At 71.0% G+C, this 41,998-nt stretch carries 37 protein-coding genes, 1 rRNA gene and 1 pseudogene; 25 read left to right on the top strand and 14 right to left on the bottom strand.

All coding sequences use genetic code 11. From position 1 onward, the window contains the following. The 10 genes from rrf to ACYVMZ_RS36425 form a co-directional block, all read left to right on the top strand. A 5S ribosomal RNA gene (gene rrf / locus ACYVMZ_RS36380) occupies positions 1 to 88 on the top strand; the annotation flags it as partial. Between the two features lie 173 nt (positions 89 to 261). Continuing rightward, complete coding sequence (locus ACYVMZ_RS36385) at positions 262 to 1,227, top strand: pectate lyase family protein (RefSeq protein WP_461087164.1); 966 nt, start codon at positions 262 to 264, stop codon at positions 1,225 to 1,227. A 91-nt stretch (positions 1,228 to 1,318) separates the two neighbouring features. Next, positions 1,319 to 1,966 (top strand): HAD family hydrolase, encoded by a 648-nt coding sequence (locus ACYVMZ_RS36390; protein WP_461087165.1) that lies wholly within the window; start codon positions 1,319 to 1,321, stop codon positions 1,964 to 1,966. A 55-nt stretch (positions 1,967 to 2,021) separates the two neighbouring features. Next, on the top strand, positions 2,022 to 3,272 hold the full coding sequence (locus ACYVMZ_RS36395; protein WP_461087166.1) for an MFS transporter: 1,251 nt from the start codon (positions 2,022 to 2,024) through the stop codon (positions 3,270 to 3,272). Continuing rightward, positions 3,223 to 4,395 carry an acetoin utilization protein AcuC gene (locus ACYVMZ_RS36400; protein ID WP_461087167.1) on the top strand — a complete coding sequence of 391 codons (1,173 nt, stop codon included), beginning with the start codon at positions 3,223 to 3,225 and terminating at the stop codon, positions 4,393 to 4,395. Before ACYVMZ_RS36395 ends, ACYVMZ_RS36400 begins: the two co-directional genes overlap by 50 nt. 480 nt (positions 4,396 to 4,875) lie before the next feature. Then, a complete protein-coding gene (locus ACYVMZ_RS36405; protein ID WP_461087168.1) occupies positions 4,876 to 5,691 on the top strand; it encodes a phosphatase in 816 nt (271 codons plus the stop codon). A gap of 129 nt (positions 5,692 to 5,820) precedes the next feature. Further along, complete coding sequence (locus ACYVMZ_RS36410) at positions 5,821 to 6,036, top strand: helix-turn-helix domain-containing protein (RefSeq protein ID WP_461087169.1); 216 nt, start codon at positions 5,821 to 5,823, stop codon at positions 6,034 to 6,036. Between the two features lie 167 nt (positions 6,037 to 6,203). Then, a complete protein-coding gene (locus ACYVMZ_RS36415; RefSeq protein ID WP_003948845.1) occupies positions 6,204 to 6,302 on the top strand; it encodes a 30S ribosomal protein bS22 in 99 nt (32 codons plus the stop codon). Positions 6,303 to 6,575: 273 nt separating this feature from the next. Next, complete coding sequence (locus tag ACYVMZ_RS36420; protein WP_461087170.1) at positions 6,576 to 7,637, top strand: NAD-dependent epimerase/dehydratase family protein; 1,062 nt, start codon at positions 6,576 to 6,578, stop codon at positions 7,635 to 7,637. Positions 7,638 to 7,651: 14 nt separating this feature from the next. After that, a complete protein-coding gene (locus ACYVMZ_RS36425) occupies positions 7,652 to 8,722 on the top strand; it encodes a lysophospholipid acyltransferase family protein (RefSeq protein WP_461087171.1) in 1,071 nt (356 codons plus the stop codon). 82 nt (positions 8,723 to 8,804) lie between these two features. Here the strand turns inward: ACYVMZ_RS36425 and ACYVMZ_RS36430 are convergent, their stop codons facing one another. The 3 genes from ACYVMZ_RS36430 to ACYVMZ_RS36440 form a co-directional block, all read right to left on the bottom strand. Further along, positions 8,805 to 10,052: a DUF5667 domain-containing protein gene (locus tag ACYVMZ_RS36430; RefSeq protein WP_461087172.1), complete on the bottom strand. Its 1,248-nt coding sequence runs from the start codon at positions 10,050 to 10,052 to the stop codon at positions 8,805 to 8,807. 235 nt (positions 10,053 to 10,287) lie between these two features. Then, positions 10,288 to 11,058, bottom strand: a complete 771-nt coding sequence (locus ACYVMZ_RS36435; RefSeq protein WP_461087173.1) for an ECF subfamily RNA polymerase sigma factor, BldN family — start codon at positions 11,056 to 11,058, stop codon at positions 10,288 to 10,290. 457 nt (positions 11,059 to 11,515) lie between these two features. After that, positions 11,516 to 12,433 (bottom strand): HAD family hydrolase, encoded by a 918-nt coding sequence (locus tag ACYVMZ_RS36440; protein WP_461087174.1) that lies wholly within the window; start codon positions 12,431 to 12,433, stop codon positions 11,516 to 11,518. Positions 12,434 to 12,607: 174 nt separating this feature from the next. Here ACYVMZ_RS36440 and ACYVMZ_RS36445 point away from each other — a divergent pair, with 174 nt between their 5' ends. The 5 genes from ACYVMZ_RS36445 to ACYVMZ_RS36465 all read left to right on the top strand — a co-directional run bounded on the left by ACYVMZ_RS36445 (position 12,608) and on the right by ACYVMZ_RS36465 (position 18,336). Further along, the gene (locus tag ACYVMZ_RS36445) at positions 12,608 to 12,886 is read left to right on the top strand and encodes a glutaredoxin family protein (RefSeq protein ID WP_461087175.1); all 279 of its coding nucleotides are present in this window, start codon (positions 12,608 to 12,610) and stop codon (positions 12,884 to 12,886) included. A gap of 287 nt (positions 12,887 to 13,173) precedes the next feature. Continuing rightward, positions 13,174 to 13,935 carry a redox-sensing transcriptional repressor Rex gene (locus ACYVMZ_RS36450; RefSeq protein ID WP_461087176.1) on the top strand — a complete coding sequence of 254 codons (762 nt, stop codon included), beginning with the start codon at positions 13,174 to 13,176 and terminating at the stop codon, positions 13,933 to 13,935. Further along, positions 13,932 to 15,623 carry a glutamyl-tRNA reductase gene (locus tag ACYVMZ_RS36455; RefSeq protein ID WP_461087177.1) on the top strand — a complete coding sequence of 564 codons (1,692 nt, stop codon included), beginning with the start codon at positions 13,932 to 13,934 and terminating at the stop codon, positions 15,621 to 15,623. Before ACYVMZ_RS36450 ends, ACYVMZ_RS36455 begins: the two co-directional genes overlap by 4 nt. Continuing rightward, complete coding sequence (gene hemC, locus ACYVMZ_RS36460; protein ID WP_461087178.1) at positions 15,620 to 16,615, top strand: hydroxymethylbilane synthase; 996 nt, start codon at positions 15,620 to 15,622, stop codon at positions 16,613 to 16,615. The genes ACYVMZ_RS36455 and hemC overlap by 4 nt, the downstream gene beginning before the upstream one ends. Beyond that, positions 16,612 to 18,336 (top strand): bifunctional uroporphyrinogen-III C-methyltransferase/uroporphyrinogen-III synthase, encoded by a 1,725-nt coding sequence (locus ACYVMZ_RS36465; protein ID WP_461087179.1) that lies wholly within the window; start codon positions 16,612 to 16,614, stop codon positions 18,334 to 18,336. The genes hemC and ACYVMZ_RS36465 overlap by 4 nt, the downstream gene beginning before the upstream one ends. 82 nt (positions 18,337 to 18,418) lie before the next feature. Here the strand turns inward: ACYVMZ_RS36465 and ACYVMZ_RS36470 are convergent, their stop codons facing one another. Further along, complete coding sequence (locus tag ACYVMZ_RS36470) at positions 18,419 to 19,804, bottom strand: FAD-binding oxidoreductase (protein ID WP_461087180.1); 1,386 nt, start codon at positions 19,802 to 19,804, stop codon at positions 18,419 to 18,421. A 179-nt stretch (positions 19,805 to 19,983) separates the two neighbouring features. On the opposite strand from ACYVMZ_RS36470, the gene hemB reads away from it, so the two are divergent. After that, the gene (gene hemB, locus ACYVMZ_RS36475; RefSeq protein WP_461087181.1) at positions 19,984 to 20,976 is read left to right on the top strand and encodes a porphobilinogen synthase; all 993 of its coding nucleotides are present in this window, start codon (positions 19,984 to 19,986) and stop codon (positions 20,974 to 20,976) included. Between the two features lie 16 nt (positions 20,977 to 20,992). Here the strand turns inward: hemB and ACYVMZ_RS36480 are convergent. Then, positions 20,993 to 21,455 (bottom strand): annotated as a pseudogene (locus ACYVMZ_RS36480) (DUF4232 domain-containing protein); the annotation flags it as partial. Between the two features lie 293 nt (positions 21,456 to 21,748). Here ACYVMZ_RS36480 and ACYVMZ_RS36485 point away from each other — a divergent pair. From ACYVMZ_RS36485 to ACYVMZ_RS36500, 4 genes are all read left to right on the top strand, one after another. Further along, complete coding sequence (locus ACYVMZ_RS36485) at positions 21,749 to 23,131, top strand: helix-turn-helix domain-containing protein (RefSeq protein ID WP_461087182.1); 1,383 nt, start codon at positions 21,749 to 21,751, stop codon at positions 23,129 to 23,131. A gap of 92 nt (positions 23,132 to 23,223) precedes the next feature. After that, positions 23,224 to 24,126, top strand: coding sequence for an SAM-dependent methyltransferase (locus tag ACYVMZ_RS36490; protein ID WP_461087183.1), 903 nt, complete (start codon positions 23,224 to 23,226; stop codon positions 24,124 to 24,126). A 116-nt stretch (positions 24,127 to 24,242) separates the two neighbouring features. Continuing rightward, on the top strand, positions 24,243 to 25,451 hold the full coding sequence (locus ACYVMZ_RS36495; RefSeq protein WP_461087184.1) for an aminotransferase-like domain-containing protein: 1,209 nt from the start codon (positions 24,243 to 24,245) through the stop codon (positions 25,449 to 25,451). 83 nt (positions 25,452 to 25,534) lie between these two features. After that, positions 25,535 to 26,383 (top strand): arylamine N-acetyltransferase family protein, encoded by an 849-nt coding sequence (locus ACYVMZ_RS36500; protein WP_461087185.1) that lies wholly within the window; start codon positions 25,535 to 25,537, stop codon positions 26,381 to 26,383. 46 nt (positions 26,384 to 26,429) lie between these two features. On the opposite strand, the gene ACYVMZ_RS36505 is transcribed toward ACYVMZ_RS36500, so the two are convergent. Then, positions 26,430 to 27,206: a DUF4253 domain-containing protein gene (locus ACYVMZ_RS36505; protein WP_461087186.1), complete on the bottom strand. Its 777-nt coding sequence runs from the start codon at positions 27,204 to 27,206 to the stop codon at positions 26,430 to 26,432. A gap of 178 nt (positions 27,207 to 27,384) precedes the next feature. On the opposite strand from ACYVMZ_RS36505, the gene ACYVMZ_RS36510 reads away from it, so the two are divergent. Together ACYVMZ_RS36510 and ACYVMZ_RS36515 are read left to right on the top strand one after the other, a co-directional pair. Next, positions 27,385 to 29,337, top strand: coding sequence for a YncE family protein (locus ACYVMZ_RS36510; protein WP_461087187.1), 1,953 nt, complete (start codon positions 27,385 to 27,387; stop codon positions 29,335 to 29,337). 70 nt (positions 29,338 to 29,407) lie between these two features. Next, positions 29,408 to 29,935, top strand: coding sequence for a DinB family protein (locus tag ACYVMZ_RS36515; protein WP_461087188.1), 528 nt, complete (start codon positions 29,408 to 29,410; stop codon positions 29,933 to 29,935). Positions 29,936 to 29,948: 13 nt separating this feature from the next. Here ACYVMZ_RS36515 and ACYVMZ_RS36520 read toward each other — a convergent pair whose 3' ends face one another. Both ACYVMZ_RS36520 and ACYVMZ_RS36525 read right to left on the bottom strand, forming a co-directional pair. Continuing rightward, positions 29,949 to 30,827 (bottom strand): helix-turn-helix domain-containing protein, encoded by an 879-nt coding sequence (locus ACYVMZ_RS36520; RefSeq protein WP_461087189.1) that lies wholly within the window; start codon positions 30,825 to 30,827, stop codon positions 29,949 to 29,951. Continuing rightward, positions 30,824 to 31,657, bottom strand: coding sequence for a peptidoglycan-binding protein (locus tag ACYVMZ_RS36525; protein ID WP_461087190.1), 834 nt, complete (start codon positions 31,655 to 31,657; stop codon positions 30,824 to 30,826). Before ACYVMZ_RS36525 ends, ACYVMZ_RS36520 begins: the two co-directional genes overlap by 4 nt. Positions 31,658 to 31,967: 310 nt before the next feature. Here ACYVMZ_RS36525 and ACYVMZ_RS36530 point away from each other — a divergent pair, with 310 nt between their 5' ends. After that, on the top strand, positions 31,968 to 32,435 hold the full coding sequence (locus ACYVMZ_RS36530; protein ID WP_461087191.1) for a peptidoglycan-binding domain-containing protein: 468 nt from the start codon (positions 31,968 to 31,970) through the stop codon (positions 32,433 to 32,435). Positions 32,436 to 32,556: 121 nt separating this feature from the next. On the opposite strand, the gene argS is transcribed toward ACYVMZ_RS36530, so the two are convergent. Then, entirely contained in the window at positions 32,557 to 34,320 is a 1,764-nt protein-coding gene (argS, locus tag ACYVMZ_RS36535) for an arginine--tRNA ligase (protein WP_461087192.1), read from the bottom strand. A 151-nt stretch (positions 34,321 to 34,471) separates the two neighbouring features. On the opposite strand from argS, the gene lysS reads away from it, so the two are divergent. After that, the gene (gene lysS, locus ACYVMZ_RS36540) at positions 34,472 to 36,220 is read left to right on the top strand and encodes a lysine--tRNA ligase (RefSeq protein ID WP_461087193.1); all 1,749 of its coding nucleotides are present in this window, start codon (positions 34,472 to 34,474) and stop codon (positions 36,218 to 36,220) included. Positions 36,221 to 36,273: 53 nt separating this feature from the next. Here the strand turns inward: lysS and ACYVMZ_RS36545 are convergent, their stop codons facing one another. The 3 genes from ACYVMZ_RS36545 to ACYVMZ_RS36555 all read right to left on the bottom strand — a co-directional run bounded on the left by ACYVMZ_RS36545 (position 36,274) and on the right by ACYVMZ_RS36555 (position 39,512). Then, positions 36,274 to 37,539 (bottom strand): DUF2637 domain-containing protein, encoded by a 1,266-nt coding sequence (locus ACYVMZ_RS36545; RefSeq protein ID WP_461087194.1) that lies wholly within the window; start codon positions 37,537 to 37,539, stop codon positions 36,274 to 36,276. A 118-nt stretch (positions 37,540 to 37,657) separates the two neighbouring features. Further along, entirely contained in the window at positions 37,658 to 38,536 is an 879-nt protein-coding gene (locus ACYVMZ_RS36550; RefSeq protein WP_461087195.1) for a DUF3558 family protein, read from the bottom strand. Positions 38,537 to 38,654: 118 nt separating this feature from the next. Then, complete coding sequence (locus ACYVMZ_RS36555; protein ID WP_461087196.1) at positions 38,655 to 39,512, bottom strand: DUF3558 domain-containing protein; 858 nt, start codon at positions 39,510 to 39,512, stop codon at positions 38,655 to 38,657. 204 nt (positions 39,513 to 39,716) lie between these two features. Between ACYVMZ_RS36555 and ACYVMZ_RS36560 the strand changes: the two genes are divergently transcribed. Next, complete coding sequence (locus tag ACYVMZ_RS36560) at positions 39,717 to 40,910, top strand: RtcB family protein (protein ID WP_461087197.1); 1,194 nt, start codon at positions 39,717 to 39,719, stop codon at positions 40,908 to 40,910. Positions 40,911 to 40,972: 62 nt separating this feature from the next. On the opposite strand, the gene ACYVMZ_RS36565 is transcribed toward ACYVMZ_RS36560, so the two are convergent. Both ACYVMZ_RS36565 and ACYVMZ_RS36570 read right to left on the bottom strand, forming a co-directional pair. After that, positions 40,973 to 41,122, bottom strand: a complete 150-nt coding sequence (locus ACYVMZ_RS36565) for a hypothetical protein (protein ID WP_461087198.1) — start codon at positions 41,120 to 41,122, stop codon at positions 40,973 to 40,975. Next, entirely contained in the window at positions 41,119 to 41,895 is a 777-nt protein-coding gene (locus ACYVMZ_RS36570) for an SDR family NAD(P)-dependent oxidoreductase (RefSeq protein WP_461087199.1), read from the bottom strand. The genes ACYVMZ_RS36565 and ACYVMZ_RS36570 overlap by 4 nt, the downstream gene beginning before the upstream one ends. Between the last annotated feature and the right edge of the window lie 103 nt (positions 41,896 to 41,998).

Genomic DNA, 41,998 nt, shown 5'->3' on the forward strand with positions numbered 1-41,998 from the left:
CGGTTACATTCCGAACCCGGAAGCTAAGCCTTACAGCGCCGATGGTACTGCAGGGGGGACCCTGTGGGAGAGTAGGACGCCGCCGAACAATTCTTGATGAAAGCCCCGTACCGGGTTCACTGGTGCGGGGCTTTCGGCATGACATCTGGCCGTAATTGAGCATTGACATGCTCGGGACACGCCCTTACCTTCTAGGTCGTTCGGTGCTCAGAAAGCGCTTTCTATCTGCGGAGGTACGCCATGAGATCGTCCTCGTTAACGATGGCGCTCGTCCTTCTGCTAGGCGTATTGGGGTTCGGGGGCCAGGCGGGTGCGGTCGGGTCGGCCGCGGTGCCGCTGGCCGAGACCGCTCCGACCGGGTTCGCCGCCGTCAACGCGCTCGGCCAGAACGGGACCACGGGCGGGGCCGGCGGTCCGACGGTCACCGCCACCACGTCCGAGCAGTTCCTGGAGTACATCGACACCGTCGGGCCGCTGGTCATCAGGGTGCAGGGCACCATCGACATCACCAGTAAGCAGGGTGTGCGGCCGAACAAGACCATCATCGGGGTCGGTACGTCGGGCGTCATCAATGGCGGCGGGCTCGACTTCTACCGCTCGTACAACGTCATCGTGCGCAACATCAAGTTCACCAACGCCGAGGACGACGCCGTCAACATCGGGCGGGAATCGCATCACATCTGGATCGACCACAACGAGTTCGTCGCTCCGGTCGACGGGGCCCTCGACATCAACCGGGCGGCCGAGTACGTCACCGTGTCCTGGAACTGGTTCAACAAGACCGACAAGAACATGCTGATCGGTCACTCGGACGGCAACGGCGGCCAGGACGCCGGGAAGCTGAAAGTGACCATCCATCACAACTACTTCGACGGGTCGCGGCAGCGGAATCCGCGGGTGCGGTTCGGTGAGCCGGTGCACGTGTACAACAACTACTACCGGAACAACGAGCTGTACGGGATCGCGTCGACGATGAACGCCGGCGTGCTGGTCGAGGCGAACTACTTCGAGAATGTGCCTCATCCCTGCTACTCGGCCAGCGGGTATGCCGACTCCGGTCCGGGGCGGCTGGTGCAGCGCGGCAACCAGTTCGTCGGGTCCGGGACCTGTGAGACCAACGGCAGCGTGACCGAGCCGCGGACCTTCTACTCGTACACGCTGGATCCGGTGGCCGACGTGCCCTCGCTGGTGCGGGCCGGGGCCGGTGTCGGGAAGATCGGCGCCTGAGAGTCGTAGAGCCGATTCGGTGTCCTGGCGCCGCGTACTGGTCCGCCGGGTGGCTGCCCGTCGGGCTGTGCGCGGCGTCTAGGGTCGGGGGATGCGCTATGACCTCGTCATCTTCGACAACGACGGGGTGCTCGTGGACAGCGAGCCCCTCGCCAATGCCGTACTGGCCGCGTATCTGAGCGAGTTGGGGTATCCCACGACGTACGAGGAATCCGTGCGCGACTACATGGGCGGGTCCGTTCAGCGGATCCTCGACACCGTCCGGGAGCGGTACGGCAGGGAGTTGCCCGGCGAGTTCGGGGAGGAGTTGCTGGCGCGGACTCTTGCCGCGTTCGAGCGGGAGCTGCGGCCCGTGGCCGGGGTCGATGAGGTGCTCGGTGGGCTGCGGGACGGGGGTGTGGCGTACTGTGTCGCCTCCTCCGCGCGGCATGCGCGGATCCGGTTCTCGCACCGGACCACCGGGCTGGACCGGTGGTTCTTGGAGGCGTGGGTCTTCAGTGCCGAGGACGTCGGGCGGGGGAAGCCTGCGCCCGATCTCTTCCTGCACGCTGCCGCGGCCATGGGGGTGGCGCCGAAGAGGTGTGTCGTCGTGGAGGACAGTCCTCTCGGGGTGCAGGCGGCGCTGGCGGCCGGCATGGACGTCTACGGGTATACGGCGATGACGCCCGCGGCGCGGCTCGCGGGGGCCACGCGGCTCTTCTCCGACATGGGGGAACTGGCCGCTCTGCTCAAAAGCTGAGCAGAATTCAACTTCCTCTACCCCGGAGTAGGCCGGGGCCCTACGCTGTGCCGCCATGACAGACGGGATGGCCGGCATACCGGCCGGGCTGCGGCGCGGTCGGGCGGCTCTGGCGTTCAGCTTCCTCGCACAGGGGGTCGCCTTCGCGCTGCTCGTGACGCGCATTCCGGCCATCCAGGACCGGTACGGCGTCTCCGACGCACAGCTGCCCGCCTTCCTGGCCGCCGTGCCGATCCTCGCCGGTGCCGGGAGTGTGCTGACGGGCCGGCTGGTGCGGCGGGTGCCGCCGAGCCGGGTGCTGCGGTGGTCCCAGCCCGTGGTGCTCCTGGCGCTGCTCGGGGTCGGCGCGGGGGAGCGGATGGTCGAGCTGGGGGTGGCGCTCGCCGCGTTCGGGCTCGCCGTCGGTGCGCTGGACGCGTCGATGAACATGCTCGGGGTGAGCCTGCAGCGGTCGTACGGGCGCAGCATCATGCTGGGTTTTCACGCGGTGTACAGCCTGGGCGGGATCGTCGGGGCCTCGCTGGCGTGGGTGGGGGCGCACTGGGATCTGGCGCTGTGGGTGTCGTATCTGCCGGTCGTGCTGGTGCTGCTGCCGGCTGTTCTGGTGGGGAGTCGGTGGTACGTCGACGCGGACGGCGTCGGGCCCGTGGCGGAGGCGGTGGGTGAGGGCGGGGGCGTCGGCTTCACGTGGCTGCTGCCGTTCTGCCTGGTGATGACGTTCGCGTACATCGGGGACTCGACGGTCTCCAACTGGAGCGCGAAGTATCTGCAGGACGTGCTGGGGAGTTCCGAGCAGCTGGCGACCGTGCCGTACAACGTGTACATGGTGACGACCCTGCTGGGGCGGGCCGTCGGGGACTTCGGGGTGCGGCGGTTCGGGGCCGTGGCGGTCGTGCGGGGCGGGGCGCTGGTGGCGGCCTGCGGGTTCGCCGTGGTGGCGGGGGCGCCCGGGGCGTGGGCCGGGATGCTCGGGTTCACGCTGCTGGGGCTGGGGTTGTGCGTGCTGGTGCCGCAGACGTTCGCGGCGGCCGGGCGGCATGCCGCTGAGAAGCACGGCCCGGGGGCTTCGGATGCGGCCGTCGCGCGGCTCAATGTCTTCAATTATGTGGGGTTTTTGGTCGGTTCGCCGTTGGTCGGGGCGCTCGGGGACGCGTGGAGCTACCGCGGGGCCATGCTCGTACCGATGGTGTTGGTGCTGGTGACGCTCGTGTACGCCCGGTCGTTCGCTGCTCAACCGGACCGATACGGTGGCGGGCATGAGCGGCCGCGCACAGCTGATGTGGGACGAGGCAGTAACGGGCTATGACTTCGGCCCGGGCCATCCGATGGACCCGGTCCGGCTCGCCCTGACCCGGAGGCTGATCGACGCCTTCGGGCTGGACCGTGAGGTGGAGGTGGTCGCGGCGAAGGCGGCCGGGGAGTCGACGCTGCGGCTCGTCCACCGGGAGGACTACATCGAGGCCGTGAAGGCGGCTTCTGCCGATCCGCGGGCGGCGGATCAGTCGTACGGGCTGGGGACCCTGGACGATCCGGCTTTCGCGGGGATGCATGAGGTGTCCTCGCTGATCGCCGGGCAGTCGGTGGGGGCGGCGGAGGCCGTGTGGCGCGGGGAGGTGCTGCACGCGGTGAACTTCGCGGGTGGGCTGCACCATGCGATGCCGGGGGCGGCGTCCGGCTTCTGCATCTACAACGACGCTTCCTTGGCCATCGCGCGGTTGTTGGAGCTGGGGGCCGAGCGGGTCGCGTACGTGGATGTGGACGTGCATCACGGGGACGGGGTGCAGGCGGCGTTCTGGGACGATCCGCGGGTGCTGACGATCTCGCTGCACGAGCATCCCCGGACGTTGTTCCCGCAGAGCGGGTGGCCGGAGGAGACGGGCGGCGAGGCCGCGGAGGGGTCGGCTGCGAACGTGGCGTTGCCGGCGGGGACCGGGGACGCGGGGTGGTTGCGGGCGTTCCATGCGGTGGTGCCGGAGCTGATCGCCGACTTCCGGCCGCAGGTGCTGGTGACGCAGCACGGGGCCGATACGCACTTCGAGGATCCGCTCGCGCATCTGGCGGTGTCGTTGGATGCGCAGCGGGCGGTGCAGGCCGCCTGTCATGACCTGGCGCACGAGTACGCCGAGGGGCGTTGGGTCGCGCTGGGTGGGGGTGGGTATGCCGTGGTGGATGTGGTGCCGCGGTCGTGGACGCACCTGGTGGGGATCGCGGCGGGGCGGGCTGTGGAGCCCGAGGCGATGATTCCCGAGGCATGGCGGCAGGAGGTGTTCGCTCGGACTCGGCAGTTGGCGCCGGTGCGGATGACTGATGGGCGGTGGCCGGTTTCCTGGGCCTCGTGGGAGGTGGGGTACGACCCTGCGGATCGGTTGGATCAGGCGGTGGTGGCGGCTCGGCGGGCGGTATTTCCGTTGCGGGGGTTGTTGGCGTAGTGGTTGGGCGGAGACCCGTCCGTTGGCCAGGTGCCCGGCGTTGGGGCCGGGGTGGGCTGCGCAACCCGGCGCTGCGGGGTGCCGCCGCGCCCACCCGTGCCGCCCCAGGCAGCACGACTGCCCGCGGGGAGCGGACTCGGCCGTGCGTTGTGAGTGGGTGCGGCGCCGGGCGGTTGGCGGGCCGGGCGATGTGTCCTTCGCAGGTCGGGCTGTGCGCGGGGAGTGGATTCGGCCGTGCGTTGTGAGGGGATGCGGCGCCGGGCGGCTGGCGGGTGCCGCCCCGCCCGCCGTGTCGGCCAGCGGCGCGCAGGCCCGCGGGGTACGGGCCGCTGCCTGCAGCGGCGTCGGTGCCGACTGTGCGCAAGTGCCCCGACCGTCCCCCTGTTGCATGCCCGACGCGCTCAGCCCCCCGTTACGCCAAGCGTGCCCAGTTTCCCCGTTCCCCGGGTATGGCCAATGCCCGTCCACCACCATCAATCCGTGCTGACCCCCCAGGCCCTCCGCGCGCACCTCGTTGCCGCTAGGCTCGCCGGGACCGTGGCGACGCTTCGGGAGGAGAGTCTCCGCCGGTATCGGTTGTTCGCTGCTCGGGATCCTCGTGTGCTGATCGGGATCGACCCTGAAGGGGTATGGGGGCAGCGGGAATTGATCGAGTTGATGGCGGATCGGTGTGGGTTTTCGGCCGATCCCTGGCGGATATCCGGCCATGATGTGATCGATCCGGGGCGGACCCTGGCCGCTCTGGATGCCTTCGCGGAGCGGCTCGCCCTGGCCGCCGAGTGCCGTGCGCGCGTGCTGTTCGGCACCGGGCACCCCCATCGGCTGCTGGGTTTCTACGCCGCCCTGGCAGACGCCCTGTCGGCGGCGGGATGTACTGTCCTCACCCCGGCGCAGGGTCGCTGTGTCGACATAACGACCCGGTTCGGTCTACGTACGTACAACCTCACCTACGTACGAGGAGTCGCGCTGCTGCGAGAGCCCGGCACGGAACGCCCCGGTTGTGAGCCCGGCGCACACACGCACTCTCCCCTCCCGGTTCGTCTCGCGCTGGCCGCGGCCGCCGAGGCCGGCGAACCGCTGCCCGAGCTGGTGATCGGAGACCACGGATGGGTCTGCGGAGCAGGTCAGCTGGGGTTCGAGGCCATCGGGCTCGCCGATACGGACGACCCCGCGCTGTTCGTCGGGGAGGCGGAGGGGGTCGTGTCCCTCGTCGTTCCACTTGATGACGGCGTGCGGTCTGATTACTACCGGCCGCTGACCCGCTACGTACTCAATCGAGCGTGTCTGTCACAGTAGGCCGCCGATGGGTGCACCTCTTCCCCACTCGCATCACCCGCCCCTAGTCTGGGGAGTGAGCACGCAGCGACGAAGAGTCACCGGAAGGGGAAGCCGGTGGCCGTCGAGTGCGGAAGGTTCAGGTGTGTCATGGCTGCAGCTGACGATCAGAGGCCTCTGAACGAGGTTCAGTTCCTTACCGTGGCGGAAGTCGCCTCGGTGATGCGAGTGTCGAAGATGACCGTGTACCGGCTGGTGCACAGCGGTCATCTGCCCGCGATCCGGGTGGGGCGGTCCTTCCGCGTCCCCGAGCAAGCGGTTCACGAGTACCTCCGCGAGAGCTACGTGGGGGTGGAAACAGCCTGACGAGGATCCGGGGAGATCCGTACAGGGCACTCAAGTGGATCTCCCCGGATCTCTCCGACCCCCTCGATTACGACCTCAGCGCGCGGGCGGGTAGGCTAGCCCCTCGTAGGTCGTGTGGGCCCATGGCGCCCAAACAACCGAGTGATGAGAAGTGAGCGAGGGTAGTCGTGGGCTCTGTTATCAAGAAGCGGCGCAAGCGGATGGCCAAGAAGAAGCACCGCAAGCTGCTCAAGCGCACGCGTGTGCAGCGTCGTAACAAGAAGTAAGGTCGCGCGACGCGACACCGCGAGAGCGTGCTGTGGCCCCCCACCCACCGGTGGGGGGCCACATGTGTGTCCGGCGGCTTCGTGCGGCGGGTCGAACCCTGTGCGTACGCCTGGACGGGCACCCTGGCTGGTCTGGTCGTACGTCTGGCTGTTCTCGTCACTTCGTGCATCGGGCGGTCATCACAGCGCAACGACAACCCGCTAAGTTGGCCCCACAGGGGAACGCAGCGGAATACGACGTTCTGGAAGCGTTCTGGAAGGAAGGCGCTGATCTTGGGCAAGGTCGTGCTCGTGACCGGAGTGGCCCGCCAGCTGGGGGGCCGGTTCGTACGACGGATCCAGCGTGACCCCGAGGTGGACCGGGTCGTGGCCGTGGACGCGGTGCCGCCCGAGCACCACCTGGGCGGCGCGGACTTCGTCCAGGCCGACATCCGGCAGCCGACCATCGCGCGCGTGCTCGCCGAGTCGGGTGCCGACACGGTCGTCCATCTGGACGTCACGGGCACGCCGCTGGGCAGCGGGAGCCGGGCCTCGCTGAAGGAGACCAACGTCATCGGCACCATGCAGCTGCTCGGTGCCTGCCAGAAGTCCCCTGCCGTCAAGCGGCTGGTCGTGAAGTCCAGTACGAACGTCTACGGGTCCGCGCCCCGCGACCCGGCCGTCTTCACCGAGACGACCCCGCCCAAGTCCCTGCCCAGCGGCGGCTTCGCCAAGGACACGGTGGAGGTGGAGGGGTATGTGCGCGGGTTCGCGCGGCGCCGGCCGGACGTCGCTGTGTGCGTGCTGCGGTTCGCGAACATCCTGGGACCGGCCGCGGACACCCCGCTCGCCTCGTACTTCTCGCTGCCCGTGCTGCCGACCGTGTTCGGTTACGACCCGCGGCTGCAGTTCGTGCACGAGGACGACGTGATCGAGGTGCTGCGGATCGCCTCGCACGAGCCGCGGCGGGGCACGCTCAACAGCGGCACCTTCAACATCGCCGGCGACGGTGTCCTGCTGCTCTCCCAGTGCTCCCGGCGCCTCGGCCGCCCCACCGTGCCCCTCCTGCTGCCCGCCGTCACGTGGGCGGGCTCGTTGGTGCGTACGCTGGGCATGACGGACTTTTCGCCGGAGCAGATCCGGCTGCTGACCCACGGTCGGGTGGTCGACACGACCCAGATGCGCGAGACGCTGGGATTCCAGCCGAAGTACACGACCGCGGAGACGTTCGCGGACTTCGCGCGCAGCCGCGGACCCGGACTGCTTCCGCCGGAGGCCCTTGCGGGGGCCGTCGACCGGATCGCCGCGCTGCCCGTCCCGGGCAGCGGCCACCCCCCGACGCAGAGCGCCAACTGAGGAGCGCATCAACGATGGCGGACGCCAAGGTCATTCCGTTCGACGACGACCGGAGCCGCGGGAGCGCCGTGACGCGCCCGGCGCGGCGCCGGAGTGCGGGGAGCCGGCGCCAGGGCGGGGAGCCCGCGCTGGTACGCGAGGTCGGTGAGGTCCGCGAGGTCCAGCCCCTGCCCGGCAGGGCGTCCTCGCAGGATGATGTAGCTGTGACCCGTGAGGAACAGCCGCCGCCCGAGCCGGGGGACGAGGGCGGCCTGGAGCGGCGCATCGCGGGCGGCCTGGCCTTCCTGCGCCGCCGCCTCACCGGGGACTACGAGGTCGACGACTTCGGCTACGACGAGGAGCTCACCGACCAGGTCCTGATGTCCCTGCTGCGCCCGGTGTACGAGAAGTACTTCCGGGTCGAGGTGAAGGGCATCGAGAACGTCCCGTCGGAGGGCGGCGCCCTGATCGTCGCCAACCACTCCGGGACGCTGCCGATGGACGGCCTGATGATGCAGGTCGCCGTCCACGACCACCACCCGGCCGGCCGCCACCTCCGACTCCTCGCCGCCGACCTGGTGTTCATGCTGCCGGTGGTCAACGAACTGGCCCGCAAGCTCGGCCACACCCTGGCGTGCTCGGAGGACGCGGCACGGCTGCTGGAGCAGGGCGAACTGGTCGGGGTGATGCCGGAGGGCTTCAAGGGCCTCGGCAAGCCCTTCGCGGACCGCTACAAGCTGCAGCGCTTCGGCCGCGGCGGCTTCGTCTCCACGGCCCTGCGCGCCGGGACGCCGATCATCCCCTGCTCGATCGTCGGGGCCGAGGAGATCTACCCGATGATCGGCAACGCCAAGACGGTCGCCCGGCTGCTGGGCTTCCCGTACTTCCCGATCACGCCGACGTTTCCCTGGCTCGGCCCGCTCGGCGCGATCCCGCTGCCGACCAAGTGGACCATCCAGTTCGGCGAGCCGATCCCGACGGACGGCTATCCGCCGGAGGCGGCCGAGGACCCGATGCTGATGTTCAACCTGACCGACCAGGTCCGGGAACAGATCCAGCACACGCTGTACAAGCTGCTGGTGCAGCGCCGCTCGGTCTTCTTCTGACTTCTTCTGGGCCACGTCTTCCGTGGGTACGACAACGGGGGCGCCCCTCGCTCGAAGGGCGCCCCCACTGTCGTACGGGTGGCTAGTTCGCGTCCTCGCCCTCGATGCCCAGGCCGGGGGGCAGCAGGCGGGGGAGGAGCGGCGGGAGCGTGACGTCCGGCTCGGTGGTCGGCGTGCTGCCGCCCGTGGACGGCGACGCGCTGGCGCCGCTGTCCTTCGGCGGGTCAAGCAGGCCGCCGGTGTTGCCGCCGAGCAGGCCGTCGCTGTCGCTTCCGGAGCCGGCCGACCGGCTGGGGCTGCCGCTGCTGGAGCTGCCCGCGTCGGTGTGCCCGCTGCCGGTGCTCGGGGTCTGGGGACGGTCGGAGCCGGACGAGTCGGTGGACGCCGGACCGGAGCTGCCCTGCCGCCCGCCCGCTCCGCCGCTGCCCTGGGCCGGGGGCTGGGGGAGCAGGGACTGCAGCGGGGCGACGTCTTCGTCTATGGCGTCGAACACCGACGACACCTGCTCGCTGACGTCCCCGAGCTGGACGGGCAGCCTGTCGCGCAGTGCGCCCCAGGCGTCGCGGTGCGAGCGGGAGAAGGCGTCGAGGGCCTGGATGGGGCTCAGGGAGTCCGGGTCGCGTTCGTACGCCTCGCGCAGCAGCCGGTGGCCCTCCGACGCGTCGTGCCGCATGCCGGACAGGGCGCGGCGGATCTCGCCGAGGGATTCGTGGTCCAGAGGGCCGCCGCGGTCGCGCTCCATCAGCCGGCGGGCCTCGCTCAGGCGGGTGGACGCCTGGTCGAGGTAGACCCGGCCCCGCTCGTCGGACCCGTCGGCCAGGCCGCGTTTCACGTCCTCGATGCTGCGCTTGAGGCCGTAGAGCGAGTCGCCGGGCAGGGCGTCGGAGCTGGCGGCGGCGACTCCGCCGAAGGCGCCCGCGGCCACACCGACGCTGAGCCCGCCCGCGGTCAGGCCCTTGGCCAGCCGCGAACGCGGTCGGAACCTCCCCACCGGGCTCGCCCGGTGAGCACCCCGCGCCCGCGTCCGCTGCCCGGGGACCGCGGGATCCGCCGCCTCGCCTGCCGCGGTGCCCTCCTGCAGCATGGCCTCGAAGGCGGCCACCAGCTGCGCCCGCTGGACGACCTTGACCTCCGGGTCCAGCTCCGGTTTGGGCAGCGCGTCGAGACCGGAGGCGAGCGCCAGCAGGCGCGCCTGCTCGGTCTGTTCCGCAGCGGCCGGGGCCGGTGCCGATCCTTCGGACTGCTCGGCCGCCGGGCCCCGATCGGACTGCTCCTCCAGGGCCTGGGCGAAGGCGTTCGCCCGCCGGTGCGCCGATACGTTCGCGATCACTGGCGGCACCTCCTCTCGTCATGACGGTCGACTCCCCAGGGGGTCCTGAGGGTTCCACGCCCTGACCGGATCCACTCGATCGAGTGATCGAAGTCGGCCAGAGAGTGACCACAGGGAGCCTGCATCCCGCACAACGAGTGGCGCGGCACTTGGGTTACGGACGACGGTTGAGCGGATCGGGAGGCCAACGGACTTTCGCGGAACGTGAGTTGACCGTTGCCGAGCGTGGCTCCGGTCAGCGCGCGTCTTCGGGAAGGAGCCGGGCGAGGGTGCGGACGGCCCGGTACTGGAGGGTCTTGATGGCGCCCTCGTTCTTGCCCATGACACGGGCGGTCTCGGCGACGGAGAGGCCCTGGAGGAAGCGGAGCGTCACGCACTCCTGCTGCTGGGGGTTGAGCCGCCGTACGGCGTCGAGCAGGGCGGCGTTGGAGAGGGACTCGAGGACGGAGTCCTCGGGGGAGCGCTCGACCTCGTTGGCGTCGAGCATCTCCCCGGTGGTGACCTCGAGGCGGAAGCGGCTGGATTTGAAGTGGTCGGCGACGAGGTTGCGGGCGATGGTGACGAGCCAGGCGCCGAAGTCGCGCCCCTGCCAGGTGAAGGTTCCGATCCTGCGCAGGGCGCGCAGGAAGGTCTCGCTCGTCAGGTCCTCGGCGGTCGCCTTGCCGCCCACCCGGTAGTAGATGTACCGGTACACGGTGTCGCTGTACTGGTCGTAGAGACGGCCGAAGGCGTCGGCTTCGCCGGCCTGGGCCCGCTCGACGAGGTCCATCATGCGGGCGCTGTCGCTGTCCGCGGCGGGGCGGCGTGCGGTGGCCGCTCCGGACGGGCGGCCGCGTCTGCCCACCGCGGCGCTGCCGTCGGCGAGCGCGTAGCACGGGCCGACGGGGGCGGCGGTGGTGAATGCGGGGACGGCGTACGCGGTGGGGACGAAGCCGCGCAACAGGTCGAGGACCGTTGCGCGCAGCGTAGCCAGGCCCGAGGCGTCAACCCCGACGTGTGGGTACACGGGACTCCCAGAGGCAGAGCTTCCATCACGTGCAGTGCGGGACCTTTCACCCGTCGTAGCGACGGAGGGGTACCGGTTTGCGTCTGAGGAGAATAACGCTTCGTGCAGGCGCTGCTACACCCAGTTGCTCAAATCATCGATTACGTCGCTTCTGTAACCGATTGGCGCTCGATCAGGTGCCGGGTGGTGACCGATTGTTGACCGGATGAGTTCGTATTGCGGGTGGGTACGGGGCGTGTTGTGGCCGTGTGCAGCCAAGAGGACTGGACAGGGGGTTGTGGGGGTACGCCAGTTGGATTGGCCGGGTTTGCGGTGGGCGTGGCGATGTTGGTCCGGGGTCATCAGGTTGACCGCCGGGTTGACCGGTGTGATGAGTTGCCGGGTGGGTGCGTGGGGGCCGGGGCGGGGCGGGTCGCGCAGCTCGGCGCGGCCCCGGCCCACAACGCACCCGTGGGCGCTACCGGCGGCGTCGGTGCAGTGCGATCGCCGCTGCCGTGCCGCCGGCCACCGCGCCCACGCCCGCTGCCGCGGGGATGCCGACCTTCGCTGCCTTGCGGCCCGTGCGGTAGTCGCGTAGGCGCCAGTCCATCTGGCGGGCGTGCTTGCGGAGTTTGGAGTCCGGGTTGATCGCGTACGGGTGGCCGACCAGCGACAGCATCGGGATGTCGTTGTGGGAGTCGCTGTACGCGGCGCAGCGGGAGAGGTCCAGGCCCTCCGCCGCGGCCAGTGCGCGGACCGCCTCGGCCTTCGCCGGGCCGTGCAGCGGTTCGCCGACCAGTTTGCCCGTGTAGACGCCGTCGACCGATTCGGCCACCGTGCCGAGCGCGCCCGTCAGGCCCAGGCGGCGGGCGATGACCTGGGCGATCTCGACGGGGGCGGCCGTCACCAGCCACACCTTCTGGCCGGCATCCAGGTGCGCCTGGGCCAGCGCCCGCGTCCCCGGCCAGATGCGCTCGGCCATGTACTCGTCGTAGATCTCCTCGCCGATCGACTTCAGCTCGGAGACCCGGTGGCCCTTGACGATCGACAGCGCCGAGTCGCGTGCCTCCTGCATGTGTTCGGGGTCCTCCACCCCGGCCAGCCGGAACCACGCCTGCTGCCAGGCGAACCTCGCGAGGTCGCGCGTCTCGAAGAACTTCCGTTTGTACAGGCCCCGCCCGAAGTGGAAGAGCGCGGCGCCCTGCATCACGGTGTTGTCCAGGTCGAAGAAGGCGGCGGCCTTGTCGTCGCCGTGCACCGGGAACTGGGGTTCCTCGGTCGTACCGGCGGTCTCCTGCGAGGACTTGCGGGCTGCCTCCGCCGAGGCCTCGCCTGCCAACACGCTCCGCGCCGTGGCGGAGCGCCTACGGGGAGTGAGCCATCCGAGAGCGGCCATGGCGTGAGCATAGCCAGTCTGTTCGGTGGTTCCGGAGTCGAGAGGTTTGGAGGGTGTGAACTCTCCACGACTGTGTCGTTAAAGGGCAGATCCCGGGCGGCGTGTTGCCTGGCGCGTCGCCTGGTGCGGCGCCGGGCGCTTCCGAGGGTTCCCCTGCCGTGCCGGCGCGCGAGAATGGCCGACATGAGTCCCCTCTTCCGTCGCAGGCCCCCTCAGGACCGGCTCGTCACCCTCATCCGCAAGCCCGGCTGCCACCTGTGCGACGACGCGCAGGTCGTGGTGGAGAAGGTGTGCGGTGATCTCGGCGTCCCCTGGGAGCAGAAGGACATCACCCAGGACCAGGAACTCCACGACCGGTACTGGGAGCAGATCCCCGTCGTCCTCGTCGACGGCAAGCAGCACACGTTCTGGCGCGTGAACGAGGAGCGCCTCCGCAGGGCCCTGACTGACTGAGCAGTCCAAAGTGGCCGGAACGTCGCTTAGGATCGACGGCGGCTTGGTCTCGGGGGCGGGATGCGTAAGGAGAGTGTGCGATTTTGCCCCCAGAAGCGAAGGAACGATGGTGCTCGTGCGCCGGTTCCCTGCGGCTGCGCCGGGGGCGCGTGACCCCGGTCACTTTGGCCGGGCAAAACGGACACCATCTTTGTGCACGCGTTCACAAAGACATAGCCTGCATTCGACGGGGCGGTCATGTAGGGACGTATGACCGCCTACAGCCCCGCTCTACCCGCAGGAGCACCGTGGCAACTGGCCGAACTCACCGACCGGCGACCCGTAGCCGAGGGATTCCCGAGGCCACCGTCGCCCGGCTTCCGCTGTACCTCCGAGCCCTCACCGCGCTCTCGGAGCGCTCGGTGCCCACGGTCTCCTCCGAGGAGCTCGCGGCGGCGGCGGGGGTCAACTCCGCGAAGCTGCGCAAGGACTTCTCGTACCTCGGCTCCTACGGGACCCGGGGGGTCGGCTACGACGTCGAGTACCTCGTCTACCAGATCTCCCGCGAGCTGGGGCTCACCCAGGACTGGCCGGTTGTGATCGTCGGTATCGGTAACCTCGGCGCCGCCCTCGCCAACTACGGCGGTTTCGCCTCCCGCGGTTTCCGGGTCGCCGCGCTCATCGACGCCGACCCCGCGCTCACCGGCAAGCCGGTCGCCGGGATCCCGGTGCAGCACACCGACGACCTGGAAAAGATCATCAAGGACAACGGGGTGTCCATCGGGGTCATCGCCACCCCCGCCGGTGCCGCCCAGCAGGTCTGCGACCGGCTCGTGGCCGCCGGGGTCACCTCCATCCTGAACTTCGCGCCGACCGTGCTGTCCGTCCCGGACGGCGTCGACGTACGCAAGGTCGACCTCTCCATCGAGCTGCAGATCCTCGCCTTCCACGAGCAGCGCAAGGCCGGCGAGGAGGCCGCGGCCCAGGCGGCCATACCGGCCGCCGCCCGCAAGGAGTCCGCCGCCGACCAGGGGCCCGACGGGGACGTACCCGCCGTGATGCCGGCATGAGTCTCCTCGTCGTCGGTCTGAGCCACCGCAGCGCCCCGGTCAGCGTGCTGGAGCGGGCGTCGCTGAGCGCGGACGCGCAGACCAAGCTCCTGCAGGACACGGTCGCCGCCGAACCGGCCGCCGAGGCCGCCGTGCTGGCCACCTGCAACCGCATCGAGCTGTACGCCGACGTGGACAAGTTCCACGCCGGTGTCGCCGAGCTGTCCACGCTGCTCGCCCAGCACAGCGGTGTCGGCCTGGAGGAGCTCACTCCTTATCTCTACGTGCACTACGAGGACCGGGCCGTCCACCACCTGTTCTCGGTGGCCTGCGGGCTGGACTCGATGGTCGTGGGCGAGGGGCAGATCCTCGGCCAGATCAAGGACTCGCTCGCCCGGGCGCAGGAGCTGCACACCGCCGGCCGGCTGCTGAACGACCTGTTCCAGCAGGCGCTCAGGGTCGGCAAGCGCGCCCACTCCGAGACCGGCATCGACCGGGCCGGGCAGTCCCTGGTCACCTTCGGCCTGGAGCAGCTGGCCGTCGGTACGGCGGTCGAGCAGTGGGCCTCGGGCAAGAAGGCGCTGGTCATCGGCGCCGGTTCGATGTCCTCGCTGGCCGCCGCGACGCTCGCGCGGTCCGGGGTCGCCGAGGTCGTGATCGCCAACCGTACGTACGACCGTGCCGAGCGCCTCGCGCAGATCCTGGGCGAGGGCGACGACACCGGCGTGCCGGCCCGCGCGGTACCGATGGAGTCGGTGCCGGTCGAGCTGACACGTGCCGATGTCGTGGTGTCCTGCACCGGGGCGACGGGGCTCGTGCTGTCGGCCGACGCGGTCGCGGCGGCGGTGCAGGGCCGTACGGGCGAGCCCGTCGCCTTCGAGGAGAGCGGGCGTACGCCCGAGCGGCAGCTGCCGCCGACCGCCGTCGGCAGCGACGAGGGCTGCCCGCTCGACCTGTCCGCCGTGCAGCCCGGCTTCTCCGTGATGGGGGAGGCGGCGGTCGCCGGCATGGACGCCGCGACGCTGGAGCAGCACGCCGCGTGGGTCTCGGGCGGTGCAGTGGAGCGCCGCGAGGGGGCCCGTCGTACGCCCGAGGCGGACGCGGAGCTGATCAGCGCGCTGGCCGCGACCGCCGCGACTGTGGGCCGGATACCCGAGCGGCGCCGGCCCGAGCCGGTCGCCGAGCCGCCGCGTCCGGTTCCCGTGCTGTTCCTGCTGGACCTCGCGATGCCGCGCGACATCGACGCGGCCGCGCACCGGCTGGCCGGGGTGCGGCTGGTCGACATCGAGTCCCTCGCCGAGGCCTCCGCGGAGGCTCCGATGGCTGCCGATGTGGACCAGGTCAGGCGTATCGTCTCCGATGAGGTCGCGGCGTTCGGGGCGGCGCAGCGGGCCGCGCACATCACGCCGACCGTGGTCGCTCTGCGCACCATGGCCGCCGATGTCGTGGCCAGCGAGATCGCCCGGCTGGAGGGGCGGCTGCCCGGCCTCGACGACAAGCACCGCGCGGAGATCACGCAGACCGTGCGGCGGGTGGTCGACAAGCTGCTGCACGCGCCGACCGTACGGGTCAAGCAGCTCGCGGCCGAGCCCGGCGGCGCCGGGTACGCGGACGCGCTGCGGACCCTGTTCGACCTCGACCCCGAGACGGTGGCCGCCGTCTCCCGGGCCGAGGACAGCACCACCGAGAAGAACCGAGGGCCAGCATGAGCGACAAGGCACTACGGCTCGGTACCAGGCGGAGCAAGCTCGCCATGGCCCAGTCCGGGCAGGTGGCGGACGCCGTGAGCCAGGTGACCGGACGGCCCGTCGAACTCGTCGAGATCACCACGTACGGCGATGTCTCCCGTGAGGCGCTGGCGCAGATCGGCGGCACGGGGGTCTTCGTGACCGCGCTGCGCGACGCGTTGCTGCGCGGCGAGGTCGACTTCGCGGTGCACTCGCTGAAGGACCTGCCGACCACGCAGCCCGACGACCTGGTCCTGGCCGCCATCCCGGAGCGCGAGGACCCGCGGGACGTGATCGTCGCCCGGGACGCGCTGAAGTTCACGGACCTGCCGCGCGGGGCGCGCATCGGCACGGGTTCGCCGCGCCGCATGGCGCAGCTGAACGCGTACGCACGCGGCCACGGCCTCGACATCGAGACGGTGCCGATCCGCGGGAACGTCGACACCCGCATCGGATACGTGCGGGCCGGTGAGCTCGACGCGGTCGTGCTGGCCGCCGCCGGACTGAACCGGATCGGCCGCAGCGACGAGGTGACCGACTTCCTGTCGGTCGACACGGTTTTGCCCGCCCCCGGCCAGGGGGCTCTGGCGATCGAGTGCGCCGCCGACCAGGCGGACCTGATCGCCGCGCTCGCCGAGCTCGACGACCCGTTCACGCGGGCCGCCGTGACCGCCGAGCGGTCACTGCTCGCCGCCCTGGAGGCCGGTTGCAGCGCCCCTGTGGGCGCGCTGGCCGACCTTCCCCCACTCTCGGCTCCGCTCGAGCGGGGGGACCCCCAGGCCAACGGGCAGATTGTCAAGGAAATGCGCCTGCGGGGCGTCGTCGGCACGACCGACGGCACCTCGCTGGTGCAGCTGTCCACCACCGGTCCCGTGCCCGAGACACACGACCAAGCGCTGGCGCTCGGTCGCGAACTCGCCGCCGAGATGCTTGCCGCGGGCGCGGCCGGTCTGATGGGGGAGCGAGCACAGTGAGCCCCACCACCCTTCCCGCCGGTCCGGAACACGGGCACGTCACCTTCCTGGGTGCCGGACCCGGAGATCCGGGACTGCTGACACTGCGCGCCGTCGAGGCGCTGGCGAACGCGGACGTCCTCGTCGCCGAGCACGAGGTGCTCGACGTCGTCCGCAAGCACGCCAGGCAAGGCGTGGCCGAGGTGCACGCGGACGCGGATCCGTCGGATCCGCCGGGTTCGTCCTCGAACCCGGCTCCGGGCACAGGCACGCCTCAGCTCAAGGTTGTTGACGGCACGTCAACAACCGTCGCCGTCCCCGCTGTGCGGGATGCCGCACATCTTGTCATGGAGGCCGCGCGGGGCGGCAGGCGGGTCGTGCGTGCGGTGTCCGGGGACCCCGGGCTCGACGCGTACGCCGCCGAGGAGATGCTGGCGTGCGCCGCGGCCGGGGTGCCCTTCGAGGTCGTCCCCGGCATCGCGACCGCCGTCGGCGTGCCCGCGTACGCCGGTGTGCCGCTGCGGGACGCGCAGGGCGCGGACGTGCGGTTCGTGGACGCGCGTACCGCGTCGGACCGGTGCTGGACGGAGGTGGGCGCCTCGGACGGCACGGTCGTCGTGTCGACGACGCTGGACTCCGTGGCGGCGGCGGCCGGTGAGCTGGTCTCCGCGGGCCGCAAGCCCGATACGCCGATGACGGTGACGATCGCCGGTACGACGACGCGTCAGCGGACCTGGACCGCCACGCTGGGGACCATCGCCCAGACGCTGAAGCAGGCCAAGGTGCTGCCGTCGCCGGACGGCGGGCGGCCGGTGATAGCCGTGGTCGGTGAGCGCAGTGCCGCCGCCCAGCGCGACCAGCTGTCGTGGTTCGAGTCCAAGCCGCTGTTCGGCTGGAAGGTGCTCGTGCCGCGGACGAAGGAGCAGGCGGCGTCGCTCTCCGACCAACTGCGGTCGTACGGGGCCGTGCCGCACGAGGTGCCGACGATCGCCGTCGAGCCGCCGCGCACGCCCCAGCAGATGGAGCGGGCGGTCAAGGGGCTCGTGACGGGCCGCTACGAGTGGATCGCCTTCACGTCGGTGAACGCGGTCAGGGCCGTGCGGGAGAAGTTCGAGGAGTACGGGCTCGATGCGCGGGCCTTCGCCGGCATCAAGGTCGCGGCGGTGGGGGAGCAGACCGCCAAGGCGCTGATCGCCTTTGGTGTGAAGCCGGATCTGGTGCCCAGTGGGGAGCAGAGCGCTGCGGGGCTGCTGGAGGACTGGCCGCCGTACGACCCCGTGTTCGACCCCATTGACCGGGTGTTCCTGCCGCGGGCCGACATCGCGACGGAGACGCTGGTCGCCGGGCTGATCGAGCTGGGCTGGGAGGTCGACGACGTCACGGCCTACCGGACCGTGCGGGCCTCGCCGCCGCCGGCGGAGACGCGGGAGGCGATCAAGGGCGGTGGCTTCGACGCCGTGCTGTTCACGTCGTCGAGCACGGTGCGGAACCTGGTGGGTATCGCCGGGAAGCCGCACAACGTGACGGTGATCGCCTGTATCGGCCCCGCTACGGCCAAGACGGCCGAGGAGCACGGGCTGCGGGTGGATGTGATGGCGCCCGAGCCGTCCGTGCACAAGCTGGCGGAGGCGCTCGCCGACTTCGGTATGCGCAGGCGGGCTGCGGCGATCGAGGCCGGGGAGCCTGTTACCCGGCCCAGTGAGAGGCGGCCGGGGGGCCGGCGGAGGCGAACGACGACGTAGGCGTGGTCGTGCTGGGCTTCGGTGCCGGGGCGGGGTGGGTGCGCAGCCCGCCTCAGGGGCACGGCTGCCCGCAGCTGCGCTGTCAAGCGGGCGTCACCGCGTGGCCGAAGCGGAGCAGGTTGGCCGGGTCGTACCTGGACTTGTCGTGGCGTAGGCGGTCGTAGATCTCCGGGGTCCAGGCGCGGGCGCGGTCGGACTCGTCGCCCGGGGTGCCGTGGATGTTGACCATCGTGCGGCCGGTGCTGTACGGGGACATCGCGGCGTACAGGGACCTCGTGGCCCGTTCGACGGCTTCCCCGGCCGGTGGGGCCGCGAGGATGCCGACCGTGTCCAGGAAGTAGTTCGCGTCACGGGCGCAGATCGCGTCCGCCACGCGCGCGGGGCGTGCGAGGGCGCCGCCCATGTGACGGAGCTCGGCCATGAGCAGGGGGCAGTCGTCCACCGCGGGGCCGACCTGGTCGAGGAACGCCCGGACGGCCTCGGGGGGCAGGTCGCGCAGGAGGGCGCACGCCTCACGGGCCGGGAGTGGGTCCTGCGGGTCCAGGTGGATGCGGTCCAGGGCCGCGTACGGCATCTCCTCCACCGTGTCGACCGCCACCGGCGCGGCCGCGCGGATCGGGGCCAGGAGGCTCTCGCCCTCGGTCGGGTCGGCGGTGTAGGCGATGGCGACGCGGGCCCAGAAGCCGCCGCGCAGGGGCTCGGGGATCTGGGGGATGGGGGGCAGGCGGAGCACGGTGAAGGCGCTGCACATCTCCTCGGGGACGCGCCGGGTCCACTCGACCCAGGCCTTCAGCAGGGCCTCGGTGTGCTCGCCGGGGCAGTAGATGCCGCCGCCGAGGAGCGTGGACAGGGGGAACAGGTCGAAGACCATCGACGTCACGACACCCACGTTGCCCTTGCCGCCGCGCAGGGCCCAGAAGAGTTCGGGCTCGTGCCGGTCGTCCGTCTCGTGCAGCATTCCGTCGGGGGTGGCGACCTGGAAGGAACGGACCAGGTCGGTGGCGTAGCCGTACGTCCGGCCGAGGACCGGCAGGCCCCCGCCGAGTGTGTAGCCGATCACGCCCGCGTCCGTGGAGGTGCCGCAGAGTGCGGCGAGACCGTGGGGGGCCGCCGCGTCCAGGACGTGCCGCCACTTCGCGCCGGCGGCGGCGGTCGCGGTGCGTTCGGCCGGGTCGACCCGTACGTCGGTCATACGGCTGGTGTTGATCAGCAGCCCGTGGTCGATGGGGAAGTTGGCGCCGTGGCCGGTGCCCTGGACGGCGACGGGGGTGCCGGTGGCCGAGGCCCAGCGCAGGGCGGTGACGATGTCGTCGGTGCCGGTGGCCCCGACGACCACGTCCGGTGTGTGCAGGGCGGCCAGGTTGAAGCCGGTGACCTCCTCGGCGTAGCCGTCGTCGCCGGGGCGCAGCACCGGGCCCCGGATCTCGGAGAGGGCGAACAGGTCGGGGGTGTGGTGCGTGGCGCTCATCGCGTCCTCCGTGGCGGGCGTACGGAGGGACGGCGGCGGTCGGGGAGGCCGTCGGGTCCTTGTTTCTCCAGGATGGACCCGGGGGGTGCCGTGTGCATACGGGGGCCTGGGCTTGCGGGGTGCCTCCCCCGACATCGCGTCGGCATCGGGCCCCCTGGGGCGGGCGTAGCGTAGGTGGCATGACGACGTACGGATCCTTTCCCGGTACGCGGCCGCGGCGTCTGCGGAGTACTCCCGCCATGCGTCGGATGGTCGCCGAGACCCGGCTGCATCCCGCCGACTTCATCCTCCCGGCCTTCGTGCGCGAGGGCGTCAGTGAACCGGTGCCGATCGCGGCGATGCCGGGTGTCGTGCAGCACACGCGGGACAGCCTGAAGAAGGCGGCCGCGGAGGCGGTGGCGGCGGGGATCTCCGGGATCATGCTGTTCGGTGTGCCGGAGGAGTCGAAGAAGGACGCCGTCGGGACGCCGGGGACCGATCCGGACGGGATTCTCCAGGTCGCCATCCGGGATGTGCGGGCCGAGGTCGGGGACGAACTGCTCGTCATGTCCGATCTGTGTCTCGACGAGACGACGGATCACGGGCACTGCGGTGTGCTGGACGCGCAGGGGCGGGTCGACAACGACGCGACCCTCGAACGGTACGCCGAGATGGCGCAGGTGCAGGCCGACGCCGGGGCCCATGTGGTGGGCCCCAGCGGGATGATGGACGGGCAGATCGGCGTCGTCCGCGACGCCCTGGACCAGATCGGGCGGGAGGACGTGGCCATCCTCGCCTACACCGCCAAGTACGCGTCCGCCTTCTACGGGCCGTTCCGGGAGGCCGTGGCCTCGTCGCTGCGGGGGGACAGGAAGACGTACCAGCAGGACCCCGCCAACGTACGGGAGTCCCTGCGGGAGTTGGCCCTCGACCTGGAGGAGGGGGCCGACATGGTGATGGTCAAGCCCGCCGGCCCCTACCTGGACATCCTCGCGCGGGTCGCCGACGCCGTGGACGTGCCCGTCGCCGCCTACCAGATCTCCGGCGAGTACTCGATGATCGAGGCCGCCGCCGAGAAGGGCTGGATCGACCGGGACCGGGCGATCTTCGAGGCCCTGACCGGCATCAAGCGGGCGGGCGCGCGGAACATCCTCACCTACTGGGCCACCGAGGTGGCCCAGAAACTGAGTTGAGCCTCCGTACGCCAGGTCAGTGGGTGAGGGCCTCCGCCCTGCTCGGCAGCCAGTACGTCACCGACAGCGAGCTGTCGTAGTACACGCCCTTGGGCCGGCGGGGACGGCGTCGCGGCGGGGCCGCCGTCGCTGTGGGGGGTGGCGCCCTGGAAGCCGACCGTGAGCTTGCGGCCGGTCGTACCGCCGTCGCCGCTGCCGTCGGCGGCCGACAGCAGGACGCCCGCGTAGCCGGACTCGCCGGGCTGAAGTGTCGTCACCGCCTGTGGCTGTGACTCCTTGACCGGCTGCGGGACCCACCGCATCTCGTCGAAGCGGAGGACCGGGTAGTACGTCAGGTCGCAGGTCTTCGAGCCGGTGTTCTTCACCGTGATCAGCAGGTGGTTGAGGGGGCGGGGGACCGGCTGGACGGTGACGGTGGTGTGGGAGCCGTTGCACAGGACGCGGTTCGCGGGCGCTTCGGGGCCGGTGGCCCCGGTCCTGCCGGTTCCGGGCGAGTCCGCCCGTGCCGTCCTGACATGCCGTGCGGGCGGCGCGGTACGTGCGCATGACGGTTTCCTTTCGGACAAAGGGAGTGCGGAAGAAAGCCGAAGCCGTGCCGCTCGACCGGGGCGCCGGGAGCGGCGTGCTTGGATGACGAGAGCTTGTGCTGTGATCCGTCCCGGCTGCCGCACCCGGCGGACGACCAGGGACGCTGGAACGCCCGCACCGGCTTTGACCAGGGACATGACCATTCCCTGGGACGGGGGAACGGGACACGGGGGTGGGAGGAACAGTGTCGGAGGGCACTGCCGCGGCGGACTTCGCCGCGCTGCTGGGGGAGTTGAAGGAGCGCTCGGGGCTGAGCTACGGCGTGCTCGCGAGACGGCTCCACATGAGTACGTCGACGCTGCACCGGTACTGCAACGGGGATGCCGTGCCGGCGGATTACGCGCCCGTGGAGCGCCTGGCGCGGTTGTGCAGGGCGACGCCGGAGGAGCTCGTCGAGCTGCACCGGCGGTGGGTGCTGGCGGATGCGGTGCGGGGGCGGAAGGGGGCGGCCGGTCCTTCGGGGGCGCCCGTGGCAGTGGAGCCCGAGGCCTCGGACGCGGGAACTGCGATGGCGGAGTTGCCCGTTGCGCCGCCCGCCGAAGCAGAAGCGGAAACGGAAACCGGAGTGGTGGTGCCCGCAGTGGCCGCCCCGGTACCCGGGAAGCCGGACCGGCACCGCCGTACCCGTCGTCGTACCGCTGTCGTCGCAAGCATCGCCGTGGCCGCCGTCCTCGGTGTCGTCACGCTCGCCGTGAGTCTGCCGTCGGGCGGGGCGGACGCCGACGGCCGCCGGAGTTCCGCGGGAGCCGCACCGTCCGCCGACGGTGGGGGCGGCGAGGTCCTGTCGGCGTCCCCGTCTCCGTCCCGGAAGGAGGCCGAGCCGGACTCCCGGAAGCGCGACGACAAGGCCGGGGCCGCCGACCCGTCCGGCTCCGCGAGCGCGCGTCCCACCGGCCGTACCGGGGGCGGGGGTGGGGGCGGCGGCAGTGCGGCCGGTGCCGACACCCACGCCGAGGCCGCTCCGCTGACCGTGACCACGTACCCGCACGACTGGGAGGCCCCCTGCGGGCAGCACTACCTCGTCAACCGGCCGCCCAGCCAGGTGCCCGCGCCGCCGAAGGAGGAGGACGCGCCCGCCTGGGTGGCCAAGGCCGGCGCGGTGCCGTCGGGGCAGCAGTACGTGAAGCTCACCGTGCAGGGCACCGGCGAGGAGACCGTGGTGGTGCAGAAGCTCACCGTCCGGCTGGCCGGCAAGCGCGCGCCCCTCGCCTGGAACGACTACGCCATGGGCTACCCCGGCGTCGGCTGCGGCAGCAGCGTCCCGACCCGCTTCTTCACCGTCGTCCTCGACGCCGTGCGCCCCGGCCTGGTCCCCGAGGCGGGCCAGGAGACCTTCCCGTTCAAGGTGTCCGAGTCGGAACCGGAGGTGTTCTACATCAAGGCCGACGCCTCCGCCTACGACGTCAGCTGGTACCTGGGGTTGTCCTGGACCAGCGGCTCACGCAGCGGCACGGTGGAGATCAAGGACGACGGCCGTCCCTTCCGTACGAGCGGCAACAACGGGCGCCCGGCCTACGAGTTCCCGCTCGGCGGCGACAAGTGGGTCGAGGAAGGCACCACGTCCTGAGCCGCGGGCACGATCAAGTCCCATGGGCCGTTAGGTTGTTGACCACCGATGTGGTTGCTTGTCGAAGCACCGACTCTTCAGGGGAGACGCCCATGCCCGGTGACGCCCTCAGCCAGGATCCCGCCGAGCTGAGGAGGAGGATCGACAGCACCAAGGCGCACCCGGCCCGGGTCTACGACGTCTTCCTCGGCGGCAAGGACCACTACCCCGCGGACCGGGAGGCGGCGGCCGCCGCACTGGCCGCCAACCCGCGCGGGTATCTCGACGTACGGCACAACCGCGACTTCCTGCGCCGGGCGGTGACCACGCTGGTGCAGGAGGACGGGATCAGGCAGTTCCTCGACGTCGGGACCGGGCTGCCGACCGCGGAGAACGTGCACCAGATCGCGCAGCGCGTCGCCCCCGAGTCGCGCGTCGTCTACGTCGACAACGACCCGGTCGTGCTGGCGCACGCGCGCGCCCTGCTCACCAGCGGGCCCGAGGGGCGTACGGACTACATCGACGCCGACCTGCGCGAGCCGGCGCAGATCCTCGAACGGGCCGCGAAGACCCTGGACCTCGACCAGCCCGTCGCGCTGTGCCTGGTGGCGATCCTGCACTTCGTCGAGGACGAGGAGGCGTACCCGATCGTGCGCGGGCTCGTCGACGCGCTGCCCTCCGGCAGCCGCCTGGTCCTCAGCCACCTCACCGAGGACCTCAACCCGGAGAACATCCGCGCGGTCCAGCGGACGTACACGGAGCGGGGGTTCACCTTCGTGCTGCGGTCCCGCGCGGAGGTCGAGCGGTTCTTCGGCGAGAACTCCCTGGAGGTCGCCGACCCGGGGGTCGTCCCCGCGCACCGCTGGCGGCCCGACCACAACGCGCCCGTCCCGGAGCAGCCGGAGGACTCCTACCTGGCGGGCCTCGATGCCATCGAGAAGGTCCGGTACGCCGACATCAACGACGTCACGGACGCGGACATCAACGTGTACGCGGCGATCGGTACGAAGGGCTGAAGCCGCCGGGACCGGCGTGTGGGCCGGCGTCCGGATCGCGGAAATCTGCTTGTAGGTGGCAGGTAGTTTCCTAGGCTGCGGGCACGCCTCGTCACCGCAGCCGAAGGAGCCGTGTCATGACCGTCATCGAGCCCGCGCCCGCCCGTACTCCTGTGCCGCGACTCGCCGCCCGGGTCCGGTCCGTCGGCGGCTCGCCCGTGCGGGACATCCTGGCCGTCACCGCCCGCCCCGAGGTGATCAACTTCGCGGGCGGGCTGCCCGCGCCCGAGCTGTTCGACGCCGAGGGCATCGCGGCCGCGTACCGGGCCGTCCTCGCCGAGGCGCCCGCGCGGGCCCTGCAGTACTCCACGACCGAGGGCGAACCCGCGCTCCGCGCCGCGCTCGCCGCCCGTACGACCGCCCGGGGCCTGGCGACCGACGCCGACGACCTGCTCGTCACCACCGGTTCCCAGCAGGCCCTGTCCCTCCTCGCCACCGCGCTGCTCGAACCCGGCGACACCGTCCTCGTCGAGAACCCCTGCTATCTGGCGGCACTTCAGGCCTTCGGTTTCGCGGGGGCCCGGATCGTGGCCGTGCCGGGGGACGACCAGGGCGTCGATCCCGAGGCGCTGGAGGAGCTGGTGGTGCGCGAACGCCCCAAGCTGCTCTACACCGTGCCCACCTTCCAGAACCCCACCGGCCGCACCCTGCCCCCCGAACGCCGTGCCGCCGTGGCCGCCGTCGCCGCGCGGCGCGGGCTGTGGATCGTCGAGGACGACCCGTACGGGGAACTCCGGTACGAGGGGCAGCGCGTGCCGTGGATCGCCGCCCACCCGGGCGCGGAGGACCGTACGGTGCTGCTCGGCAGTTTCTCCAAGGTCATGGCGCCCGGGCTGCGGCTGGGCTGGCTGCGCGCACCGGCCGAGCTGCGCCGCGCCTGTGCCGTCGCCAAGCAGGCCGCCGATCTGCACACCCCGACCGTCAACCAGCTCGCCGCCGCCCGGTACCTGGCGGACCGGGACCTGGACGGCCATGTCACGCGGGTCGCCGGGGTGTACCGGGAGCGCCGGGACGCCATGCTCGCCGGTCTCGCCGCGGCGCTCCCCGAGGGCTCCGGCTGGAACCGGCCCGAGGGCGGCATGTTCCTGTGGGTGCGCCTGCCGGATTCGTACGACACGACCGCCCTGCTGCCGCAGGTGGTGTGGCAGGACGTGGCCTACGTCCCGGGCGCGCCCTTCTACGCCGGCCGACCCGACCGTTCGACGCTGCGGCTGTGCTTCGTGACGCAGACGCCGCAGGAGATCGGGGAGGGGCTGCGGAGGCTGGGGGCAGGGCTGAGGGCCTAGGACAGGCCCTAGGACAAAAGGTGGGGGGACGGCTACGGCTGCGGGCGGCGGACGGGCCCGGGCGGTGCGCCTACGGTGACGGCATGTCCGACACCGTAGACACCGTGCAGACCATGGAGTTCGATCTCGACGCGTATCTCCGGCGGATCGGGTGGGAGGGGGAGCGGCGGGCCGATGCGGAGACGCTGAGGGGTGTGCATCTGGCGCACATGCGGGCCATCCCCTTCGAGAACCTGGACGCCCTGCGCCGCCAGGCCCCCTCCCTCGACCCCGCCGACCTCATGGCCAAGCTGGTCCACAGCCGGCGCGGCGGTTACTGCTACGAGCACAACACGCTGTTCTCGCTCGCCCTGGAGACGCTGGGCTTCGGTGTGACGCGGCTCTGCGCGCGCGTCGTCGTGGGCGCCGACAGCATCGAGAGCCGCCCGCGCACCCACATGGCGCTGCTCGTCGGGATACCGGGCGACCCGCGGCCGTACCTGGCCGACGTCGGCTTCGGGACCGTCGGCTCGCTGCTGGAATCGGTGCCGCTGATCGCCGGCACCGAGTTCCGGGACGCGGGGCGCCGGCACCGGCTCGTGCACGCCCCGCACCGGGGCCCGCTGGAGATGTGGGTCCTGGAGGCGTACGACACCCCCCGGGCGCGGTGGGAGGCGCAGTACGCCTTCACCGTGGAACCGTTCGAGAAGCCCGACTTCGAGGTCATCAACTGGCACATCGGAACCAACCCCCGCTCGCCCTTCACCCAGACCCTCTACGTCCAGAACGTCAGCGCCGAACGCCACCTCCTCATCCACGGCGACCTCCTCACCGAGACGCGCACCGACGGCACGGTCACGGAGCGCAAGGTGACCGAGGAGGCGGAAGCGCGCCGGCTCCTGGCGGAGGAGTTCGGGGTCACGGCCCCGGAGGGGATGACCCTGTTGCCGTGAGGGACGTCAGTCCCCCTCAGTCCCCCTCAGTCCCCCTCAGCCCCCCTCAGTCCCACCGGAAGTGCCAGGCGCGCTGGTCGAGCACCTGGTGCTCGGCGTAGTCGCGCAGGGTGCCCTGCGGGGCGTTGCCCGGGCAGAAGGCGAGGTGCTCGGCGGCGAGGGCCTCCGCCTCGGCCAGGGTCGTGGGCGGGGCCGCGACCGAGACGCGCAGGTGGTCGAAGCCGAGGGCGACGACCCGTATGCCGTAGCGGTCCTCCCAGGAGCGGAGCACCGCGCACAGACGGGCCGTGTCGGTCTCGTGGCCGGCCGGGCCCGTCCAGCCGATCGCCGCCGGTATGTCCGCGCTGCGGCGGGCCGGGACCAGCGCGAGACGCGGATCCTTCAGCGGACCGCCGTCTCCGACAAGCGAGTCCGCGACACCGGCGGCGACCGAGTCCGGGTCCCGCCCCGGGGCCTGGGCGGCCGCCGGTCCGGGCCAGACGTCGTCCTCGGCCGCGTACTCCTCCCAGTACTCGACCAGCACTTCTTCCGCGTCGTGATCCCCGGGATACGACATCTCCCCCGGCATCAGCTCCCAGTCGTCGGGGCCGTGGTGACCGTCGCCGGCCTCGACGAGCACGGGCAGCAGACCCGCACGGCGGGCCGGCTCCGACGCCGACCAGCAGCCTGGCTCCGCCCGTACGTCCGCGTACCACAGCAGCGGCTCATGCCACGGACCGTCGTCGGTCTCGTCGAGCAGCATCCCGGGCGGGAGGTCCAGGCCGAGGCCGCGGCCGGTGGGGTCGGAGACCAGGTGCGGCAGGGAGTTGGGAAGAGTCGCCATGCCGGTGACTGTAGAGGCCGGCACTGACAGTCCGCCCGCCGGAAAACCCCCTCCTCAACTGTCATATCCATGCCATACGCTTCCCCCTGCAGCCGCGCCCCGGCCCTGTCCGGGCGTTGCGCGGCGCATCTCATCACCCGGCCCTCCGCCGGGTTTCCTCGTGGGGGTTACAACTACTGTGCGCACGCGCAGCATCTCGACCGCGACAGCGCTTGCGGTCCTCTTCAGCTCGGCGGCCCTGACCGTCGTCACGGCCGGGTCCGCCTCGGCCGCCTCCGCCGTCGTCACCACGCCCGGCGGCATCGTCGCGGACGACGGCCTCAAGCGGGTCTTCGTCGGCGACCGTTCGGCCGGAACCGTCCTGGCCACCGACTACACCGGCGCCGTCATCGAGACCGTCAGCGGCATCACCGGCGTCTCCGACCTGGCCCTGTCCGCCGACGGCTCCACCCTCTACGCGGCCGCGCCGGGCAGCCACGAGATCGTGGCCCTGGACCCCGCCACTCTCGACGTCAAGACCCGCTACACCATCCCCACCGCCTACGGCCCGCGCTCCGTCGCCTTCGCCGGCGGCAAGGTCTGGTTCACGTACGGCGACCAGTGGGACGGCGACCTCGGCTCGGTCGACCCGGCCGTGGACCCGGCGAGCGGCACCGACCCGGTGACGATGGGCCAGTTCCCGCAGCCGCACCCCGGCCTGTGGGGGCAGGCGCTCCTCGACACCGACCCCAACCAGCCCGCCATGCTGGCCGTCGGCCAGACCGGCATCTCCACGGACTCGATGGCCGTCGTCGACGTCTCCGGCGCCGCACCGCAGCTGACCGCCTGGCACTTCGGCGACTACACGCTCAACCAGGGCATCGGCGACATCGACCTCGTCCCCGGAGCCCCCCAGGTGCTGGTCAACGGCACGGACCGGGCCGCCTACGCGGACGGCGCGTTCACCGCCGCCGGCTCCTACCCCGCCGGACAGCGCGCCGACATCGCCGCGAACGGGCTGGTCGCCCAGGTCAACGGCACCAAGGTGGCCGTCTACCGGCCCGACACCACGGTGCCGCTGCGCACCTACGCCCCCGGCGCGACCGGCACCACGACCGCCGACCTGGCGTGGACCGCGGACTCCTCGCGCATCTTCGCCCTGGTGGGCGGCGAGAGCGGCTACACCCTCAAGGCGCTCACCGAGCCGACCAAGAACGTCCCGACCCTCACGGTCAACGCCCCGTCCACCGCCACCCGCGCCAAGCCGCTCACCGTCACCGGCAAGCTCACCGCCACCGTCCCGCTGCCCACCGGCGTCCAGCTCCAGGTCACCCGCACCGACCTGGCCAGCCCCGGCGGCAAGGCCCTGGCACCCGTCACGGTGAAGGCGGACGGCTCGTACTCCTTCACCGACACCCCGCCGGCCGGCGGCACGGTCACCTACAAGGTCACCTACGCCGGCGACGCGGAACACACGGCCGTCTCCGCCTCCGACAAGGTGTCGGTCTCCCGCACGGCCACGACCCTGACCGTGAACAACAACGGCAAGGTCTACAGCTACGGCAAGGACGTCGTCTTCACCGCCCACCTCGGTACGACGTACCAGAACCGCACGGTCGAGATCTGGGCCGACCCCTTCGGCGCCGACAGGCCCAAGAAGCTGCTGAAGACGGGCACCGTCAACTCCAGCGGCAACCTCTCCGCGACGGTCGACATGACCCGCGACACCACCGTCAGCGCGGTCTTCAAGGGCGACGCCCGCTACGCCCCCAAGACGGTGAAGTCCACGGCGTACGCCAAGGTCCGGGTCTCCACCGCCGTCTCCAGGCACTACAAGACGGCCAAGATCGGCTCGACCTCGTACTACTGGTTCCGCAAGAGCACCGACCCACTGCTCACCACGACCATGACGTACTACCCGGGCCGTCAGCAGCGCTTCGACCTCCAGGTCTACTTCAACGGCACATGGCACTCGGCCGGCTCCGAGTACTTCCCGCTCGGCACGAACGGCAAGTCGGCGGTGACCCTGGAGGCACCGGGCGAGTCCGGCATCCGGGCACGGATGCGGTCGGTGTACGTCAACGGTTCGTCCGGCGACACGGTGAACTCGACGACGTACGGGGCCTGGAAGTACCTGTACTTCTCCAACTAGTCCCTCAACCAGTCCCCTCCACCGGCTGATCGGGACAGGACCTGGCCTCTATGCGTCCTACGGTCACCCCATGACCTCTTCGCTGGAAAGCCAGGCCCCGTCCCTCCTCCACGAGCACGGCGAACTGCTGCACGCCCTCGCCGAGCAGCGGGAGCTACTGCTGATCACCGTCCGGGGGCTCACCGACAGCCAGGCCGCGCGGCGTACCACCGTGAGCGACCTGACGCTGGGCGGCATCGTCAAGCACCTGGCCCGCGGTGAGCGGGTGTGGGCGCAGATCATGGCCGAGGGGGACGGGGAGCTGCCGGACGGCATGCTCGACATGGACCAGTACCGCATGGGGGAGCAGGACACGCTCGCCGGGCTGCTGGAGCAGTACGCGGCGGCGGCCCGGGCGACCGAGGAGGCCGTGGCGGGCCTGCCGGACCTGGGCCGCAGTGTGCCGCTGCCCGTCACTCCGTGGTCCCCGCCGGAGCGGGAGTACTGGTCCGCGCGCCGGATCCTCCTCCACCTGATCCGGGAGACGGCGCAGCACGCCGGGCACGCGGACATCATCCGGGAGGCACTGGACGGCGCGAACACCACCGCCCAGCGCTGACCCGCGACAGGGCCTAGCGCACGCGGCCGTCGAAGCACTCCCGGGCGCCGTCGGCCGCGGGCTGGAAACAGGCCCGGACGACGGTGCCGGGGCGGGTCGCGGTCATGGGGGTGTAGATGTAGGACTCCGCGTCGACGGCGTCCTCGATCTCGGCGCGGTGGACACCCGCGCCGCGACCGCGCGCGGTCACCTCGAGCCGGTCGCCGATCCGCGTCTGCCACATACGGGCCCAACTGCTCCCGCAGGCCGCGCTGTAGCGCAGCTGCAGCTCGGCTCCGGTGGCCGTGCGGTGCGTGGCGAGGGTCTGCGGTCCGACTCCGCACTTCATGTGCATCGGGCTTCTGCCCTCACAGGCCGCGCCCCGGCAGCGGGGCCCCGTGGCGGACGGGGTCGGCGACGTGCGTGGTTCGCCGTCCTGGCCGGGGAGCAGGAAGAGGGCCGCCGCCACACTCCCGGCGACCACGGCGGACACCGAAGCGAGCACGGCCACGGCGGCGATGCCCTGGTGACCGCCGCGTGCGGCCTCCGTCCTGGCCGGTGCGCCCGTTTCGGTTTCCGTGCCGGTACGGGCCTGCGTACGTGTATCCGTACGGGGCTGTGCAGGTGTCGCCTCCGCCGCGCGTCCGCTGCACTCCGACTCCGCGATCTCCCACAGCGCCAGACACCGTCCCTCGGGCTCACCGGCCAGACGGCACAGGTCCTGTACCGCTTCGCGCGGCGGCAGGGTCTTGCCGTTGAGGTAGCGTTCCCAGGACGACTTGCTGAACGTGGTCTTCGCCGCGAGGCCCGCCATGCTCAGACCCGTGCGGCCCTTCAGCTCCCGCAGGGCGGCGGCCAGGCGGGCGCGTCCCGGCGACGGCGTCGGCGGTGTCGGCTGTGGCGTCCGGGTCATCCCCGCAGGGCTTTCCAGGTGTGCGGCCCGATGATGCCGTCCACGACCAGGCCGGAGCGCTGCTGCGCCTGCTTGACCGCGCGTCGGGTCAGCGGGCCGAAGATCCCGTCGACGGCCCCCGGCGAGAAGCCCGCCCTGCGCAGCAGGCACTGCGCCTCCGCCACGTCCGGCCCGGCCTGGCCCTCCGCCAGGATGGCGTCCCGGGTCCGGCTGAGGCCCGCGTACCAGCGGCCGTCGACCCGTTCCACCCGGCAGGTGTACGGGGGTACCGACCGTGGTGGCGAGTCCGCCGGTGCGGTCGCGGCGGCCGAGACGAGCGGATCCGTCGTTGTGCCGTCACCTCGCTCGTCAGCCCGTACGGCCAGCAGGACCGCCGAGGAGACGGCCAGTACCAGCGCCACCGCCCCCGCCACGAGCGCGATGCGGAGCGAACGCCCGTGAGGGGGCCGGGGCTTGCCGGCCGCCGTAGACGTGCCGTCCTGCTCCGGCTCCAGCGCCTCGGACGTCGCGGGTGTCGTGGTCGTCGCGGGTGTCGTGGATTTCGCGGGTCTCGCCTTGCGCTGCTCCGACCAGGCCTCGGCGGCGACCTCGTGCAGGGCGAGCAGCCGGGTCGGATCCCCACCGCCGATCCGGGCCATCGCCTCGACGGCCTCCCGGGGCGGCAGCGACCGGCCGCCCAGATACCGTTCCCAGGACTTCGGGCTGTAGCCGGTCTTCGCGGCCAGCTGCCGCATGCTCAGGCCGCCGTGGTCCTTCAGCCGGCGCAGGCACACCACCAACTGCCGCACACGCGGATCGAGTTCCGCGGGCAGCGCCTTCCAACGCGACATGTTCCCCCCACTCGCGTTCGTGGACCGGGGTCAGCGGTTCCACGTTTCCGCCGCATTCTGCATCAGCTTCCACGGCGTGCCCCCCGCACCGGTTCCCGTGCCCGTACCGATCCGGCCACCACCCGCCGCGCCGTCCCGCCGTACCGTCCCGGCGGGCGGTGTCCGCGCAGGTCAGAGCGTGGGACGTCCCGCGAGTACGTCACTTCCGCGGCAACTGTGGCCGGCCCTGCCTCCGGCCCCGCAGTCTCGTTGCCGAGCCGGCCGGTGCGGCCGGCCCCGCACCACGCACACCACACAGGAGGGGAACAGCATGCGAACTCTGACCAGGACACTCGTCAGCGTCACCGCCGCCGTCGGGATCGCCGCCGGCGGACTGGCGGGTACGAGCGCCGCCTTCGCGGACACCGCGCCGGCCCAGCAGCACAAGGTGAGCTCCGAGCTCACCGTCCTCGCGGTGAACAACCTCGGCCTGAACAACCAGCAGGCCAAGAACGTCCAGTGCTTCCTGAAGCGGGACGACACGGCGAGGTACCGCGACGCCATCGACGGGCTGCTGGGCACCAACAGCTGGAAGGCGTTCCAGCGCTTCCTCGCCAAGTACTGGGACTACAACGACAGGATCGACGGCGACCCGGGCCCCAACACGGTCAGGGCGCTGCAGCGGATGCTGGCGCACGGCTGGGACTACAACGACAGGATCGACGGCGACCCCGGCCCCAACACCAGGGCCGCGTTCAAGCGGTTCGCCAACGACATGAGCGTCTTCCACCCCTGCTGAGCCGGATCAGCGCACCGTGAGACGACCGTGGCCCGTCCTCCCCGGGGGAGAGGACGGGCCACGGGCCGACCTGGACAGGGGAACCGAACCGGCTTCCGGGTTCCCCCGCTGCCGCTGTGGCTCAGAGCCGCTCAGGCGTCCTGATCCCCAGCAGCGCCATCCCCTGGTGCAGCGTCCGGGCCGTGACGTCGCACAGGAACAGGCGGTTCTCCACCTGCGCCGGCGTCTCGGCCTTCAGCACCGGGCACTTGTCGTAGAAGGACGTGTACAGCGACGCCAGCTGGTACAGGTACGCCGCCAGCTTGTGCGGGGCGTACTCCGCGGCCGCCTCCGCCACCGTCTCCGCGAAGGCGTCCAGGTGCAGACCCAGGGCGCGCTCCGCCTCGTGCAGCTCCAGCTCGGCGTGGGCTGCCGGGCGCACGTCGCCGGCCTTGCGCAGGATCGACTGGATACGGGCGTACGCGTACTGGAGGTAGACGGACGTGTCGCCGTTCAGCGAGACCATCTGGTCCAGGTCGAACTTGTAGTCCCGGTTCGCCGACGTCGACAGGTCCGCGTACTTCACCGCGCCGATGCCCACCTGGGTACCCCGCTCGGCGATCTCCTCCTCGGACAGGTCCTGGGCCTTCTCACGGACCACCGCCGAGGCGCGCTCGATCGCCTCGTCCAGGAGATCCACCAGGCGGACCGTCTCGCCCTCACGGGTCTTGAACGGCTTGCCGTCCTTGCCGAGGACCGTGCCGAAGGCGAGCTGCACCGCCTTGACGTCGCCGTTCAGCCAGCCGGCCCGGCGCGCGGTCTCGAAGACCATCTTGAAGTGGAGGGACTGGCGGGCGTCGACCACGTACAGCAGCGTGTTCGCCTTGAGGTTGAAGACGCGGTCGCGGATCGCCGACAGGTCGGTCGCCGCGTAGCCGTAGCCGCCGTCCGACTTCTTCACGATCAGCGGGACCGGCTTGCCGTCCGGGCCCTTGACGTCGTCGAAGAACACGCACAGGGCGCCCTCGGAGCGGACCGCGACGCCCGACTCCTCCAGCAGGCGGCAGGTCTCGTCGAGCATGTCGTTGTAGCCCGACTCGCCGACGATGTCCGCGTCCCGGATCTCCATGTCCAGCTTCTCGAAGACGGAGAAGAAGTAGATCTTCGACTCGTCCACGAACTTCTGCCACATGGCCAGGGTGTGCGGGTCCCCCGCCTGGAGGTCCACGACCCGGCGGCGGGCCCTCGTCTTGAACTCCTCGTCGGAGTCGAAGAGCCTGCGTGCCGCCTTGTAGAGGCGGTCGAGGTTCGACATCGCCTCCTCACCGGTGATCTCACCGGCCTTGTGGTCCAGCTCGTGCGGGTGCTCGTCCAGGTACTGGATGAGCATGCCGAACTGGGTGCCCCAGTCGCCGATGTGGTGGCGGCGGACCACCGTCTCGCCGGTGAACTCCAGCAGCTGCGCCACCGAGTCGCCGATCACGGCGGACCGCAGGTGACCGACGTGCATCTCCTTCGCCACGTTCGGCTGGGCGTAGTCGATGACCGTCGTCCCCGGCTGCTCCGCGTACGGCACGCCCAGGCGGCCGTCGGCGTCGGCGGCCCGCGCGGCGAGGTTCTCGGTGATCGACCGGTCGGTGACCGTGATGTTGAGGAAGCCGGGGCCCGAGACCTCGACGTCCTTGATCACATCACCGGTGACCACCTGGGAGACGACCTGGGTCGCCAGCTCCCTCGGGTTCGCCTTCGCCTTCTTCGCCAGGGCCAGGATCCCGTTGGCCTGGAAGTCCGCCCGGTCGCTTCGTCGCAGCAGCGGGTCCGCGTCGGCGGCCTCCGGCAGGGCAGCCGAGAGGGCGGACGCGAGGCGCTGGTGGACGGAAGCGGTGAGGGACGTGACCGAGGCCATAGGAAGGGGTGCCGTTCTCCTCGTGGGGATGGATAGACACGGCCAGTATCCCATGGGGGGTAAAGCCGTTTTCCCGGGCGCATGGGGGTCTGGGACAATGGTGCGGTCAGCCGTGCGACCGTACCGGCTGCCTGATGGACGAAAGAAGGACGTGCCGATCGTGGCTCAGAGCACCGAGACCACCGACTGGGTCTCCCGTTTCGCGGACGAGGTCATTGCGGAGTCGGAGCGTCGGGCCCCGGGCAAACCGGTCGTCGTCGCGTCCGGGCTGTCGCCCTCCGGGCCGATCCACCTGGGCAACCTGCGCGAGGTCATGACCCCGCACCTCGTCGCCGACGAGATCCGCCGCCGGGGCCACCAGGTCCGGCACCTGATCTCCTGGGACGACTACGACCGGTACCGCAAGGTGCCCAAGGGCATCGCCGGCGTCGACGAGGAGGCCTGGCAGGAGCACATCGGCAAGCCGCTGACCTCGGTCCCCGCCCCGAAGGGCTCCCCGCACCCGAACTGGGCCGAGCACTTCAAGGCGGCCATGATCGCCTCGCTCACCGAGCTGGGCGTCGAGTTCGACGGCATCAGCCAGACCGCCCAGTACACCTCCGGGGTGTACCGGGAGCAGATCCTGCACGCGATGAAGCACCGCCACGACATCGACGCGGTGCTCGCCCAGTACCGGACCAAGAAGACCCCGGCCGCGCAGCAGAAGTCGCAGAAGCCGGTCGACGAGGCCGAGCTGGAGGCGGCGGAGGGCTCCGGCGCCGCCGCCGAGGACGACGGCAGCTCCGGCTCCGCCGGGTACTTCCCGTACAAGCCGTACTGCGGCAACTGCGAGAAGGACTTCACCATCGTCACCGCCTACGACGACGACTCCACCGAGATGACGTACGCCTGCACCGCGTGCGGTTTCTCCGAGACGGTCCGGCTCAGCGAGTTCAACCGCGGCAAGCTGGTCTGGAAGGTCGACTGGCCGATGCGGTGGGCGTACGAGGGGGTCGTGTTCGAGCCGTCCGGCGTCGACCACAGCTCCCCCGGGTCGAGCTTCCAGGTCGGCGGCCAGATCGTCGGGATCTTCGGCGGCAAGCAGCCGATCGGCCCGATGTACGCCTTCGTGGGCATCAGCGGCATGGCCAAGATGTCGTCGTCCAAGGGCGGCGTCCCCACCCCCGCCGACGCGCTGCAGATCATGGAACCGCAGCTCCTGCGCTGGCTGTACGCCCGGCGCAAGCCCAACCAGTCCTTCAAGGTCGCCTTCGACCAGGAGATCCAGCGCCTGTACGACGAGTGGGACCGCCTCGACGCCAAGGTCGCCGACGGTTCCGCCCTGCCGGCCGACGTCGCCGCGCACTCCCGCGCGGTACGGACGGCGGCCGGTGAGCTGCCGAAGACGCCCCGGCCGCTGCCGTACCGGACGCTCGCGTCCGTCGCCGACATCACCGCCGGCCACGAGGACCAGGCGCTGCGCATCCTCAGCGAGCTCGACCCGTCGCGTCCGCTGGCCTCCCTGGACGAGGCACGGCCGCGGTACGACAAGGCCGAGGCGTGGATCAACACGCACGTGCCCGCCGACCAGCGCACCATCGTCCGGGACGAGCCCGACGTGGAGCTGCTGAAGTCGCTCGACGACCAGGGCCGCGAGTCGCTGCGGCTGCTGCTCGACGGGCTGGCCGAGCACTGGTCGCTCGACGGGCTCACGCACCTGGTCTACGGCGTGCCGAAGGTGCAGGCCGGGTTCTCGGCCGACGCCACGCCCAAGGAGCTCCCGCCGGAGATCAAGACCGCCCAGCGGTCCTTCTTCGCGCTGCTGTACCACCTGCTCGTCGGGCGCGACACCGGTCCGCGCCTGCCCACGCTGCTGCTCGCGGTGGGGCAGGAGCGGGTGCGGAAGCTGCTCGGGGAGTAAGACGGCGCTAGGGGAGCAAGACGGCGAGGGGCCCTCGGAAGAGGGCCCCTCTGCTATGCGATGTGGTCCTCTTCGAGTTCCGCGTAGTGGCGGCTGGTGAAGCGGTCGACCATGCGCTTGGCCTCCGCACCGTCGAGCCGGATGCCGAACTCCGCCTCGACGTTGTCGATGAGCTGGTTCGGAGTCGGGTAGCTGCCGTTGATCGACTGCTTGAAGACCTGGTAGTACGCGTCATCGTCCGGCTGCGGAGGTGGTGGGGTTCCGCCGCCTTCGCCGAGCTCCCGGGTGCGGCCGGGGCCCGCCGGGACGCGGAAGCTGCCGGTGTCCTCCGGGGAGGGTTCCTCCTGGGGCTGGTCCAGGTACTGCTCGGCCTCCTGCTGCTCCGCGTACCACTGGGCGTACTGCTCGGCCGGGTCGTAGGTGGGGTCGTAGCCGCCGTGGTACTCGACCTCGCGGGGAGCGAACCAGGGGCTCTGGTCCGGCTCGGGTTCCGGCTCGGGCTCCGGTCCGGGCTGCTCCGAGTACTGGCTGGACTGGCTGGACCGGTTGTCCCGGTCGTACTGGTTGCCCTCGACGAGCTCGGGTCGTTGCTGGGCGGCAGGCGCGGCCGTCTGCCGGGCGACCTCCACCTGCGGTGCCGGCGGGATCAGCGCCGGCTCTATCCCCGCCGCCGCCAGGCCCGCCGGAGCCGTCTCCGCCAGCGGGACGCCGTACCGGGCCAGCCGCAGCGGCATCAGGGACTCCACCGGGGCCTTCCTGCGCCAGCCGCGGCCGAAGCGGGAGCGCAACCGGGCCTGGTAGACGAGACGTTCCTGCTCCAGCTTGATGACCTGGTCGTAGGAGCGCAGCTCCCACAGCTTCATACGACGCCAGAGGAGGAAGGTCGGCACGGGGGAGAGGAGCCAGCGGGTGAGGCGGACACCCTCCATGTGCTTGTCCGCCGTGATGTCGGCGATCCGGCCGATCGCGTGGCGGGCCGCCTCGACCGCGACCACGAACAGCACCGGGATCACCGCGTGCATGCCGACACCGAGCGGATCCGGCCAGGCCGCCGCGCCGTTGAACGCGATCGTCGCCGCCGTCAGCAGCCAGGCCGTCTGACGCAGCAGCGGGAACGGGATGCGGATCCAGGTGAGCAGCAGGTCCAGGGCGAGCAGGACGCAGATGCCCGCGTCGATGCCGATCGGGAAGACGTAGGAAAAGTTCCCGAAGCCCTTCTGCAGGGCCAGTTCGCGGACGGCCGCGTACGAACCCGCGAAGCCGATTCCGGCGATGACGACGGCACCGGTGACGACCACGCCGATGAGAACGCGGTGCATCCGTGTCAGCTGTATAGGCGCGGCCACCCGTAGTCCCCTCCCATTGCGTGTTGTTGCGCGCAACAGGGTGGCACATCCGTGCGAGAGACGGGTGGCCGGTTCCCGTTGGCCGGTTCGGTCAGCTCTTCGTCACCGACGCGGACGGCGAGGCGCTCTTCGAGGCCCCCTTGGACGGTGACGCCGACGGCGAGCCGCTCGACGTACCCCCGCCGCTGCCGGTTCCGCCGTCGCCGTCGCCGTCGCCGTTCGCGGACGCCACCGCGGCCACCGCTTCCTTGGCCGCCTTCTTCGCCGCCTTCATCAGGTCGTCGGCGCTCGGCGTCTTGTCGCCGGCCAGGCCCGCACCGTTGTAGTCGAGGGTGACGACCACGTTCTCGACGCGTGCCACGACCGTCTGCTGCCTGAAGGTGCCTTCCTTCTTCTTCAGGTCGTACCGGATCGCCGTCGCCTCGTCGCCCGTGCCGGTCACCGGCTCGGACTTGGTGTTCTTGGCGCCCTCGGCGGCCTGGGCGTCCTGGACCTGCTTGGCGTAGTACTCCTGCGCCAGCTCGTCGCCCGCGCCGCGCGTGACGTCCGACTCGAAACGCAGCAGCGACACATTCAGCCAGCGGAACTGCGAGCCCTTCACGCCGTTGTTGTCGAGGCTGTTCCAGGAGCAATTGGCGCGCGTCGACAAGTCGTCCGACTTGCCTTCCTTGCCGGACTTGCTCGCCTTCGGGACGAGTTCGCCCAGAGTCTTCTTCGACAGCACCTCGCACGGCTCCGGAAGCTTGTCGAACGCCGCCGCCTGCACCGTCGGTGACGGACTCGTGGACGCCGACGCGGCGGCCTTCGCGGGCTTGTCCCCGCCGTCACCGGAGCCGGAGTCCGAGGAGCAGCCGGCGGCGACCAGCATCACGGGGACGGCGGCCGCGCAGACAAGGACGCGGTTGAGGCGCTTCGCTCGCTGATCACGCTGGCTTCGCTGTGCTCGTCGCTGCATGGTTCCTTCACTCATGACACTCGTGGTTCCTGCGGTCGGAACGGGTCCGAGTGGTCACGGTACGCGGTACGACAGCCGTTCGGTCTTCCTTCGTCAGCTTCGCGGACGGGCGTGAAGGGTGCGTGAAGGGCGCTCAGCCGCCCAGCGAATCCGCCAGCCGGGAGGCCAGTTTCCGGGCCCTGTCCTGCATTTCCTTGCTGTCCGGGACGACGCCGACCGTCGCCGGCTGCTCCGCGTACTCGATCGTCACGATCACGTTCGACGTGCGGAACGCCACAGTCACCGTGCGCTGCTTGGCCGTCGAACCGGAGCTGCTCAGCTCGTCGTCGATGAACGCCTCGTCGCCCAGGTCCTCCAGGACGCGCGGCTGGAGGTCGGCCGGCGTGACGGTGGAGGACGAGGACGGGGAGGACGACGAAGACGTGGCGGGGGATGCCGATCCGGACGGGGCGGACGAGGGCGTGGACGGCGAGGTGCCCGGGTCCGGCGAGGACATGGTGCCCGCATTGCCGTCGGCGCTGCCGGAGTCCGTGACCGTCGGCTCGGGGAGGCGCGCGTCCGCCTCCTTCACCGCGAACAGCTGCTCGGCCTGGTTGTCGTCGCTGACGGCGTTGTCGTACGACACCACCCGCTCGAAGTCGATGAACAGATGGTCCGTGGCGTCCGCCGAATCCACCTTCCAACGGCAGCCGACCTTGCGGTCCGTGTCGAACGTGAGGGTCGCCTGGCCCTCGTACGCCTTCTCGCGCTGTTCCTGGTCGGCGATCTGCCGGATGCCGGGCAGGAGTTCGTCGAGGGTGTCCTGGCCGACCGCGCCGCAGGGTTCGGGCAGGGTGCGGTATTTGCCCGGCTCGGCCACCGCCGATGCCGTACCGGCGTTGCCCGGGTTCGTGGCGTCCGTCGGGCCGTCGTCGTCCGAGCCGCCGGTGCAGCCCGCCAGCAGCGCCGCGAGGAGCGCGGCGACGCCGGGTACGTACGCCTTCCGCTGCACGGTCAGGCTCCTCTCGACGGTGGGTCGTCCCTCGGTGGTTCAGTGTCCCCGCTGGTTATTCGCTTGCCGCGCGGGGGCGCCCCCTGGAGACAATGTGTATCGCACGCACTGCCGTGGACGCCGGTCCGGTATCCCTTTCGTCGACCTTGGCTCCGGTATTTGCGCTTACAGACTTCTGTTCAAGTACGGGGGAATGAGGACGTTATGTCGTACGTGGAGATTCCGGGCGCCAAGACACCCATCCGCATGTGGACGGACCCGGCCTCGGTCGAGGGCGCGGCCCTGCAGCAGCTGCAGAACGTCGCGACTCTGCCGTGGATCAAGGGCCTGGCCGTGATGCCGGACGTGCACTACGGGAAGGGCGCGACGGTCGGGTCGGTCATCGCGATGCAGGGGGCCGTGTGCCCCGCGGCGGTGGGGGTGGACATCGGGTGCGGGATGTCGGCGGTGAAGACGTCGCTGACGGCGAATGACCTGCCCGGGGACCTGTCGCGGCTGCGGTCGCGGATCGAGCAGGTCATTCCGGTGGGGCGGGGGATGCACGACAGCCCTGTCGAGCCGGGGCGGTTCCATGGCCTGGCCACTGCCGGGTGGGACGACTTCTGGGCGCGGTTCGGCCGAGTTGCCGAAGCGGTCAAGTTCCGTCATGAGCGAGCAGCAAAGCAGATGGGAACGCTCGGCGGAGGAAATCATTTTGTCGAAGTCTGCGTGGACACGACCGGTTCTGTCTGGCTGATGCTGCACTCCGGCTCCAGGAACATCGGCAAGGAACTGGCCGAGCACCACATCGGGGTGGCCCAGAAGCTCCCGCACAACCAGGGCCTGGTCGACCGCGACCTCGCCGTCTTCGTGGCGGACACCCCCCAGATGACGGCGTACGAGCACGACCTCTACTGGGCCCAGGAGTACGCGAAGTACAACCGGTCGATCATGATGGCGCTCCTCAAGGACGTGATCCGCAAGGAGTTCAAGAAGGCCAAGGTGACCTTCGAGCCCGAGGTGAGCTGCCATCACAACTACGTGAGCCGCGAGCGCTACGAGGGCATGGACCTGCTCGTCACCCGCAAGGGGGCCATCAGTGCCCTGGCCGGTGAGTACGGCATCATCCCGGGCTCGATGGGCACCGGTTCGTACATCGTGAAGGGCCTCGGCAATGAGAAGTCCTTCAACTCGGCCTCGCACGGCGCGGGCCGGCGTATGAGCCGCAACGCGGCCAAGCGTCGGTTCACGACGAAGGATCTGGAGGATCAGACACGGGGCGTGGAGTGCCGCAAGGACTCCGGCGTCGTGGACGAGATCCCGGGCGCGTACAAGCCGATCGAGCAGGTCATCGACCAGCAGCGGGACCTCGTGGAGGTTGTCGCCAAGCTGAAGCAGGTCGTCTGCGTCAAGGGCTGAGGAGACATGAGGTCCCCGGTATTCGACCGGGGCCCTCACTCGGGGCTGTTGAGTCCTGTGAGTTACTCGGCGTGCGTCACCGCGTAGATCATCACGAACGCCACGAGGTGGATGCCGAAGAGGAAGTAGCCGAGGTACCACCACACGTAGCGCTCGTTCTTCTTCTCCTCGGCCAGGCGTCGCTGTTCGCGGGCGGGGTCGCCGAAGGTCACAGTTCTCGGTGGACCTTGGTGTTCGACGCCTGGGCGCGGGGGCGGACGACGAGGAGGTCGATGTTGACGTGGCTGGGGCGGGTGACCGCCCAGGTGATGGTGTCGGCGACGTCGTCGGCGGTCAGGGGCTCGGCGACGCCCTCGTAGACCTTCGCGGCCTTCTCCTCGTCGCCGGCGAAGCGGGTCAGGGCGAATTCGTCCGTGCGGACCATGCCGGGTGCGATCTCGATGACGCGGACCGGCCGGCCGACGATCTCCAGGCGGAGGGTCTCGGCGAGGACGTGGGCGCCGTGCTTGGCGGCGACGTAGCCGGCGCCGCCTTCGTAGGTGGCGTGGCCGGCGGTGGAGGAGACCACGACCACCGTGCCGTCGCCGCTGGCGATGAGCTTGGGGAGCAGGGCCTGGGTGAGGTTGAGGGTGCCGATGACGTTCGTCTCGTACATCTGGCGCCAGTCGTCGGGGTCGCCGGTGGCGACGGGGTCGGCGCCGAGTGCGCCGCCCGCGTTGTTGACGAGGACGCCGATCGTCTTGAAGGCCGTGGCGAACTCGTCGACGGCCGCGCGGTCGGTGACGTCGAGGGGGTACGCGGTGGCCTGGCCGCCCGCCTTGTTGATCTCCTCCGCGAGGGCTTCGATGCGGTCCTTGCGGCGGGCGGTGAGGACCACGCGGTAGCCGGCCGTGGCGAGTTGCCGGGCCGTGGCGGCGCCGATTCCGCTGCTGGCACCGGTGACGACGGCGATGCGGGAGGCGGCGGACGGGGCGGCGGTGGCCATGGGGCGCTCCGTAAGTTGTTGGGTGGCCCGGGAGGGCCGGATGTGGCTGATGGGGTCTTGCCTTCAGTGGCTCCGCAGGAGTGGCCGTCCGGCTCTCCGGGGC

The sequence above is a fragment of the Streptomyces deserti genome (genome assembly GCF_054782695.1).

What these genes read in the sequence shown, in the direction of transcription:
- ACYVMZ_RS36390 (WP_461087165.1), top strand. Translation starts at nt 1,319, where the DNA reads ATGCGCTATGACCTCGTCATCTTCGACAACGACGGGGTGCTCGTGGAC.
- ACYVMZ_RS36470 (WP_461087180.1), bottom strand. Translation starts at nt 19,804, where the DNA reads ATGAGCGCCACGCACCACACCCCCGACCTGTTCGCCCTCTCCGAGATC.
- ACYVMZ_RS36570 (WP_461087199.1), bottom strand. Translation starts at nt 41,895, where the DNA reads ATGGCCACCGCCGCCCCGTCCGCCGCCTCCCGCATCGCCGTCGTCACC.
- ACYVMZ_RS36505 (WP_461087186.1), bottom strand. Translation starts at nt 27,206, where the DNA reads ATGGCGACTCTTCCCAACTCCCTGCCGCACCTGGTCTCCGACCCCACC.
- ACYVMZ_RS36445 (WP_461087175.1), top strand. Translation starts at nt 12,608, where the DNA reads ATGGCCGACATGAGTCCCCTCTTCCGTCGCAGGCCCCCTCAGGACCGG.
- ACYVMZ_RS36545 (WP_461087194.1), bottom strand. Translation starts at nt 37,539, where the DNA reads ATGCACCGCGTTCTCATCGGCGTGGTCGTCACCGGTGCCGTCGTCATC.
- ACYVMZ_RS36410 (WP_461087169.1), top strand. Translation starts at nt 5,821, where the DNA reads ATGGCTGCAGCTGACGATCAGAGGCCTCTGAACGAGGTTCAGTTCCTT.
- ACYVMZ_RS36400 (WP_461087167.1), top strand. Translation starts at nt 3,223, where the DNA reads ATGAGCGGCCGCGCACAGCTGATGTGGGACGAGGCAGTAACGGGCTAT.
- ACYVMZ_RS36385 (WP_461087164.1), top strand. Translation starts at nt 262, where the DNA reads ATGGCGCTCGTCCTTCTGCTAGGCGTATTGGGGTTCGGGGGCCAGGCG.
- ACYVMZ_RS36515 (WP_461087188.1), top strand. Translation starts at nt 29,408, where the DNA reads ATGACCTCTTCGCTGGAAAGCCAGGCCCCGTCCCTCCTCCACGAGCAC.
- ACYVMZ_RS36395 (WP_461087166.1), top strand. Translation starts at nt 2,022, where the DNA reads ATGACAGACGGGATGGCCGGCATACCGGCCGGGCTGCGGCGCGGTCGG.
- ACYVMZ_RS36495 (WP_461087184.1), top strand. Translation starts at nt 24,243, where the DNA reads ATGACCGTCATCGAGCCCGCGCCCGCCCGTACTCCTGTGCCGCGACTC.
- ACYVMZ_RS36525 (WP_461087190.1), bottom strand. Translation starts at nt 31,657, where the DNA reads ATGTCGCGTTGGAAGGCGCTGCCCGCGGAACTCGATCCGCGTGTGCGG.
- hemB (WP_461087181.1), top strand. Translation starts at nt 19,984, where the DNA reads ATGACGACGTACGGATCCTTTCCCGGTACGCGGCCGCGGCGTCTGCGG.
- ACYVMZ_RS36490 (WP_461087183.1), top strand. Translation starts at nt 23,224, where the DNA reads ATGCCCGGTGACGCCCTCAGCCAGGATCCCGCCGAGCTGAGGAGGAGG.
- ACYVMZ_RS36500 (WP_461087185.1), top strand. Translation starts at nt 25,535, where the DNA reads ATGTCCGACACCGTAGACACCGTGCAGACCATGGAGTTCGATCTCGAC.
- ACYVMZ_RS36550 (WP_461087195.1), bottom strand. Translation starts at nt 38,536, where the DNA reads ATGAGTGAAGGAACCATGCAGCGACGAGCACAGCGAAGCCAGCGTGAT.
- ACYVMZ_RS36425 (WP_461087171.1), top strand. Translation starts at nt 7,652, where the DNA reads ATGGCGGACGCCAAGGTCATTCCGTTCGACGACGACCGGAGCCGCGGG.
- ACYVMZ_RS36560 (WP_461087197.1), top strand. Translation starts at nt 39,717, where the DNA reads ATGTCGTACGTGGAGATTCCGGGCGCCAAGACACCCATCCGCATGTGG.
- ACYVMZ_RS36440 (WP_461087174.1), bottom strand. Translation starts at nt 12,433, where the DNA reads ATGGCCGCTCTCGGATGGCTCACTCCCCGTAGGCGCTCCGCCACGGCG.
- hemC (WP_461087178.1), top strand. Translation starts at nt 15,620, where the DNA reads ATGAGCGACAAGGCACTACGGCTCGGTACCAGGCGGAGCAAGCTCGCC.
- argS (WP_461087192.1), bottom strand. Translation starts at nt 34,320, where the DNA reads ATGGCCTCGGTCACGTCCCTCACCGCTTCCGTCCACCAGCGCCTCGCG.
- ACYVMZ_RS36530 (WP_461087191.1), top strand. Translation starts at nt 31,968, where the DNA reads ATGCGAACTCTGACCAGGACACTCGTCAGCGTCACCGCCGCCGTCGGG.
- ACYVMZ_RS36455 (WP_461087177.1), top strand. Translation starts at nt 13,932, where the DNA reads ATGAGTCTCCTCGTCGTCGGTCTGAGCCACCGCAGCGCCCCGGTCAGC.
- ACYVMZ_RS36520 (WP_461087189.1), bottom strand. Translation starts at nt 30,827, where the DNA reads ATGACCCGGACGCCACAGCCGACACCGCCGACGCCGTCGCCGGGACGC.